Origin of the sequence: Paenibacillus sp. GCM10023252 (genome assembly GCF_042653305.1) — a bacterium.
Taxonomy (GTDB): Bacteria; Bacillota; Bacilli; order Paenibacillales; family Paenibacillaceae; genus Pristimantibacillus.
On the sequence record NZ_JBHSHW010000001.1, the window covers coordinates 287,393 to 345,063 of the forward strand.

The window sequence follows — 57,671 nt, forward strand, 5'->3', positions numbered from 1 at the left end:
TTCGGATTCGTCATCATGAAGATGGTGTCGATCTCATTATCAAGATGATGATTCGTTGAAGCCATCTGCAGTTCATATTCGAAGTCAGTTACGGAACGTATGCCGCGAATGATTACATCTGCATTCCTCGACTTCATGAAGCGGACGAGCAGATCCCGGAAGCCGTCAATCGATACATTCGGAAGATCCGCGGTAACCTCCGTTAGGATCTCCTTGCGCTCCTCAAGCGTGAATAGCGGATTCTTACTCGTGTTGTTAAGCACTGCAACGATCAAGTGATCGAATTGCTTCGCTGAACGTCTAATAATATCCAGATGTCCGTAAGTTACGGGATCGAAGCTTCCTGGGTAGACAGCTACACGCTGCTTATGTTCACTTGTCATCATTCTGTCCTCCATGACCATTCTGCTCGGCTGCTGTCCCGATATAATCGTAGATGCTGACTGCTGTATCGCCGTATCTCGCGACCTTCCTCTGCGCAAGTCCCTGAAGCTGCTCCGGATAATGGTGAGCGGCATCATGCTCAACGACGATGACTGCGCCAGCTTCCAGCATCCCGCACCCAGCCATCTCCTCCATCAGCTCATCCATCTCCTTCATCCGATACGGCGGATCGAGGAACACCAGCCGGAAGGCCAGCGAGCGCTTCGCAAGCGCCTTAATCGAACGAATAGCATCATTCCTGTATAGTTCAGCCTGATCCGTGAATCCGGCAGCCTGCAGATTATGCTTGACGATATCCACACTACTCTTCTCTCTATCAACGAAGATCCCCTTGTCCATCCCCCGGCTTAACGCCTCAATGCCAAGCCCGCCTGTGCCAGCGAACAGATCAAGCACCATACCTCCATCGAAGTAAGGACCAATCATGCTGAAAATCGCTTCCTTCACCTTATCGGTCGTCGGACGTGTATTCATACCGGGCACCGCCTTCAGCGTGCGGCCTCTCGCTGTTCCTGCAATCACTCTCACAGAAGGATTGCCCCCTTCTCTCTCGTTGTTCGAAGCCTATCGTACCACATTGTCCTTGCCTGTTCTAGAGATACGCAGGCCCTTACCGCTCTCGGCATGTGATGTTGTCATCTCCTGACGCATCTGCGCCTATATATAAGCATGGCAGTTATGAGCGAGAGAGGGGCGTGCATCATGGGGATAGGGACGAGGCTGTTCCGCGGCATCATCCTTGGAACAGCGAATAATCGCGCGGTTAGATCACTCTCTAGCAAGTACGGCATGAAGCTCGGCGCTTCACGATTCGTTGCAGGCGAGAGCGGGGACGAGGCGCTGGCGAAGGCACAGGCTCTGAATGCTATGGGCATCGCCGTCACGATGGACCATCTAGGAGAGGGCATTGCAGACTTGGCGGAGGCAGACGCCTATCTAAGGGAGTACCTGACTATGCTTGATGCGATGAATGCCAGAAGTATTAACGGCAACATCTCCCTCAAGCCTACCCAGATGGGACTCGCGCTTGATCCCACCTCCTGCTACGAACGCATTCGAGAGATCGTCTCGGCTGCCAGCAGCAAGGGGAATCGCTTCGTTCGCCTTGATATGGAGGACAGTCCCTATACGGAAGCTACCATCCAGCTCGTCTACCGGCTCCATCGCGAGGAGGGTCTGACGAATGTCGGAACCGTCATACAAGCTTACCTGTATCGGAGCTCAAGAGATGTATACCAGCTGTCATGCGACGGCATGAATCTCCGCTTAGTCAAGGGTGCGTATAAGGAGCCCGCTTCGATCGCTTTTGCCAGCAAGGATGCCGTTGACATCAACTTCAAGAAGCTGATTAAGGCCAGGCTGGACAGCCGAGTCTATACCGCGATCGCCACCCATGACGAGAGGATCATAGAGTGGACGAAGAGCTATGCCAAGCGTCGGGGTTACGGGCAGAGCGGCTATGAGTTCCAGATGCTCTATGGCATTCGGATGCCGCTGCAGCAGAGGCTGGCGAAGGAAGGGTATACGGTGCGCAGTTACGTGCCATACGGCAAGATGTGGTATCCCTACTTCGTTCGGCGGATAGCCGAGAGACCAGCGAATCTAGGGTTCGTCGTACGTAATCTGTTGAAGAAGGGGTGAGTGCCATGAGCAGCTTGAAGCCAATTACCGTCATTCCAGTGCCATTCGACTTCGGAGCAAGCCGGCGCGGCGCCGCCGAGGGACCCAGCGGCATGCTGCGGGCCGGCCTGGAGCGCAAGCTGCAGCAGCTTGGGCTGACGGTTGAGATGAGGTCGTCTGCCTACCTAACCGGCTCGCTCGTCGATACGAGAACTTCACCTAAGCTGAGGAATTGGGGCAAGGTGCTCGCGATGTCCGAAGCAGTCATGAAGGAGACGGATGCCGCCCTCTCCTCCGGATCATTCCCCCTCCTCATCGGTGGAGACCACAGCCTCGCTATCGGCAGCATTGCCGGACTTCGGAAGCATTACAGCAAGCTCGGCGTGCTGTGGATCGACGCACATTCGGATCTGAATACGCCTGACTCCACACCGTCAGGCAACATCCACGGCATGTCGCTTGGCGCGTCTCTCGGACTTGGCGACACCCGCTTCGTCTCGCTTGGGGATATCCAGCCGAAGCTGGACCCTTCCCGAGTCGTGCTCATCGGTGCCAGGCAGCTGGATCCTGGCGAGCGGGACATCATTCGGTCACTTGGCATAGCCTGCTATACGATGCATGATATTGACCGGCGAGGAATGGCCAGCGTCATGGAGGAAGCGATCGCCATCGTCTCAGACGGCACCGATGGGGTGCATCTCAGCTTCGACATAGACAGCCTCGATCCAGGAGAAGCTCCTGGCACAGGCACGCCAGTTAGAGGCGGCATCTCCTACCGTGAAGCTCACCTGGCGCTGGAGCTGCTGAGCTTGTCCGGTGTGCTCACCTCTGCGGAGCTGGTTGAGGTGAATCCGCAGCTGGACCGCGGACATGCGACAGCCAGACTGGCGGTGGAGTTGATTGGCTCCTTGCTCGGTGAGAGAATTCTGTAGCTGTTAATTACAGGAACCATGATACCGGCACCGCAAGCAGAGAAGTGACAATCGCCGAGATGGCCATCGCGAAGCCGCTAATCCCTCCTTGACGCTCGGATTCGCCCAGCAGCCTAGCAGTGCCGATACCGTGAGCCGCAGTGCCTACAGCGGCCCCGATCGCCGCATCCTTCGTGATTCCGAGCCTTCTGACCAGCGCAGGGCCAATGACACTGCCAAGCAGACCTGTCAGGACAGCTAGCACCGCGCCAAGCTCTGGAATGCCGCCTAGCAGCCTCGCCAGCTCAATCGCTACCGGGGAGGTTGCCGACTTCGGTAGTGAGGAGAGCAGCAGCGTCTTGGAACCTCCTGTCGCATATACCGCCCATCCATTCACGGCCATGCCTGCTGAACAGCCGATAGTAGAGCCTGCCAGGATAGACAAGAGCTGCTTGCGGTAGATTAACGCTTGCTTATACAGAGGCACAGCGAGCGCGACCGTCGCCGGCCCCAGCAGGAAGGTCAGGATACTGCCGCCCTGATTGTAATCCTCGTAGGGGATACCTCCGAGCTGAAGTGCTGTTATCAATACGATTGAGGTTACGAGGAGCGGGTGCATGCGCCGGTTCTTCTGATGCAGACGGACTGCCAGAGCATACACTCCTACTGTTAGCGCAACGCCGAACAGCGGGTTAGCGTATAGATGGTTCATTCCGTTCATCCTCCTGAACCTCCTCCCTTACGAGCTTCTGAACGATCCATCCAGTCACGAGCAAGACAACTACGGCTCCGCCGATCTGGCTTGCCAGGATAAACAGCCATTCCATCTGAAGCTGATCGGTGAAGACAATTACCCCGACAATGACGGGCGCGAAGTACAGCATCATGTGGCTCGTCAGCCGACTTGCCGCCTCCTCCACCCAAGCGAGCTTGATCCACTTCAGGAATAACGCTGCGGCTAGAAGCATAAGTCCCAATACATTCGAGGGAAGAGGAATATGCAGGCCTTCGTGCAGCAGCAAGCCAAGCAAGTTGAACATAAGAATGATTGCGAATCCGAGCATCAGCTTGCTCCTCTCTACGATTGATTGGTCCATTGTGCAATGAGTAAGAGCCTACCTATTGGCTGCAATAGATAGGCTCCTTCTTCGTGTGCTCGTGTGCTCTTGTGCTCGTTATACTCGTGTGCTAGAACACCTTCGTCGTCCAGGACTCACAGTTCCATATATCCGTCACAACGTCACGATAGAATTCCGGTTCGTGGGAGATGAGCAGGATGCTGCCCTTGTACGCCTTGAGGGCCCGCTTCAGCTCTTCCTTCGCATCGACGTCCAAGTGGTTCGTCGGCTCATCGAGGACGAGCAGGTTCGTCTCGCGGTTAATGAGCTTGCACAGGCGAACCTTGGCCTTCTCGCCGCCGCTTAGCACTGTAATCTTGCTCTCGATATGCTTCGTCGTTAGGCCGCACTTCGCGAGCGCTGCCCGCACTTCGAATTGGGTATAGGAAGGGAACTCCTTCCATATCTCTTCAATACAAGTATTGTAATTCGCTTCCTTCGATTCCTGCTCGAAGTAGCCGATATATTGATATTCCCCGCGCTCAACAGAGCCGGAGATTGGCTGAATCTCGCCTAGAATGCTGCGCATGAGCGTCGTCTTCCCGATTCCGTTCGCTCCCACGAGCGCAACCTTCTGCCCCCGCTCCATGCGAAGGTCCAGCGGTCTGGACAACGGGCTATCATAGCCAATGACAAGCTCCTTCGTCTCGAAGATCAGCTTCGCGGATGCACGGGCATCCTTGAAGTTGAACTGAGGCTGCGGCTTCTCCTTCGCGAGCTCAATCACTTCCATCTTGTCCAGCTTCTTCTGTCTGGACATCGCCATATTGCGCGTCGCGACACTCGCCTTGTTGCGGGCAACGAAGTCCTTCAAGTCCGCAATCTCTTGCTGCTGACGCTTGTAGGCAGATTCGAGCTGGTTCTTACGCATCTCATGCACTTCCAGGAAGTGGTCGTAGTCTCCGACATATCTGGTCAGCTCTTGATTCTCCATATGGTAGATGAGGTTAATGACGCTGTTCAGGAACGGAATGTCGTGCGAGATCAGAATGAATGCATTCTCATACTCATTCAGATAACGCTTCAGCCATTCGATGTGCACTTCGTCCAAGTAGTTCGTCGGCTCATCGAGCAGCAGAATATCCGGCTTCTCCAGCAGCAGCTTCGCAAGCAGCACCTTCGTACGCTGGCCGCCGCTCAGGTCATTCACGTCCTTGTCCAGTCCAATATCGGTCAGGCCGAGACCGCGGGCCGTCTCATCAATCTTCGCATCGATGAGGTAGAAGTCTTGATTCGTCAGCGTATCTTGGATCGTGCCGACATCCTCAAGCAGCTTGTCCAGCTCTTCCGGCGATACTTCGCCCATCCGGCCATACATATCGTTCATCTCCTGCTCCATATCGAACAGGTATTGGAAGGCGCCCTTCAGCACATCCTTCATCGTCATGCCCTTGCTCAGCACCGCGTGCTGATCGAGATAGCCGACACGCATGCGCTTCGACCATTCGATCTTGCCGTCATCCGGCTGCAGCTTGCCAGTAATAATATTCATGAAGGTCGACTTGCCTTCCCCATTCGCCCCAATCAGACCAATATGCTCGCCCTTCAGCAGGCGGAAGGACACGTTATTGAAGATTGCACGGTCACCGAAGCCGTGGCTTAGCTTTTCTACATTTAATATGCTCATGAATCTACACCTTTTCTGTGAATAATAGTTATCGTCTTATTATAAGCGTCGACACCGAACATCTCAATTTCAATTTTTTTCTGATTCCTAGGTATAAGCTTCCCGAATCCGGCAATGCTATTATCATCGGCTTCGCAAGATGCCGTAGACAACCGCGGAGAAGACTTACGTTTCCCCATAAGTTCTTCGTCCGGTTTCTCCTCTCCCATGAAAAGGGCGCTCTCGAAAGAGGGCGCCCGGTTTTTTTGTATTTATAAGAAAAGTCTTGATAGCACTGGGGTTTAGACGTGTGTAAAAATTGCCAACCTGCTTCACCAATATTTCCTCTGCTCACCAATTGTCCACCAAATGAAATGTTTTACTGCAGATATCTGTATTGTTTCAGTTATCGTCTCCGTAACGGTAGGTTCAACCATTAAATTCGTTATGGTTATGTCTTGAGCATCCGAATAAATAACAACTTGAACTCAAAGAAGTTGAAAATTTCAAAGGTGGAACAAATCCATTAGAAATCTTATTTATAATATTTTCATATTCCTGTTTGTCATCTTCTAATTGCTTAATGTATGTGGCTTTGTCGCTCTCTGTCCAATCCTCATCGCATTCAACTTTGTGTTCATCCTGAATATCGTTTATTTTTAATTGACTACATTCGTTCGCTATTTCAACCGCACGATTGTATAAATTTGTTTTAATTAATGAATATATATACCTACACACCCAATCGGGAGTTTTATAGTAAGTGTCCCATGATTTTTCAAACCAACAGACTGACTCAGAAAAACATTGCAACTCAACATACAGTTCAGCAACTTCAACTTCTCCGACGAACTCATCATCTCTTGCTGAAAAGGCATCCAATTTACATTTTGCTTCGGTCGTTTGACCGATTTCAATCAAACATTTTATATGACTATACATGGTGTAATCAGAAGGCTCTGCGCTATCTAGAAATAAAGCTGAGGCTTCTTCCAACTCCCCAAGATGATATTTAGCTATGGCTAAATTGTTAATTGCTTCTTTGGAAGGTTCGATTGAGATAGCGTTCGATAATACTTTCGAAGCATCTTCCCATCTTTCCAACGCAACATATATTTCACCTAAAAGGTTGTAGGGAAAATGCGAAGCAGGATTCAGACTAACTGCTTCTTTAACTAATTCCAGAGCAGTTTCTGTGTCACATTCTTCGTGATAATAAATCCAAGCAAGGTTCGTTAAAGACTGAACATTTCTTAATTCGTTCAGAGCTTCTTTGAAAAGAGCCAAGGCTCCATCATATTCATTTCGTTCGAGAAGTTCTATAGCTTTCTGGTTATTATTCAATCAGTTATCCTCGGTTCTGCTAAAAAAGCGATACCGCCGTGAACGGTATCGCTATTCTGCTATATTTCGTAATCTTTAATTTCTTGCTTCATGGCAATAATAGTTGACAATTGATTCTTAGGGTAACCTATAACCTTGGTTTTGGTCGTGCACATACCGCACCCGCAATGTATTTTGCCTTTAGAGAGGCTACCTTCTTTACCAGGAGCAACATACCATTGTCCCAATTTAACTCGTTTCATTTTCTTATTGATTACGCGGTTCCGATGGTGACGATAATAAGATCTGTCTCTCACACATATCACACTCGCTCTGAGTTATTCACTCAGCCTGAAAATCACCTCAGAGAAGGTTTTAAATGACTTTCAGGCTGGGTGTTGCGATATGTGAGTTATGAATAAGCATAATGATCATCCTTTGGGTGTATTGTATAAACAGATTTACTATAGCATACCGACGATGATTGATAAAAAGTCCAATTTGCCTCAGGCTATACAGACCTTAATTAATAGAATGAGCAGGTCACCTCAGCACCTGCTCATTCCATGAGTGTTATTCAACTATAGTTCCCGTTAGAATGATCATTTTGACTTTCTTGTATAAGTTCTATTAGTTCACCTACGGAGTGTTCAACATCCTCATTTGACCAATCAAGGGTTTTATCGCTGTACATCATATATAGAGGAACTCTTTCCTCATAAACATCTTCAAGATTATTTCCATTCTTTTTTACAATACCTCTTGTTGTTACGTTGATTAGTCTCCGCCTAATCTCTTCAATTGGGACATGTAAATAAATGATTAGTCCACTCTGTTTTAGGGCAATCATTGCTTTTTCTGAATAGATAACACTTCCACCTGTAGAAACAACGCAGTTTTCAACTTGCAGCCCCGACACAGCTTTTTCTTCGATCTTCATAAATATTTCGATACCATCATTATCGATAATCTCTTGTAACAATTTACCCTCACTTTGTTGAATAACTATATCCGTATCCACAAGTTCATCCCTAAAGCTTTTGCAAGTAATACGCCTAACGTACTTTTACCAGCACCAGACATACCTACAAGAACGATATTCACATTCTTCCCTCTTTTTTGTTTATTTCATTATCCATTCGCTATTTACCATTGGTATCCTTCCTAAGCTACGCTAAACTGCCCATTACTTCAATAAACAACGGCAACCGACGTTTGGGCGGCTGCCGTGTTGTATTGTTGCATCTATCGTTCTCCGTTAGCTTTTTCGTTTGATGCGAATAAAAGGCATCATTACAATTAAAACTCCTGCTAAGAAAAAAGAAATTCCATACACATGCAAATGAAAATCTGTTGCTGGAATAAAGAGGTTATCCAAAAATCTACGAATTCCCATACTACCGTCGGGACTTCTGGCGGTGAATGTATAAATGGAGTAACCATCATAAATAAGATACAGTCCTAACATTACTGATAGAAGCCTAAATGTCAATTTCAATTTCATCCTCCTTTCTTGCACATACCATCTGTTCCATATAATGTATACGTTTTGATTTATCTGTTTGTTGCGCAAAACTGCCCGTTACTTCAATAAACAACGGCAGCCGACGTTTTGGGCGGCTGCCGTGTTGTATTGTTTCAGCTATCGTTTCCCGATAGCTTAATGACTAATTAGACTAATTAGTGATTTTAATGAATTTCGACCCGATATCGTTACGATTACCAACAATGTCTTTCTCATAAATGAGAACTTCAAATGGGTTGGATTCTCCATTAAACAAAAATTCTAAGGACATGCTGATGTTATCTAAGTAGAATTTATTTTTGTCACGTGGCTTTAACTTTTGATCCCCGAATATGTACAACCCATCCTTGCCCATTTGAATTTGGATAGTCAATCCTAATTCATCACTTCGAAAAAAACCAATGAACACTTCTAATTCTTCTAAACTAATTTCCGGATCAGGGCAAATATCATGTCCAAGGAAGCTCATTATTGTTCCGTAATCTTGGTCCCACTCCCAATTTGAATTGTCAATCCCAATTGAATTAATTCTACACTCTGAAAATAGATGACCTGCTATTTTGGAATAATCATCTAAAAACTTCAAGTGTAATTCCTTACCTGAATGACCTCGATTTTTGTAATAAGGGAAGTGCTTATACTTCTCATAAGTATTTTCAAGCCACGATTCACCGCCTCTAGTCGCCATCATACGATTTATACCTACACCAGGGTCATTCTGATACAAATAAACAAGACTACAATCTACAGTAGAGAGACTGGATAGTATTTCATCTATAAATCGAATGATCTCAGATTGGTCCGTATCTAAGTGAAGTAGATTTATGATGGGGCTTTGGAATAGAACCGATTCAAACACGCAAACCGTTTGCATATCTGCATTGTTACTAATGAACTTCTTCCATTTCGACAAATATGAAGCTTGCCATTGCTCTGAATTATTTATTACCTCTTCGAGTAAAATTGGATGCTGAAACGTTGACTCGTGAAAAAGCTCTGTTTGAACCCCGTTCCTTTCTAACTGAAGAGATATAAATCTGGCAGTCGATGATTTTCCGGATCCAGGTATTCCTTCAACGATTACTAATTTCAAACATACCCCTCCCCGTAAGTTTACTCCGATAAATATTCGCCGAGTTGGAAATATATCCTTATCAGAGATTCGTTTGTTTGAATATCTATTGTTTGAGTGTAGCGTCGTACCGCCATTCGTATTAGCGTAATCTCCCGTTACTTCAATAAACAACGGCAGCAGACTTTTGGGCGGCTGCCGTGTTGTATTGTTTCAGCTATCGTCTCCCGTTAACGAAAGGACATTTTACTGGGGATATCCTTGATCTAATGAAACGATTCTGCCGGTAATCACGCCGTTTTCGTCCCTGTGTAATAGCAGAGCTCTATATATATCATCACTCCCCCCGCTGATAGGAAGTCGTCTGTCTGAAAATCCAATTTCCCCTTCCTCGAACAAGTCTTCGGGAGAAGTCGTTAAATTCCAACTGTCGTAAGTGTAAGTGATATTTCCCGAATTGTCATAGGTCACCTCTTTTATGGATTGGGGAATGGTCTCACCGATCGTCTCACCATTACGTATTTTGGCACGTAAATCTTTCATCCAGTTTACCCATTCTTCTTCCTCTACATGGGATTGCGAAGATGATGATCTCAACAGCGTTTTCAAATAAGCTTCTGCCTTAGCAGGGTCCGCTTTTGTTACGTCGAGAGGTAGATCAAACAGTACAGCGGCGCCGGGATAGTCTTCTCTAGCATGAATTTCCCCCGTATTTTCATCATAACTAAACGCCTTGATGCTATAAAACGTAGTGCCGCTAATCGCCAAATACACCCCTTTGTCTGCAAACATTTCCACCTGGTCGCATTCAATGAGTCTGTACATGACGCCATCTATAACGGTCTCACTGTATGCGCCTTTCATGGAAGCGATGTTAAATTGCCACGGCTTAAGGCCCTTGATCAACGGCGTAACGAAGAACGGCGCCTTGCCATATTCAGGATCATGGGTACTCGGCATCGGCCTGCCGTCCTGTGTGGATATAGATACAACGGCATATGTCCTGTCAGGATACACGTCCTTGCGATGAAATTTACTAAGACCTGCTCCCGATACAAGACCATGTAACGTAAAACGGTAATCTCCGGAAGCTTTCGTTTGATTGATTTGAATAGCATCTTTGCTTTCAAACGCATCAGCTAACATCTGATCTCCCAGATGCTCGACGACGAGCTGGGCGCTGAATAGTTGTGTTGCCGCATAAGCTGATACAGATAGTACTAGCAACAATACAGCGGCTAACAATCCTGCGGATAATCCTTTCCTATATTTATAATTCGTCTGACTACGCTCCTTTAATTGATATATTATGCTCTCATTCAATTTTTCTTCGGGCTCTGCTACGGAAGCTAAAGATTTTCTGAGCAATCGCTCCCAATCTGCGTCCATGGGGAATCAACCTCCAATGCTTTTCTCATGGTCTTGCGAGCTTTATGAAGCCTGCTCTTCACCGTTCCTGACGGAATTTTCAGCGCAGAAGCAATCTCTTCAACGGTCATTTCTGCTGTATAATACATGTAAAGGGGAAGCTTCAATTTGTCATCCAGCCGGTGAGCAGCGTCCTGAATCACGGTTTGAAGTTCAAGCGACAGCACTGCGTCTTCCGGCATTGCTTCGCTTCCGAGCGAACTGGACTTGTTTACCGCTTCGTCAAGTTTAATTGTGGGGGCAATTCTTTGTCTCCAGAAAAGTTTACGACGATGATTTTTGTGAAGCCGAATCGCAATTGATATTAGAAAAGCTTTGGGATTACGAGACGCGTCCATTTTGAGTCGCAGCTCCACTGCCTTAAGAAAAGTTTCCTGATACAAATCGTCCGCATCTTCTTTGTTCCCCGTGAGCTTGTAGCAAAATCCGTAAATCGACTTGCCATGCAAATTCACGAGCTCAATCAACCCATCAATATCCAAGTCACTTCTCCTTCCTGAATGGCCATTCATCTATATATTGTCACAACCGTGGGAACGGTTCATCTGTTTGACGCAAATCATGTAAGGAATGACCGTCTAAGGAATACAATCAAAATACAACTTCCATTTTATTAGAAGAAAAGACAGCGGATTGTGATCCGCTGCCTCCGCAATTTTATTCAGCTATCGTTCCCGATAGCATAACACTGAATTATGAAATAACCTCGATATTAACTTTTTCAGCCGAGATAGTGAATTCCATTACAGGACTATCTAATAACACATGATATTCAAAACCTTTTTCTGTGAGGTAAACTTCATCGTAAAGCCAGCCACTTCCTATACTTAAGTTAGTAGGTTGAATATTATGTACCCCAGTAAAGGTTAACCTGATATCCGTTAAATAATGATAACCGCCTCTACAATCCAATGTCATGATAAACGTGTCTTTCAAGAGCTGCTCGATTGAGGTTACTCGTGCATCGTGTAAGGATTTCTCGTACAGCTGAATAACACTCTGGGTTAATGAACTTTTAATGGAGTTATAGTAATTCCGATATGCAATCCCTTTTGCTTTTTCTCTCTCATCATACTCCAATAGCCATTGGTCAGCCATTTTTCTAAGTTCTTCAGAAGGAAATACTGTTTTTAAAGTCCCGTCTTGAATATAGGAATGAAAGGATGCTGGGAGATATTTGAGTAAATCAGCTCTACTATACTCCAAATTGTTCTTACAAATTTCTTTGAAATTCAGACCTTCCGATTCATACCAAGCAATGTCGTCCTCCCAATCCTTTTCTGTTTCATGAAAAATTAAAAAACTTCTTATCTGCGCTTCTTCATACCACTCTTTAGTGAAATATTTCATTTGTTCCTCCTGGAATAGTTCGCACATCAAACGTACGGCTTGTATATATGTTTTGTTGCGGTAAACTGCCACTACTCGAGTGTGGTAGCTTCTTGGGTCTATGCAATATATATTGGAATACCTGCCTGCATGGAATGTTCCAGCCCAAACTTGACGATGTTATCCGGATTACTCTTCATGTAACCTTCGGTCTCGTTCGACAAAATTTTGACGTTATATTCACCCTTAGCAATCTTCTTACCGGAGCTGTCCTTTTGATCCCACACGATTGTTGTCCGCATCATCCCTTTTTTCCACTGGACTTCTCCCATAAATGGTTTGGTTGTGAGCGTGCGTATGAGTTTTCCTGTGCTGTCGCTTATTTCGACTTCAAAACTGACAGGCTTGGTCGTCACAACGGTATCATCATCGCTAAGGTTGATCAACGTGACGGAAATAGGAGTAGGATCCCCTAATTTATGATGGGTATTAGTGCCATAAATTGCGGGATTCAACGGGAAACCATAGAAACCTCCTGCGCCCCATACTGCCACAACATCGCCTTGAACATAGAACCAATCCGTTTTTTTCACTAACTCAACTTTCAGTGAATAACTTTTAGGCGCTTCCATATAAGGGAAATTAGTTCTGAAGTTGATCATATCTCCTTGCTTTAGCTGGGAAAGAGGTGCGTGACTTGGCTGGTAAGGCTCTATAGCGCTGCTCACGCCTAATGTTTTTCCTTTGCTGTCTAATATTGAAATCACTACATCCTTGTCTTTAGGTATAGTCTTATCGATTTTGATCGAGCCTTCTATCACCGGTATATCATCATTCAGTGCAAACTTGACGCCCAGATTGCCCAGCCGAACATACCCCTCTTTATCCTTAAGCGTCACATCCCGATCATCCTCGTAATAAATATCCACTTGCGCTCTATCACTGCCGACTGGAGCTGTGTAGTAGACGGATCCGCCGATTTCATTGGTGAAGGAGCGTAACGGCACGAACAGCTGACCTTTGTAATTCAGAATCTTGGTATCATCGGAGCTGAGTGAGTGCTTTTCGCCCCCCATATGAAAATTGACGTATACAGGCGTTAACTTAACCCTGACCTCCTCCGACACGGCTGCTGCTGTGAAGGTAATAATACCTATTCCGCAAATTAACCCGAGTATAAATTTCTTGATGATGTCCACTCTCCTTTAATTGTTAACGATATCCTACCATACACGTATACCGCCTAGATGTTGGAAAGTTTCGAGCTCTGTCCATAATCCTTATCTAACTTTTTTCTGAACCTAATCTATCCTGCGCGTTACTTCAACTGACAACGGCAGCCGATCGTATGCCGGCTGCCGTCGTGTCGCAATTAAACTAACGTTTCCCGTTATTGTAATAAAGACTGCCGACAACTGCCGACAGTCAATAGCATTGTTATACAATTTGAAGTAAACGTATTATTTCACCATCTACCACTTCTTCACTGACCTTTTTAAATCCTAAAGAGTCATATAAGACCTCAGCAATTTTATTATTAGGTCTATGTCCAATCATCATTCTCTTGCAGTTGATCGTACTCATTAATTCAATCAGCTTCACCATTGCTGCTTTACCGTAGCCTTTTCCCTGATACTTCTCATCAATCAATATGGCAGGTATCCAATAGTTTTCGTCCTTATCGGGCTTAGCACAAAAAACGATAAAACCCACTAATTCAACATCCCAATAAACAGCACGCAATTCAAAATCATCAACATATTTAGACTCGGCAATCCAGTAAACAACTGGTGCTGGAAAAACATTAAGTTGCTCTGTCTTGACTTTAAGCTTGGTACACTCGTACCAGTTCTCAACAGACACTGGTTTAAGAATAATTCCCATAGGCAATTCCTCCCGAATTCACTTCACAGAGGAATTTAGATTTAGATCTCCTCTGTTTGTAACAACCATCAAAACTTGGATAATATTTTTCATATCACATCACTCCCTTCGAAAATGAAACAAATATCAATCTAACCATTCGACTTATTTGAGTAAATCACTTTTCTCATAATGTGATCTAAACTAAACTGCCCCTTAGCTTAACGAGGCAGCCATACATATTCGTGTCAGCCTCGTCAGTTTCCTTTAGTGAACTATCGTTTCCCGATAGCTCAACTTTCTATTACGTTCAGTTCCTTTTTGATAAAAGCTTCTATCTCACTTAAGTAAGGGGATTTATAGACAAGTCCATCCTTATTCATTAGGACATACATCGGGAATGTCGATATATCCAATATTTTTAACTTTTTACTCAGTTGTTTATTGTAACGATGTCCATTCATTTCTGTAACGTTATCCAGAATTACCTGATTAGAATGTATGAAGGATTGTACCTCCTTCATCTCATTATGAGGTGTAACGCCATTATGATAAAACAAATGTAACTTATAATCACTGTGTTGAGGTTTCAAATCCTCAATTGCCTCTTCGTATTTTGAACCATTGCATCCACTAAGAATAATGATTACAAAAGAGACCATTAACAAAAGCTTGAACAATCGACCTTTTAGCTCCATTTATCCACCTCCGTATGTATCATAAGTGTTAGTACAAAATTGCAATTGGTATGGTTATTAAACAGAAGACTAAAGTTCGTTTTATTGCGTTACTAGTACTGTCAGTCGTTGCATTTTACAGAGCCAATTGTTCTAAAAGAAGCTCAAGATCCGATTGTCTTCCCCAGTAAGCTCCTCCATCCGATTGAACTTCAAAATCATCACCTGAACGAAGAATAAGGATTTTACTAGTAGTGTTCAATTCAATAACAATGCCTGATGCGGGTGTTGGACCATTTAAGTTGTTTTTCTTTCGAATGTCAGTTATATGATTAAACCAGCTGATGATTTTTTGTTTCTCATTTGAATCAGCCTCTCGTTCTTGACTTCCCCACAGCTTAATACTTGCAACCTCATGCTCGGCTATTTCATCATGTAATTGCTGAGTCGAGTAGTGATTCCACCCCAACCACACCATAGCTCCTATAAGGAGAACAACTGAGAAAATGATGGTTTTTTTCATGTTGTTCATCTCTCCCATTCTAACTCGGTTTCATCGCTTTGCTTCTCAGCTATGACAGGGAAAGTAGTTTTGTCCCCTAACTTCTCAATCCTGACCCGATAAGGCTTTAGCATTTCTCTCCAGTCTTCCGTAGGGGAGTTAGAGGCCGCAGAGCTGAGATAGTCGACAATTATTTCCTTCAATTGTGCATTCGTAATCAGGGTCGAGTCGTACTCTATTCCTATCTTGAACAAGTTATCATCAGGATTAGCTGCATAACCAGTCAATCGTATACCGGGTTGTGAGTCTAGTTCGTCCATGCCTTCAGCCAATCGATCACTAATTTCCGAGAAAGTCTCCTTATTGCTCTTCTCTTGGCACCCTGCAGTCATTGCAATGGAAGTCACCAACGCAACAAGCAACAAACAATGAAACCATCGTGACATGTTATCCCCCTTAATGTTTACGAGCAATTATGTAAATCAATTCATTCTAATATAGAGACGTAAATAAATTCAAATAGTTGCGTTACTCGTGTTCCATGTAAACGGTTTGATGTTTCCACACGCATAAGGTAAGATAAGGTCTTGAATGTTTATCATGGAACCTGGAGTTTCATAGACTATAGACCTGTAGGTGAGCAGCATGATTGAGGTTAAGGTATCCAAGCTTAGCGGCGGGGAGTTTAATCGAGGTGTTTTTGCAACGCAAGACTTCAAGAAGGGTGATCTGATTCATAAAGCGCCGGTTATCCCTTATGTGAACGAAGACCATGAGCATATTGAGAAAACGATTCTGGCTGATTATGTGTACGAGTATGGAGCGAACCACACGGCCATCCTGTTAGGCTACGGAAGCCTCTTCAACCACTCTTACACGCCGAACGCCACGTATGAGATCAACTTCGATGAGCACACGTTCGACTTCTATGCTTATACCGATATTAGCGCCGGAGACGAGATTCTCATTAATTATAATGGCGAGGAAGATAATATGGACCCGCTCTGGTTCATGGAGGATAAGTAGCACCATCTACAAGACAAGCCGTCTCCGAAAAAAACACAACAAGCTGTCAGCGCCTAGCTGACAGCTTGTTGCAAGTTAATGTAGCAGCCCTGCTAAGTAGTCCTGTTGTCCATTAGACAAGAGAGACACCTGCGCTTGCATAACCGACAACCGTCTGGATTAGTGTCACACCCGTGGCAGTTGCAGAGAACACGAGCAGCAGCCTGCTGCCAGTGGTCACTGGAATCGTCAATCCTGTAACAAGACCGCTGCTTATGTCTCCCAGAGAGATAATACCGGTAAGCGAAGGAGTTAACGTAACTAATGCTCCTGGAACAGGACTGAATGTATTACTCGTTGCAGTGGATACATATAATTGCGCCGTTATCGTAACTGTTGTCCCTACCAGAGCTAGGGCCAGGGTACTGCTGAATGTAGCTGCCATAGATGTAAGAGTACCGTCTCGAGGGACAGAGTAGGCAAAATTAAGGAGGGGCCCTAACACAGTGCCTGTAAGATCAATGACACCCCCTAGAACAGATACATTCGATACAGCATTCCCGAATCCTACCAGCCCTGCTGTACCCACAAGCCCACCAAGAATGGTGGTCATCGTAATAGGTAACCCCGATGCGTAGGGAATAATGGCCCCGCTCCCGGGAATACCTGCTTCACCTGTTTCTCCTGTTGCACCAGTTAGCCCGGTTGCTCCCGTTGCTCCTGTTGCTCCGGCTGTACCGGCTGTACCAGCTGTACCAGCTGGACCAGTTCCTCCTGTTGCACCCGTTGACCCGGTTGCTCCTGCAGGACCTGTTGCTCCTGTTACACCCGCTGACCCGGTCGCTCCAGCTGGACCGATAGCTCCCGCGGCTCCTGTTGGACCTATAGGACCCGTTGGACCGGTTGCTCCTGTTGCCCCTTGTACGCCTTGAATCCCTTGTGGTCCCTGGGGACCTTGCGGTCCTGGTGGACCCGGCGGTCCAGGCAGTCTACCCATTTCGTTCACTCCCTCATATACCATGTCATCCATACTTACCAGACAAGTTTGCAAGCGATGCAGGATATCCCGCCTCACAATATGTATTCGCTTCAGGATAGGTTTATACTGGACCCTTACAGCTGGCTAAACACATATTTGACAATGCGTGTACTATTGTCCATGCAATTCCGGCTGACGGACATACCATAACCTTGACTGGGTTGATGAGCATGGGAGGTACTCCGTGAACAATAAGATAGGTATGCTCGGCATAATGGTTGCTAACGCTGCGTCCAAAAAAGCAGTACTTAACAGTTATCTTCGCGTGAATCCTACTGGCTTAAGGCTATTCTGCTTCACACCCTCTGATATTAATTGGGAGCAACAGAGAATTAACGGACTTCATAGAGTGAACAAAGTCTGGCGGCGACGGCTGTTTCATTTTCCCCAGGTTATTCTCAACCGGTGTTACGATCTGAGCAGGAGCTTCATCCATCGTCTGGAGTCCGTCATCGGACACCATAAATGCTTCAATCATCAGAATCATCTGGGCAAGCTCGACATGCATGAACACCTAAGCAATGGGCTTCCCTCCTCTACTCCTCATACTCTTATCTATAATGAGCAGAATGCTTCGGAGTTGCTGGCAGCACACAAGGTTATCTATATGAAGCCGAACTATGGCAATAAGGGGCTCGGGGTATACCGGGCTGAGCTGAAGGATTCAGGAGAGATTCATATTGGGGAACATCATCTCAAGCCCCTCATTATCGCAGCTGATATGGCACAGTTCCACGAAGTCACGGATGCGATCATTGGCAGCACGCCCTATATTGTTCAGCAAGGAGTTCATATTCAGACCTTAACTGGCAGAACCTTCGATATTCGAATCCTTGTGCAAAAAAATAAGACGGGCTCCTGGTCAATTACCAGTGCTATAAGCCGTGTCGCCTTCAGCGGCTGCTTCAACACGAGCATCTTCGAGAAAATGTGTGTAGCCAGGGAGGCACTTCAATACTTGTATTCGCCTGACGCGGCGCAAGCTCAACTTCATACGAGCTATATGTTAAGCTTGCTAGCAGCAGAAGCAATCGAATTACGCAGCGGCTTGCATCTTGCTGAGATTAGCGTAGATCTCGCCATTGACGAGGAGGATCATCTCTGGATTATTGAAGTGAACGGAATGCCGCAGAAAAGCTTGTATCGCTCCTTCCAGAGCTATCGCAATGCCTATAGACGCCCGCTCGAGTACGCAGCATATCTATATGAGCGGTGACTCATACATTCGGCGAGCATTATTCAGCAGAGCGGCAGACGCCGTCTCTACTGAGATGCCCTTAAGCTGTGCAATGTGATGAATGACATCAAGCACCATGGATGGCTTCGTTGCCAATCCTTCGTATTCCCTCTCGAACGGCCACGGTCCATCCGTCTCCGCCATCATCAGCTCAAGCGGATAAGCTCGAACGAGCTCCTGAATCTCACTCTCATAGGAGACGTCGGGTGTAATTGAGATGAAGCAGCCGAGGGCAATCATACGCTGAATCGTCGCCATACTTCCCTTGAACCAGTGAAAATGGGCTCGCTTAACGCCGTATTGCTCAAGCATATCGCAAGCCTTGTCAGCATCCTCATAGACGGCATGTAGAACAATCGGACGGCGGAGCTCTGCTGCAAGTGCGATGAAGGTATCCAGCAGCTGCAAGTACGGCTCCTCATCGAATGGTGTTGCCTCTGATTGTGCAGCCATCCTCGTGTAATACGGAAGCCCCACCTCTCCAATCGCGAACGATTCGCCCGCTTCATGCCTCTCCCTTATCCACTCGACAAGGTCGCTCATCTGCTGTTCGGTCGGCACGGGCTGCTCGGGATGGAAGCCATAAGCAGGAAGCACACGGCCGGGGAAGCTCCTCGCTAGTTCATAGTTGACCCGACTGGATTCAAGATTCATAGAGACGGCCACAACCGCCTCACCTCCGTCAGCGAATGCTTGCTCGAGCAGCGGCGCTCGCTCAGCCTCGTCGTAGAGGTCGAGATGAATGTGGGCATCCATCCAAGGCAGGATGGCATCTCTAGCAGGAAGACTCATCCTCATCGCACCCCCTGTCCGTTAACCGTTCCAAGTAAGTCATAGATGGTCTGCTTCAGCCCATTGAATACGGGGTCCGTCCATAAGGCAGCTGCTCTCGGCCTTGCGAACGGCACGATAATCTCCTTGATCACAGACGCTGGCGGAGCGGACATGACGAGTATTCGGTCGGAGAGCAGCAGCGCTTCCTCAATGCTATGTGTAACGAACAGAACGGAACGCCGGTTCTGCTCCCACAGTGACAGCAGCCACTGCTGCATATGCATTCTCGTCAAGGCATCAAGCGCGCCGAACGGCTCGTCCAGCAGCATGAGCGGCTTGGGCGACAACAGTGCTCGCAGGAAGGATACCCGCTGCTGCATGCCGCCTGACAAGACATGCGGATACGCGTCCTTGTATTCTTCAAGCCCTACACGCGGAAGCCACTCCCTGGCTAACGTGCTGGCCTCGCTTCGGGACAGCCCTGCCACACCAAGCGCGAGTTCAACATTAGCGCTGACAGTGAGCCAAGGGAGCAGCGAAGCCTGCTGCGGCATATAGGTGATATGGCCTCTCTCCCCGGTCGTAGGCCGTCCCTCTATCCGGACCTCGCCTGCTGAGGGCATTGCAAGGCCTCCAATCATCTGGAAGAGGGTCGTCTTGCCGCTGCCCGATGGGCCAATCAGGGAGACGAACTCCCCGTCTGCGACGGTTAGCGACAAGTCTCGAAGGATGACCTTCTCCGGCTGCCCGCGGCTGCCGGCGAAGCTTAAGTGGATGTTCGACAGCTCTAATGCCTTAGGTCTGTCCTTAGGTCTGTCCTCAAGTCTATTCTTATCTATGTCCGTATGTCTGTGCATATCTAATGGTCCCCTTCCGCTTGCCGCCACCTTACAACCATTCTCTCTGCGAGAACAACCAGCCCGAACAGAATTAAGCTGAGCGCTACTATGAGAATGACCGCTGCGAACACTCGAGGCGCCTTGTAAGACTTGGATGAGAGCAGCATGAAGTGGCCCAAGCCGCTCTGGGATCCAATCCATTCTGCAACCACAGCGCTCGTCACGCTGTAGGAGGCGGCGATCTTAAGTCCGGAGAACAGATAGGGAACAGCATGAGGCAACTCCAGCCGCCAGAAGAGCTGACTGCGGCGTGTTCCAATCATGAGCATGTAATTCCGCAGCTTCGGATCGCTCTGTGTCAGCCCTGTCAACATAGCTACGCAGATTGGGAAGAAGCAGACAATGACGACGAGCAGCACCTTCGGCAGCAAGCCATAGCCCAGCCATAGGACCAGCAGCGGACCAAGCGCAATAATGGGCACGTTCTGCGTTAAGACTAGCAATGGGTAGACGCCAATCCTAGTTCCGGGAATAATATGCAGGACGGCGGCGAGCACGAAGCCCGCCGCCGCACCTCCTATGAAGCCTAACAGGGTAAGCTCTGTTGTCGCCCACGTGTTCTCCAGCAGTCTCGGCGCTATTGCGATCGCTTCCCTACCTACGTCTAACGGCGAAGGCAGCAGCCACTTCTCAATACCGCTCCACATCACTCCGGCCTGCCAGACGATAAGCAAGGCAGCCATTACAGCTGCAGGCGGCCATATGCGGGCAAGCCGATTACTGCCCATCCGGGTACTTCTCCAGCAAGCGGCCCATCGATGCCCCGTCCGCAGGATTATAATAGATCTTGATCTGAGAGATTACTGAAGGGCAGCCGAGCTCGGCCATTCCTTCATTCATCTGCTTCACGATGCCCAGCAGCTCACTGAGCTCACCCTCCATCGTCGTCTCCAGCGGGGCAACCCGGTAAGGAACACCCGATGCCTTAATGATTGCAATAGCGCGATCCACATAAGGAATGACGCTCTCCCCGCCGGGAGTATGAGGCAGAATCTGAATGCTTACTAATGCGTTAGCCATAGGAACACTCCTCTGATGAATGTCTTCATGATTCATGATATATATTGCTTGGCGGGCCTAAGCCCTCCTGCATACTTTTGCTCAGCCAATCCTTACTTCTTCGCTGGAAGATAGTCGTTCGTGAACGCCTTATCTGCATCCAGCTCCTTCTCCAGCAGCTTATGCTCCAGCATCCACTCGGCATAGTTCACCCATACGTCCCGCTTCTGCTCTCCCCACCGCGGCGCATCATCCTGGTAGCGCGGGCTCAGCCACTTCTGGCTGGCACGGACCAGCTTCGGATCCAGATCCGGCTCAGCCGCGATGAGCACCTCTGCTGCATCCTCTGGATGGTCAATCGCATACTGGTACCCTTCCGCAGCTCCAGCGACGAACGCCTTCACCAGCTCGGGCTTGCTCTCCATCAGCTTCTCGCTCGTCGCCAGCACAGGCGTGTAGTAATCCAGCTTGTCGCTGTAATCCGTCAGATACAGCATGTTCAGCTTCTCCCCGCGCAGCTCCGCCTCTACTCCAGTCCATGCATAGTAGATCCAGGCGAAGTCAATGTCCCTCTTCACTGCCGTGAAGAAGTCGGCGTCGCCGATACTGACGATATTCACCTTGCTCACATCGCCGCCCTTCTCCTGCATGATGGAGTCAATGACCGCTTCCTCGACAGGAGCGCCCCAGCCGCCGTAGGTTTTCCCTTCGAACGCCTTCGGTGAATCAATCCCCTTGGCAAGCGGGGAAGCGAATCCGGATGTATTATGTTGAATGACGGCCGCGATTGACACAAGCGGCACATTCTCCATCCTTGCCATCGTAATGGCCTCTTGATAAGAGACTCCGAACTCTACTTCTCCCTTGGCTACCAGCTGATCTGCCCCAGTCTGCCCCGGCTGAATAATCTCTACATCCAGCCCCTGCTCTGCAAAGTATCCCTTATCCCGCGCCACATACAGGCCGGTATGGTTCGTGTTAGGTGTCCAGTCCAGCACCACCTTCACCTTCGTCAGCGGCTTGTCCGCTCCTGCATCGTCTGCATTATCTTCCTTGTTGCTGCCCGAACTGCAGCCTGCCAGCAGCACCAGCACAGCGACTGCTGCCGTCCACCATCTCAGTCTTGCACGTCTTGCTCGGTTACGTTCTCCCATTCTCTCTCCTACCCCTCTCATCTATGCAGGACGAAGATAACTTCTGCTCTCGAGCTCATTAGAAAAAAGCGCCCCCCGATCCGGGAGGCGCTGCATAAGTATGGGCTGTACGTACAGCACGAGCAAGCCATCCCACTCGCATGGGGGCAGTCACTGTGCTACAACTTCATTCCTACGCTGGCATTATCCAGATCAGGTGTAAGGGTCGGGATTATTAGCGTGAATCCCCTCTCAGCCAGTCTCAACCAGCTCCCCGGTACTTATTCAATTTGAAGTTATTTCATCCAATTAATAAGGATTATTATAGCAGAGGACCGCTGGTTTGCCACCTTTATTTTTTGGTGCGTGGCCCAACCTTCCCTCTCCGCCGTTCAGAGGATCCCTGAACACCACCAACTCTCTTTATTGGCCGTATACCTCTACTTCTGCGTAATGATTATAGGCGTTCGCAGTACTGCCGTTTGTCCATAGCCGAACATATCGCGCGTTAACCGGACTAAAAGTCACCGCTTTGCCGCTGCTCGTCTCCACGTACTCCGCGTCGTTGCCGACACCCTGTCCCGATGAGTTATTGGCGTCGTTATTGAAGACGGTTGTCACTCCGGTCTGGAAGGTCGGGTCGTTCGACACCTGCATGATGACGTCACGATAGGTTCTGGAATCGTTGTAATAATGCAACACTTTGAGCGTGTTCAACTGAAATGCCCTTCCCAGATCCAGTTGCATCCATTGGCTTCCCGGATCCTTGATATCCACCCAATCGCCTATGCTGCCGTTCGTTGCTGCCATTTCCCATAGGTAATTCGTTGTACTGAAGGTTGGCTTGAGATTAGCGGCCAGATTGGCGGCGACGTTAACCTCGACCTCCAAATAATGATTCTCGCTGTTAAGGGAATTTCCATTCGCCCAGAATCGGACATAGCGGGCATTAATAGGTGCAAAATTCACTTCTTTCCCGGCTGATGATTCCGCATATTCCGCGTCATTGCCGACACCCTGCCCCGCCGAGTTGTCGGCATCGTTATTGAACACGGTGGATACGCCGGTCTGGAAGGTCGGATCATTCGACACCTGCATAATAACGTCCCGATACGTTCTGGCATCGAAGTAATAATGCCACACCTTGAGGGAAGAAACATTGTACGACGCACCCAGATCCAGCTGCATCCAATGCGGTCCGGCTGCTGTTGTTTTTGCGTATTCCACGGACTTGTTCTTCGTTCCATCCGTCGCGTATGCCGCATTTGTCGCGGCCGTATCGAACGTAGGCGTTCTTCCAAGCGCCGGATTAAAGGCGTTAATGGACTCTCTGTCGTTCGAATTCAAGACTCTTACGTCCACATAATGATTCTCGCTATTGACGGAATTGCCATTGGTCCACAGCCTGATATAGCGTGCTTGAACCGGATTGAACACGACCGTCTTGCCATTCTTCGTCTCTGCATACTCCGCATCTGTTCCTATCCCTTGTCCAGCGGAGTTGTTGGCGTCGTTGTTGAACACCGTGGTTACGTTAGTCTGGAAGGTCGGGTCGTTCGATACTTGCAGAATGACGTCGCGATACGTCCTGGAATCTGCGTAATAATGCCATACTTGTAACTCATTCAGCGTACGAATTCCACCCAAATCAATCTGCATCCATTGCGGGCCGCTAGCGGTTATCTTGGTGTATGCCGCTGAATTGGATGCATCGTTATCGGTGGCCAAATAGCTGGAAGAGACAGAGGTCGTACTGAAGGTCGGCGCTTTCCCGTATGCTAAGTTCCTGAGCGGCAATACGGTCGACCCGTCTTCCGTTACTTCATCCACTGTAAGATCGTCGATCACGAGGTCTGCGATTTGATCTGTCCCTTTCTTGTTTGAAGAATTGACGAACTGAAGTTGAACATCGTCCAAATCTCTCGTGCTGAATTGTAAGGAGGCGGTATTAATCGTGTCCTGGGCGCCGTTTAATGCCGTTACGCCATAGTCGACTCTTTTACCCGGCGAGCTCAGCTTGAAGCTCCAACCGGCTGCCGAATCGAAGAGCGGCTTGTATTTGAAGCTTAACTTATACGTTTTGTTAGGCATGAATTTGAGAAGGCTTGGCAGCGTTTTGACGACCGTTCCGAACGTATTGTAATACACCCTCATGGAATGGTTGCCTGTAATCGTATCGATGGTGAATGGCGTCGGACTATGCGTGCCATCGGCCTTAAGATCGTTCAGATTCGTTACGGCAGCTAAGTCTGCGGTTTCGTCGTGCATGAACGGGCCCGCCCAATGAGTGCTCTCGAACCCATCGTAATAATAATGTCCGCCAGCGCCGTAAGGATTCTCTTCTTCTCTCAAGCGTAGATCATCGAACGTTACCGCGCCGCTATTGCTTGCAAGTCCCCTTAACGTCAACTTGGCCGTTGTCTGGCCAGCCGGCAATGTAAAGTTCACTTTAAGCAGAGGCCAATCTAGACGTTCCTTGGCTACCGTAATCTTTCCGTTAATCGAACTGGCTACAGGGGAGCCTCCGTAATTGCTTACTTCCAGCGAAGCTTCCCTATTGCCCTCCGACTGTCCGAATACGGTGATGGCGTAAGACTTGCCAGGGGTTAGTCCGCTGATCGTTTGACTGACCGATCCTTCCGGGCTGCCGGCGATTTTCAGATACCGGTTGGCATTGGCATCTGTCTCGATCGTAATCGCTGCCGTGCCGCTCTTGGTCCAGCTGGCGAAGGCGCCGCTATTGAATTCGAAGTCCGATATGCTGCTTCCCTCTCCCCAGATAACGGGAGCTTGCGCGCTTGCTCCTTTCAAGATAACGTAACCTTGCTTGGCTAAGTAATTAATCGTAACCTGGTTGTTCGTTACCGGAAGATCCTGCACGTAGACTCTGCCTTCCGTATCCGACAATTTATAGAGCTTCACCGTACTCAGACCATTCCAGCTTTGCGGCAAGGTCCAGGTTCGGGTTCCTCCGGCAGACATATAGGTCAAGATTTTATTTTCCGCTACCGGCTCATAGGGAACGAAGAGCTCTTGCGTACTGTCGTTCAGCTTGGCATATAACACATTATCTCTGTACACGTTGCGGTAGGTGCCGTCATAGACCGACTTCACGTTATGATCCAGCCATGCCGTCCAATTGTTGTTATTCGCCGAATCTTGGAAGACCTTCGTCAGTTTGAAGTTTTTCAGGTACGTATCGACAAGGACTTGCTTCCAGAACCCATTGATTCCATTATTGTAATTATTATTGTAGCTCCAGCCTAGGTAACCATAGTTCGTGTATTGATTAGCCGAGTCTGTAGGGAGTTTATTGGCATAGCCGAGCAAATTTTGATAGTTGCTGTCGCCTACGCCGAAGATCGTCTTGTCGTTCATAATAAATCTGCGGATATTGGAATCTCCATCGTCCATATAGGCATGAACCCAAAGTAACTGTTTTCCACCTTTGGCATAAGGTTTGATATCCGCATTGTACTCATTCAAACCTACCGGGAATTCCGTTGCCAGATTCCATCCGTTTTTCTTGAACTGCTTCACGATTTGATAGAGCTGCCATTTCGAATTCGGGCCGCCGTCCACCAGCTTTACGTCTACATAACCGAATTTCAGATTAGGGAAGGTTGCGCGCAGTGCGTCATAACGCTGATTGAGAAGATGCGATTGCCAATATTCCGTCAGGTTGATCGTACTGCCTTCACTTAGTCTAGTGAAGTATTCCCAGATGATGGGAGCTGTAGTTTTCGGCGTGGCATCATACAAGCTGCTTGCTTTGTAGGTCAAGTCATTGTCCGTATGCAGCCCGACGCTAATATTCCAATTCTTGGCCTCATCGATGAACCAATTGAGCTTGTCGTCCCCTCCCAGCATCTCGGTTCCATGAATTTGAGGGTGTCCGACATTATCCAACCAATTTTTTAATTCGACCATTTGCGGAAAATTATCCGTGGCTAACGCTTGCCTTTTCAACGTATCCAGCATATTCTCATAGGTCCACGGATACCTTCCGCGGTAATTAAGCGCGATATTCATGAACGTCGTTTGCTGCGCGAGCTTGTTCTCCGTTAACTGATTGGCCGGGTCGTTGGTCTCTCCGGGCATAGGGTCCATGATGTCCCTGTACGCGAGAGCCCCGTCCTGCCAATCGATCGTACTATCGTTATTGCGATCTTCCGTAATGACGACTTTCGCCCACGGGAGATCCATCGCTTCGCCACCAGGTCCACGGTACAGATATTCGAACGGCCATGCCCCGGTCCGCTTATCCGTTCCCTGTTGCACGGTTTGTACGTATACATTCTGGCTGGTTAAGCTTACTTCGATTGCAGCGGCTAATTGGTTCGTATACAGTATCGTATGACCGGCTTGCACAGGGCTGCTGTCAACCGCTTTATTCGCGACAGTCCCTATCGTGTCGACCGATTCGTAATTCAGGTTATACGCCATAGCGGATCCGGCTTGGCTCTGCTTGACCGATATCAGATTCCAGTCGGGAATTTCGAGCGTATTCACCTTCGTTGTCCCGCTATCGTCGATAGCGGTTATATTCATGCTCAGTACATCTCCCGCTACCTCGAACACAAGCGTTATGGAGATTGAGAGGCTTGAGATAGTGAGCGTATAGGTAATGACGTTACTCGAAGTCATCGTACTGGTCACAACAGGAGTATACAGCGCGCCGTTGATTTTCACCTTAGATAGACTATTCTCCTGACCGTAGATCACCTTTCCCGTCTTGACATACTGGATAACGCGGGGAAAGTCACGATCCACTTCGACCGTAAGACTGTTACTTGAGATCGTTGCGGAAGCTGCATGTGCCTCCTCTGGATAAAATAACGGCGTAGCGGAGATCAATGTGAGCATACAAAGGAAAGCGGTGGCCCAACGAACATATTGTTTACGTAACCTTATTTTCATTTGGGAAATCATACTCTACTCTTCCTTTCGCTTCAAAGTAATAGATTCATACTTGGCAACTCAGCATAATGCCCATCCAACTCTCGCCTTGACCCTTACTTCAGTTGCTCACCCCCTCTCCACCATGAACTAGAAATGCCGTATCCGATTGATGTCGCGTTTACTCGCTCATCGACACCACACGGCCCTCCAAGCGGGAGCGCTCCGCCGCGAACGCCATCAGATGGCTCTGTACGGAATGGTAAGCCCCGGTTCGAGCCCCTTCGGCCGAGCCGCCTGCGACCAGGCGGCAGAAATCGCGCATGAGCCCTTCGTCGCCGCCGCCGTGCCCCTCGTGCCCGCCGGGCGACTTCAGCGTAATCGTCTCGGTTCGCCCGCTGCCGAACAACGTAATCTCGATCTCATCCTTCTCCATTGAACCTCGAATTTCACCGCGCGTACCCATGATTTTGATCGTGCGACCGATCTCATTCGTGAAGGCGCTCATCGTGAACGCTGCCGTAATGCCGCCCTCGAACTCCAAGTTGACGACCTGATGATCGACGACGTCGTTATCACAATGATAGACGCATCGGCCGTAGGGTCCCGTCTCGAGCGCCCTCCGCCGCGCTTCGTAGCTCGGATCATCGCTAATCGCGCTCGTCGGCCAATCGGTGTCGCTCGTCAAGTAGAGCCGAGGCGCATAATACGGGCAATTGTCGGCGACGGGGCAGCCGTCCAGGCAGCGCTTCGGCGCGCCCGCCGGGGCCTCATCCTTGCGGAAGTGGGAGAGCGACCCGAACGACGATACCTTCGTGCAGTCGGCTCCCGCAAGCCAGAGCAGGATGTCGAGATCGTGGCACGATTTGGCCAGAATCATCGGGCTGGACTCACTCGCCTTGCGCCAATTGCCCCGGACGAAGCTGTGGGCTTGATGCCAGTAGCCGACATTCTCGTTATGCACGATCGACACGACGTTGCCGATCCGCCCTTCTTGGAGCAATTGCTTGAGCGTCGAGAAGAATGGCGTGTACCTCAGCACGTGGCAGATCGCGAACAGCTTGCCGCTCGATGCCGCCATATTGCCCATCCGGATGCATTCCTCGGGGTAGGTCGACATCGGCTTCTCCAGCAGGACGTGGAGACCTGCTCCCATCGCGGCCATGGCCGGCTCGTAATGCATCTTGTCTTGTGTACAGATGATGGCGGCGTCAGCGTACAGCTTGTTCGAAGAACCAGCTGCACGGCCCGCCCCGTTCTTCAGCTCCGCGCCGCCTTCCGTTATCGCGTCCAGCAGCTCCTTCCAGTCCGCATAACCACGCTTTTCGTCCAGACCGTGACGAACGAGGATTTTGCGGCGGCGCTCCTCGTTCGGCTCCGCTACGGCGACGACTTGCATCCGTTCGGGATGGCTATTGGCGTATTCCGTATAGATTTGCCCTCTGAGTCCCGCACCGAGCAGGACGACTTTTACCGGTTTCATTGTACGAACACTCTCCTTGATGTGGGTTATCCCTTGATTGCACCCGAAGTAATGCCTGCAATCATGTACTTCTGCATGAACAGGAAGAAGAGCAGAAGGGGCAATATGGCGAGGAACATCATCGGGAAGAACGTCGTCCAGTCCGTCGAGAACTCTCCGATGTTGCGGAACACCTCGAGCAGCAGCACGCCGTGCTCCCTCTTATGCAGGAATAGCAGCGGGGTCAGAAAGTCGTTCCAGGTGTTAAGACCGGCAATGATGGCGACGGTAGCGACAACCGGCTTCAGCAAGGGCAACGTAATTCGGAAGAAGGTGCCGAATACGCCGCAGCCGTCAATCTTGGACGCTTCCTCCAGCTCCAGCGGAATCGACGAGATGAAGTTGCGGAACATGAAGATGCCAAGCGGCAAGTTATAGCAGATTTCGAGCAGAATGACGGCGGCGAACGTATCCATGAGATGCAGCGTTCTGACGAGCTTGTACAATGGCAGCAGGGCGATCTGATACGGCACCATCATGCCGATTAGGAATACAGCGAACACTCCCCGATTAAGCCGGCTGGCTCTCCTTGAGATGGCATACCCTGCCATGGCGGACAGGAGTACAATGCCGACTACGGATATGCCGGTAATCAGAACGTTGTTTTTGAGTACGTTGATGTAATTCATCGACCGGAACGCTCTGGCGTAATTGTCCAGTGTCGCGTCCCAAGGCAAGCCGAGAGGATAGAGTAAGGCTTGCTCGGGCGTCTTGAACGTGGTCACGACCAAGTAATAGATCGGGATGAAGAAAATAATCGAGAGCAAAATCATGAACGTCTCCAGCGATAGAAGGAATCGGCGCTCCGTGCGGTAATAAGATGACCGGGCCATCGGCTACTCTCCCTCCCAAAGGCGCAAAATACGTAAATAAGTGAAAGTCATGACGGCCACGACGATCATAAACACGATGCCAAACGCCGAGCCTTGTGCATAGAACCCTTCTTCAATTCCTTTATTGAACATGACGGAAATAATCGTCTCCGTCGCGTGCCCAGGTCCGCCCTTCGTCAATGCGAACACCGAGTCGAATACTTTCATTCCGCTGATAAGCGATGTGACCGTGCAGAACGTAATGGCGGGCAGGAGCAACGGCAGCGTAACGAACCGGAACGTCTGGAAGCGTCTTGCTCCGTCGATTTTGGCCGCCTCGTAATATTCCGGCGAGATGCTCTGCAAGTTGGCAAGGTAGATGACCATCTGATACCCGGCCCATTGCCACACCTGGGTGAAGATAACGGCATACATGGCGAACTTCGAATCGCCGAGAAAGTTGATTTTCTGAAAACCAAGCGCCTGCAGCCCTTGATTAATTAAGCCGAAGTCCGTTGGCGAAAGCAGGTAGTTCCATAAATATCCGATGACGAGAACGCTGAATACACTCGGCATGAAGTAGATGGAGCGGAGGAAATTTTTCGACTTCAGCCGCTGGTTAAGCGCCAAGGCGAGCGGAATCGCGCATACGTTCTGAAAAATCGTCGTCAGGATGGCGAACAGGAGTGTGTTTTTTATGGCGGCCAGGTACAGTTCGTCGTTCATAATAGCTGCGAAATTTTTCAAGCCTACGAATCTGACGTGTACGGGGTGGACGTCGGACCAGTTCGTTAGGCTGTAATAGAACGCGTTAAACGTCGGGTACAGAAAAAATAAGGCGTATACGAAGACGGCGGGGATGATGAGCAGGAAGTAAGGAAGCCCCTCTCCGTTTAATTTTAGGCGTTTGGTCATGTCGTTCACTCCTTCGCAAAGCCCGTTCAGAGATAGGAAAAGGCAGCAGGACGCTGCCCTTCAGGTGTAAGTCGAATGGTTTATTCCGATTTGGCCAACAGATCGGCTTGTTTCTTGTCTACTATGGCGAGGACCTCAGCCTCGGACTTGCCTGTTAGAATCATTTCCTGAAGCTGTCTGCCAAGCTCTTCGAAGCCCGGATCGCGGCCGACGCCCCATTTGTTCGGCGGATAGTAGACGTTGCCGGCCTGGAACGCCGCCTGGGAGTCCGCGAATACTTCCGGCATCTCGAACGTTACGCCCTTCACGTAGGAGGAGCCGCCTTTATTGTCGTTCCAGTACGCCTGTTGGCCTTCCGGCGAAGTAATCAAGTCAAGCACTTGATAAGCGGCATCCTTCACTTCCGAATGGCTGTTCAGAGCGAATGTGACGCCTGGACCTCCGACCATCCAGCCTGGCCCGCCCTTCGTGCCCAGGTTCGGGAACATGCCGAGCTTCATGTCGGGATTCTTCGCTTGAATCGCTTCGACGTCCCACGGTCCGGATTGGAGCATCGCGGCTTTTCCCGTCGCGAACGAGTCAAGCGCCTGATCGGGTTCCACACCAATGTCGTCTTTACTGAAGATGCCGCCCTTAATGTACGTGTCGTACCAGGTCGTTAGCGCTGGAGCAAGCGCGTCTTCCATCTTCTTCTCGCCTTTCGAGAAGCCTTCGTCGAAGTCCTTGCCCTCTGACGTGCCGAGGTAGTCGTTGACGGCCAGCGCGATGAACGATTGACCAGCAATCAGCGGATTCTTCAAGCCAATCGCCTGTGGAACGATGTCGTTCTTCTTGAATGTCTCTGCAACTTGCTTGTACTCGTCCAGCGTCGTCGGTGTCTTAAGCTTGTATTTCGCGAATAGATCCTTGTTATAGAAAATGCCGTTGAACCAGCTTGCTTGCGGCAATCCGTACAGCTTGCCGTCGTAGGTTGCGACTGCTTTGCCCGCATCCAGGTATTTGTCGGCGTATCTGGAAGTTAGATCCTCGAAGTATCCGAGGTTGACGGTATTGCGGTCCATGACGTTGTTGCCGCCGAATATGTCCGGACCTTCGCCCGCCGCGAGCTTCGTTCGAACGATCGTGGAGAATTGGGACACCTCTATGAATTGATACTCGAGCTCGACGTCCGGAAGCTTCTGCTTAATCAGGTCGAGCAGCGTTTTCAAGCTTTCTTCTTTGGCCCAATAAGCCAATGTCACCTTCGTCCTCTCCCCGGAAGAGGCTTCGGTCTCAGGAGCCGATGGGGATGGAGTGTTAGAATTGTTGCCATCATTGCTGCCGCAGGCTGTTAGCGCAAGGCCGAACGCGAGCAAACTGGCGAGTAAAATCGTTAATCTTTTTTTCATACGTGGTATCCTCCTTCGATTAGGTCTACATTCTAAGTATAGAAAGCGCTAACGCCGGGAGAAAGCCAAAGTTTTTTTGATTCGTACAAATAATTTACGCATTAGCGGCCAATTTGGGGTTGTTCACGTAAGGAAACCTAACATAAACCTCGGTACCCTGTCCAAGCTGGCTTCGAATGTCCAAGCCGTATTCGAGTCCGTAGTAAATCTGAATACGTTCATGCACGTTGCGAACGCCATAGCTGTTATGTACTTCAGTGAAGAGACCAGCGAGCGTCCGTTCGTCCATGCCTACCCCGTTATCGCGAATCGTGAACCTGACGATGCCGTTCTCAAGTCGGCTTGTAATCGTCAATCGCCCCCGCTCTCCCCGCTTCTCCGCGAGCCCGTGGTGAACCGCGTTCTCAACTATCGGCTGAAGCAGCAAGTTCATCATCGCATGCGGGAGCGTAGCCGGGTCGATGTCGAATTCAATGTCGTATCGAGCGTCGTTGCGGCTCTGCTCGATGTCCAAGTAAGCCTCAACATTGGCGAGCTCGTCCCGGACGGTCGTCAGGCTGCGGCCCTTGTTGAGCGTCGTTCGGTAGAATCGCGAGAGTTGCGTGACGAGCTTGCTGATATCCTCGTCTCCGATACGAAGAGCCTTGGCGTTAATGAAAGATAAGGTGTTGTAGAGAAAGTGAGGATTAATCTGAGCTTGCAGCGCTTTGAATTCCGCCTCCTTAAGCACAATCTTGCTGCGATAGGCGTCGTCGATCAGCTCGTTGAGGCGCCTCAGCATACGTCCGAATCGATTGGTAAGCTGACCAATTTCATCCTTAGCCGTAGAGCCGATATAGACTTCCAGTTCCCCTTGTTCGACGAGCTGCATCTTACCGTTCAAGCGATGAATGCCTCGAACGAAGTGGCGAGAGAACAATAAGACGATGCCGGCAATGACGAGCAGGCATACGAAGGCCAGAGCGAACGTCGCGCCAAGAATGGCGTCAGCTCCTTCGTTAAGCGATGCTGCGGACACATGGTAGTTCAGCATCCAATTCGTCCCCGGTACCGGGATGTTGAGCTCGCGTAACGTTCCGGACGCAGCAGGCTCGCCGTCTGTGTCCGCGGTTCCTTGCGCTTCGTATTGGTATAGCTCTCGTCCTTCGTTATCTGTTAGAAGTAACCCTTGAGGGATTTTCGGGGAGGTGATGAGATTGTCGAACAGCCATTTTTGATCAATCTGCATATAGAGCAGACCCACTTTCCTGGAAGAGATCGGGTCCATGACTCTGCGCGTCACGAACAGTTGATTGCCGTCGTACCACCACTGCGATGCCGTGCTGGACATCGTGGCGCGATACCATGACTCTTCCTTTACCAGAAGACTCGATCGGAGCAACTCTTCGTCGGTGCGGTTCCATTCGTCGGAGTAGAGGATGATTTTCTTGATGTCGTTTCCGAAGTAGATATAGTTGTATAGAATCGGCTCCATATCTTTGTGTAGATTATAGGAAGTCAGCAGCGAAGTACTGCTGTCCATCATCTGGGCAATCGAAGGATGGAAGACGATCGACTTGATCGGGTTCTCCTGCAAGCTCATCCGGTAACGGATTTCCGTCACGATCTGGCGCACAGTGTCGCTCGTCGTCATCTCCAGTTGACGCTCCAGGCTCCTTTTGGCGTTGGCGTACGAGTATATTCCTAGCACGAGCAAGGGAATGAAGGCGACGACGACATAGGAGAAAACGAGCTTTTTCCACATCCTCATATCGCGGAAAGCAAGCAGCAGCGTCCTCACGCGATCACTTCCTTTCCCTGTATTGCGCCGGAGTAACACCGAACTGGGTTTTGAACAAGTGCGAAAAATACCAAGCATTGGAATAGCCGACTCGAGCGCTGATGTCCACGACTTTCATCGCGGTCTGTTGCAGCAGCTCTTTTGCCTGCTCCAGCCGGTAGGAGGTCAAGTATTTGCTTAAGCTTTGCCCTGTTTTCTTCTTGAACAGATAGCTGAGGTAACTGGGGGACATATAGACCGATTGTGCGAGCTGTTCGAGGCTGAGATCTTCCGCGTAGTTCTCCTGAATGGCGCGCAGCACTTCGTTCACGGCGACGTGCCCGGCATTCGGGGAAGGGGCGGCGCTCGTGCTGCTGCTGCGCAGCTCAGCAATCAGGTTCAAGACGAATAAGCGGATATTCGTCGCATGTTCCATGCGCATTACCGCCTGCTGTGCCTGCATCATTGCTTCGGAGGACAGCGACTGCTTCTCGTGGAGGCGACGAACGATTTCTGCGAACAGGCATTTGACGAACATGGATGGATATAAGGGTTTTACACTCCTATTGGCGAAGAAGGCCGATATGCGTTGCTCCAGATTATCGTAATCGCCATGATCGACGTCGCTATACCATTCGCTCAGCATCGCCTGAATATCTTCGGAACGGCGCTCGTCTCCATACCCGCCGGTCGAAGCTACATCGTGTCCCGAAGCGGTATCCCCATCCATCCATACCACACTGCACTCTGCAAAAAAACCCAGCTCCCTTACCTGCTCCAAGCGCTGGAATTCATCCCGGATACCGGAAGGGATAGTCGAGGGTCTACCAAAGATGATTAAGGAAGCGGTATTAAACTCTGTTGTCAATAGTTGTTGCAGCGAATGACCGAGCGGCTCGATTGCGGTTGATAAACATACGGAGTCTCTCAAAAAAATAACGCTTAACCGCTCGTTTACATTGATGTATGTACCACGTTCTTCAAGGAGCTCCTCGATTTTCCGTTCGGAGCACTCATATTCACGGTCGAATACTGGATCCTTCGTCTGAACGAGGGCAAGCCGGTATCGCTCGCCTCTCGCGTCGGACGTCTCAGGTCCGCCTGGGCTGCTGAGAGCAGGGCGGCGGTACAGCAACTCGCGCAGCGTCTCCCGGAGCTGATATTTGCGTTCTAGCTTTGACTGAATTGCTTTCTCAATGCTATGATTCATCACCGTAAGAAACGAAGGTACTTCCAGAGGCTTCAGCAAGTACTCGGTAATGCCGAGGCGCATCGCGCTTCGCGCGTATTCGAACTCTCCGTAGGCACTATAGATGATGACTTGAAGGTCTGGCGATCTCTCTTTTGCGAGCCTTGAGAGTTCGATTCCGTCAACGAACGGCATGCGGATATCGGTGAATAACAAGTCGGCCGGATCTTCCGCATGAAGTCGGAGCGCTTCTTCTCCGTTATGGGCCGTACGGGTTTTCACTGGCAACTCATGCTTATGGACAAGCCACTCGATCGTTTCCCGTTCCATCTTCTCGTCTTCCGCAATGATTAGCTTTAGCATAGTGACGTCCCCTTTACGTATTGACCTTATCTACCTCCTATCTTATACCTATGTCAAATTTTCGGATAGAGGGTACCCGAAGGATGCGAAGGAGCTTAAGCCTCCTCAACCCCTTCAATATCCCGGCTCTCGAACCATTCCCCGTCTACCATGAATCGGCCTCGCTGGTTATCTACCCGGTCTACGACGCCAATCACAGCCAGCTCCTCGAACGGGTGGTACATGCGAATGGCAATCGGCTGCCTCAGCGCCAGAGACTGTGCCATCGCCCTTCCGATGCTCTCCCATTCCTGCTCATCGAGCACCATAGGCTGCCTGCGCTTCAGCTCCTTCGAGCTATGAATAATTTCCAGCTTATGCTCAGGCAGCATCATCCGGCTCGATTCCCACAGTCCATTTCCTTGAAGCTTTTTGCTCATTTGTAATGGCCCCCAATCTTCCCTGAACGGTCTCTTGCCTGTCCTGCTGCTGTAACAGATACAGCTCGCATAATAGCGGTATTGCCATACTTCGCCTTCAGCGCATCGGTTACACGCTCGAGCGCCATGGAGCGCTCGCGGTCGTCGAACATGGAGATCTGATAGTGCTCATCCTGGCTGAACTGCGCAAGTCCCACCCCTACCTTGCGGACGGGCTGACCGTCCCAGTGCTCCTCCAGCAGCTCTACCGCCGCCCGATAGACGTGATTCGTCACGTTGGTCGGATCGAGCATCTTCGCTTGGCGGGAGAATCCCGTCGGCCGGTCGAAGTCAGCCCCCATACATCCTACAGTGACGACATGCCCCATGAAGCCCTTGCTCCGGCATCTCTGGCAGACGAGCTCGGTCAGCTCCAGCAGGACGACCTTAATGTCCTCCAGCGTGCTGTAATCGCGGGGCAGCGTCATCTGATGCCCGACCGACTTCGGCGCTTCATCATGGGTGCCCGGCGTAACGGGGCTCGGATCAATGCCGTTGGCAATGCGCCAGTACATCTCTGCGTTAATGTCGGAGTTCTTGCCGAACTTGCGACGCATGAGCAGCTTCAGCTGCGGCAGCGGTGTTCGGGCAAGATCGCCAATCGTCGGAATACCCATCGCGTTGAAGTGCTGGGTCATCCGGCTGCCTGCCATGAACAGCTTGTTAATGGGCAGGCCCCACAGCTCGCTCTCCAGCCGCTCTCGCGTTAGCGTATAGATGCCCGAGGTATTCTTCTTCGCATAGTTGTCACAGGAGGTCTTCGCCATAATCTTGTTCTCCGCGATACCGAACCGGCAATAGACCCCGGTCTCCGCCTGAACCCGCTCCTGAATGAGCAGCGCCAGCTTCTCTGCGTGTCCGCCGTACAAGTGCAGAGAGCTCGTGACATCGAGGAACTGCTCATCGATGCTGTAAGGCTCCACCAAGTCCGTATAAGACTTGTAGATATCGGTAATCTGCATGGATACCCGAATATACTCCGCCATTCTAGGCCTTACAATGACCAATCCGGGACACTTGGATATCGCTTCGCCGAGCCTCTCCGCTGTCGTAATGCCCTTCTCCTTCGCAAGCGGGCACGCAGCCAGCACGATGCCGGATCTGCGCTTCGGATCCCCCGCCACTACGAGGGGCCGTCCTTCGTATTCGGGATTCTGCGACTTCTCCACGCTGGCGTAGAACGATTGGCAGTCCGCCAGCATAACTACCCGCTCACGGGCCTCCCTATCCAATGTCCTTCATCCTCTTCACCAGCTGCACAGCTAATATATTCGACGTAATGAGCAGCCGGGGAGCCCCCGCTGCGTAGCAGTAGACCAGCACTCGGCCCTCCTGCGGAACGGTGCGGATGCTCACCCTGCGCTTCGTCGTGTTCCCCTTGCGATCCAGGTAGATGACATCAACCACACAGCCTCTATAGTTCTCGATTCGCATGACGGCCTCCTTGGATACGGAACATTTGTTCTTATTATATACCGAACACGAGTTCTTATTCTAGATATAATATTTGCCATAGAGCGAATCGGTTACCATGACCTTCACGGCCTCTGGGTAGGATGACTCGCCTGCTCACCAGCCGAGCTCCCTGGGAGCTGCTGAGCAGCCAGCACCGCCAGCTCAATCTTATTCAGCAGGAAGCTGTATTCATTAGTCATCTCGAACGATCGGGGGAGAGGAAGCTTCCGGAAGTAAGGGGTAATCGGACGCTCCGGCGGGAACCAGTCGCCTGGCTCAGCCGCCTCCAGCGGTTGATCCTGCCATGCGGCGCCCAGCTCAGGGCTGTAGAGCGGCGCTGCTCCCGGAGCAAGCCCGCGGCCGCTCAGCCGCTCCTGATAGAGCTTCTGCGGAGCAGCCTCACGCACTGCGGCGAATAGATGAGGCGCATAATCGCGGCGCGACCCCGAATGGCGGACACGGCGAACGAATCGCAGCGCCCCCTCGCGCACCTCTGCCACACCGAACAGCATCGCATACAGCCGCTTGCCGAACTCAATTCGCTCCTGTAGATTCTCGAAGTTCTCCAGCACGAGCCCCGCCAGCCTCAGCTCCCCGCTTAAGTGATAGGGGAATACGACCGCATTGAGCTGAAGCATCGACTGCATGCCGAAGAACATCGTATGAAGCACCCTCTGCTGGTAGAATGGATGCCGAACAACACGGCCTTCAATGTAATGCTGTTCATTCACAATGAGTGCAACGGTCAGAGGAACAGGGTCCCGACGCTCCCAGAACTGCTCCCACACCGGCCGCATGAACCGGGATATGCCTAAGGAAGGCAGCAGGTGGAACAGTCCGCGCCGCTCTCTCAGAGAGGCTTCATACAGGAGCAATTGGGGATACGCATCTTGGAAAATCAACATATTAGCCCGCTCCAGGAAGCGGAAAACCGCCTCCCGCTTCTCCTCTCCAAGCAATCGCGGCAGCAGCTCCCCCTGCAGATCGGTCATATTCCAGCCTCCGTTACGCGATACCAGGTGCGCGAGCAGCGCCCAATGCAGCTCCGGCAAGCGCCCATAGATGGCCCGATAGGCTTCCGTCCGTGTCACATTGTTGCGATTGAGCGCTTCGGTCTCCGACCGAATGCGCCTCACGAGAGTAAGCTCAGCCGGAGTCAGTCCCTCCGCCCCATATGCGGTCATGCCGCTGTCCGTCCAGCTGCCCAGCGGCATAGCGGCCTCCAGCTTATACTCACTCCCCCCTTGGCCCAGTCCCTTGTGCTGCAGCGCAATAACCTTCCATTCAGCCGCCAGCTGTGCAGCAGCCTTCGGCTCCAGCACAAGCGGCAGAGCACCCTCCGCCATGTGGTGCGAAGCGGATAAGCTGTGCCATTTGCCAGCGGCATAAGCATAAGCGGCAGCGGGCAAGCCAATGAGCCGCATCAGCCAGCTTGCGGTTCCTTTTCCTTTTGCAAGACGATTCATCTCTTAAGCACTCCTCGCTCGTTGTACCACCCAGTATGAGCCAATTCATCCCATGACATGCAACACACCGCGATGCACACCTGCCTTGCGGCATTGTATAATAGGGCTGCAGCAATCTGTGCGAGAGAGGCGGAGGTTCCGATGTGCGGAAGATTCACCATCACAGTCTCCATCGAGGAGCTAATGATGCGATATATGATTGAAGGGGATGTCCTTATTCCTTATCACGTCCCGAGGTACAACGTCGCTCCAAGCCAGAGTGTGCTCGCTGTCATCCATGATGGGGAGAAGAACAAGCTGGGTGAGCTGCAGTGGGGACTTATTCCGCCTTGGGCAGACAGCCCGAAGACGGGCTTGTCGATGATTAATGCAAGGTCGGAGAGCGCGGCCGCGAAGCCTGCCTTCAAGACAGCGCTCCGCCGCAAGCGCTGCATCATCCCGGCCGACGGCTTCTATGAGTGGCAGACCACTTCCTCTGGCAAGCAGCCGATGCGCATCGTTCGGAAGGATCGGGGAATCTTCTCCATGGCCGGGCTGTACGAGACGTGGACGAGTGGCGATGGTGCCAGGATCAGCTCCTGCACCATACTGACGACTGCACCGAACGAGCTCATGGCGCCCATCCATGACCGGATGCCCGTCATTCTGCGCCGCGAGGATGAACCCCACTGGCTGGATCGGCGGATCGTGGAGCCGGGGCAGCTGGAGCAGCTGCTGAAGCCTTACGCGGCTGGGGAGCTTGAGGCTTATCCCGTGGCTGCCGCTGTAGGCAATGCGCGCAGAGACAACGCTGATTGTATAGAGCCTATCCAGCTGGACGAGCAGCTCGGGTTATGGTGAGGGGTGAGCGAGGGTGACTGCGGGCGAGCCTGATATTTACACACGTGCACGCACGCTATCTATATATAAAAAAAAAATGCTGACCCGAAGGTCAGCGGAACATGCCCCATAGCTTGAGCAAATGGAATGTATTATTGGGATCGATCTTCTGCGCAAGCACAAAGGCAACGATCTGGTCCTCCTGTGTGTCCGTAAGCGGCTCCTTCAGAATCGAGGAAGCCGACTTCACGAGCTTCTTCACCTTGGGGCGGTCCTGCAGATCATACTTGGTCACATTGCCGAGCAGCAGTCTAATCTTGTCCTTCACTGCAGGATTCTTCAGCTTCAGCTTCACGCGCTCGACGAACTGAGGCGGAATGCCATACTTCTGATAACTCACGTTCCTCGCACACCTCCATCCGGACATCCGATTCCCATCGGTTAACTATATGCCGGAAGGGGGCGGATGTTGCTTAATCGAGCTGTTCCCCTTGGAAAATCGCGTCCTTCTGCAAGATCGCACGAATGCGCGCATAAGAAGGATTGCTCCAGAAATCTTCGCGCGCTGTCAACTCCCCGGCATCGTCGCGGGCGGTCTCCAGCACCTCATAATCCGCCACCATATCGGCGATGCGGAACTCTGGCACCCCGCTCTGCTTCGTCCCGAAGAAGTCCCCGGGACCTCGCAGGTCAAGGTCTCGCCGCGCCACTTCGAAGCCGTCATCCGTATCGGTCATGACCTTCATCCGCTCTCGCCCGTTCTCCGACTTCGGATCAGCTACCAGCACACAATACGATTGATGGGCATCCCGGCCGACGCGGCCCCTGAGCTGATGAAGCTGGGACAAGCCGAATCGCTCGGCGTCCATAATGACCATCAGCGTGGCATTCGGAACGTCAACACCTACCTCGACCACCGTAGTCGCGACGAGCACCTGCGTCTCGTTCCGTCCGAATTCGCCCATGACGGCATCCTTGTCTGCAGCGGACAGACGGCCGTGCAGCAGCCCTACCTTCAGATCGGGGAAGGCCTGCTGCATCTGGACGTGGATGTCGATCGCATTCTGCACGTCAAGCTTCTCCGACTCCTCGATCAGCGGACAGATGATATAGGCCTGCCGCCCAGCGCTTACCTCACGGCGGATGAAGCCCAGTACCCGCTCCATCATCTCATGCTTCACCCAGTACGTCTTGATGGGCTTGCGTCCATGCGGCCTCTCGCGAAGCGTCGATACGTCCATATCGCCGAATGCCGAGATGGCCAGCGTTCGAGGAATGGGAGTCGCGGTCATAGTCAGCACATCGGGAGCCATCCCCTTGCGCCGGAGAATGCTTCGCTGGTTCACCCCGAAGCGATGCTGCTCGTCGGTCACCACGAGTCCTAGACTGCGGAAGTACACATCCTCCTGAATAAGAGCGTGGGTGCCGACCACGATATCAATGATGCCCATCTGCATCCCGGCGAGCACATCCCTCCGCTTCCGCTCAGTGAGGCTTCCTGTCAGCAGGCCAATCTCGATGCCCGTATCCGCGAACAGCTTGCGCAAGGAGCGCACATGCTGCTCAGCAAGAATCTCGGTTGGTACCATTAGAGCCCCCTGATGTCCGGACTTGACAGCTCCATACAAGGCAATAGCCGCTACGACCGTCTTGCCTGCGCCTACATCACCTTGGAGCAGTCGATTCATGCAGGAGGGCTGACGCATATTGACGAGAATCTCATTAATGACCTTCTTCTGCGAATCGGTCAGCTCGAAGGGCAAGGTCGCGGCGAAGGCTCGAATGCTCTCTGCGTCAATCTGATGGGCAATCCCATCTGCACGCTTCCGATTAAGCGCCCGGTAGGCCTGCAGCTTCAGCTGGAACAGGAAGAGCTCCTCATAGACCATTCGATGGCGGGCGGATAGCCCTTCCTTCACATCGTCTGGGAGGTGGATTCGCTTCACCGCTTCTCCCCTGGCCATCAGCTTATGCCTCTCCACCAGCTCGTAGGGAAGCACCTCTTCAATCATGGCCCCGTACTGCAGCAGCGCCTGCTTCATCGTCTTGCGCATCCACGCTTGAGTAATGGCGCCGCCAACCGAGTAGACTGGCTGTAGCGTGCCCGACTTCGCAGCACCTCCACGGTCCGGGAACTCTGAATCGGTCGCGGTAAGCTGCCGCCGATTCTGATCCCACTTGCCTGTCACGACAATCTCACGGCCAGGGACGAGCTGGTCCTGAAGGAATTGACGATTGAACCACGTTGCCGTAATGAGCATCTGCTCCATCTCAATCTTGCAGCTGAGCCGAGACTTCGCCTTGCCGTATCTCTGCAGCGTCGGGCTGCTGCGGATAACGCCCTGCACCGTTACCTTGTCTCCATCCTTCACATCTGCCAGCTCGCGAATCCGGTAATCCTCATACCGATACGGGTAATAATCCAATAAGTCGGCAACTGTATGAATGCCAAAGGCGTGAAGCTCTTGTTCCTTAGGAGCGCTCACGCCTCTGATCTGCCGAACGGTTAATTGTTCAAGCATCATGTCTATCTATCCCTTATACCTTATACATGAAGACAGCTGAAGTTCCTGGACCTACATGCGTTCCAATGACAGCTCCCAGCTTCGTATAAGTAATATCGCGCACGTTGAAGCTGCTCTTCACCTGCTCGCACAGCTCCATAGCCATCTCATTACGCTGCGACCACGCAATCATAATGTCAACGGGCTCATCCGGTCCGAAGTCTTGCTTCAGCAGCTCGATAATACGGCCCAGCGCCTTCTTCTGCCCGCGAACCTTGTCGACCGCATGGACCTCACCCTCATTCGTAATGGACAATATCGGCTTAATATTAAGAATAGATCCAATTAAGGCAGAAGCCTTGCCGATACGTCCGCCCTTCTGCAGATACTCCAGCGTATCTACGAGGAAGTAGAGATGCAGTCCGCTAGCAAGCCGAGCATCGTTCTCTAGTATCTCTTCCTTCGACTTGCCAGCCTTCGCCAGCTTCGCAGCGGCCACTACGCGGAAGCCGAAGCCATAGGAGGCGGACTTCGAATCAACGACCGTAATATCATGGTACCCTTCCAGCATGGACTGTCCGAGCACGGCAGATTGATACGTGCCGCTCATCGCGGACGAGAGGTGGAAGGATAGGATGGGCGCGTTCGCATCTTCTACGAGAAGCTGCTCATAGACCTCCATGAACTCGATCGGCGAAGGCTGTGAAGTTGTGGGCAATTGACTGGATGCTTGCAGCTTCTCATAGAACTCATCCGACCCGATGGTTACGGCGTCTGCATATACCTCTTCACCGAACAATACCTTCAGCGGAACCATCACAATGCCAAGTTCCTCTCTGATCTCCTGCGGGATGTCCGAAGTACTGTCAGTTAGAATACGGACCTTACTCACTAGAACCCCTCCAACTTATTCATTCTACCGCGAACAGATAAGGATACAACGGCTGTCCGCCTGCTTGTACTTCAATCTCTAGATCCGGGTAATTCTGCTCTGTCCATTCCGTTAGGATCGTCAGGTCAGCTTCAGTCGCATCCTCACCTGCGATTATGGTGAGCAGATCGCCCCCCTTGGCCAGCATCTGAGCTAACAGCCCTTGGCAAGCTTCATTCAGATTCGGATGGGAGATAACGATAGCCTTCTCCTGAATGCCAATGTAATCCCCTTCACGAATGTCGACACCGTCAATGGACGTATCGCGCACCGCTTGGGTAACTTGCCCGGAGAGCACACCGGCTGCTGCCGACTTCATCCACTCGCGATTCCGCTCTGCGGATTCATTCTCCTTGAAGGCCATCACTGCCGCCAGTCCTTGGGGAATCGTCTTCGTCGGGATGACCGTGACACTGCGCTCACTCAGCTCAGCCGCTTGCTCGGCGGCGAGAATAATGTTGCCATTGTTCGGCAGCAGGAAGATATGCTCGGCAGGCAGCGCCTCAATCGCCTTAACGAAGTCCTCTGTGCTCGGATTCATCGTCTGGCCGCCGGACAGGACGATATCCACATCACTGTCAAGGAATATATTCGCAATGCCTTCTCCCATAGCCACAGCTACAATGCCGAAGGCTGCCCATTCATGCACTTCCCCTGGAGGAACAGCCTGAACAGCCGTACCGGCCAACACCTCCGCCGGAGAGAACAGCTCGCTGCCGATATAGGCTGCCGTCGCGGCTTCAGCAGGCTGAGCCGCTTCGCTGTCCAGTAGATCTCTATGCTGCTCACGCATATTGAGAATATGAATGTCAGTCAACTCACCGTAAGGAAGCGCCAGATTAAGCACATCCCCCGGTCTGCGTGAATGGACATGCACCTTAATAATATCGTCTTCCGTAATGACTAAGATCGAATCGCCGTCCTTCGACAACGCCTGCTTGAAGGCAGCCTCGTTGAAGGATGGTACCGATCCGCCAGCCAGCTTGCGATTAATGAAGAACTCCATGTCATAGAGGAACTCTATGGCTTCAGTCGTGAGTCGGGACTGTGCGGATGTGAACTCGTCACCCCGCTTAGGAGCAGCGCTGGATGGAACAGCTACCTCTTCAGGACGCGCTGCCTCTGCCCACAGGCTGAATTCATCCTCCAGCGTGCCGCCGTCAGCAGCGGACAGACTGCGAAGGAACCCCTCGTAGATGAATACCAATCCTTGTCCGCCGGAATCGACAACCCCGACCTGCTTCAGTACAGGCAGCAAGTCAGGAGTACGCTGCAGCGACTCATTCGCCCGTGCATGCACCTCCTGCATGAGCTCCACGACATCATTCGTTCGACGTGCATACTGTACGGCATACTTGGCTGTATCCTTAGCCACTGTAAGGATTGTTCCTTCGACTGGCTTCACGACCGCCTTGTAGGCCATATCCACTCCTTGTTGAAGAGCAGCAGCAATCTGAACTGTGCCCGCTTCCTCCAGTCCGGCCAGCGCCTTGGAGAATCCACGGAACAGCTGGGATAGAATAACGCCAGAGTTCCCCCGTGCTCCCATCAGCAGCCCCTTGGATAGAGCTTCAGAAGCCTTGGCAATTGATGTCGAAGGCTTGCTGCGCAGCTCGCGCACCCCGGAGACAATCGTCAGATTCATATTCGTTCCCGTATCGCCGTCCGGCACCGGGAACACATTCAATGCGTTCACTCGGTCTACATTACGCGATAGGAGATCCGCACCGAGCAGTGCCATTGAGGCAAAATCAGTTCCGTTTATGAAGCGCTTACTCAACTAAAATTCCCCTTCCGCTAACTGGATACACGTACATCTTGAACAAAAATATGGACCTGGTCCACTTTTAGACCGATCACGTCATTCAACACATATTTAACTTTCGATTGTATGTTATGTGCAACTTCGGATATTTTGGTTCCATAGCTTACGATGATGTGTAAATCAATGTGTAATAGTTCATGTTCTCTTCTTACTTCAACGCCGCGGGACAGATTATCTCTGCCCAATAGCTCTGCGATGCCGTCCTTCAATTGCTTGCGTGAAGCCATTCCGACAAGCCCATAACAATCCATAGCCGCTGAGCCGGCGATGACCGCTATGCAATCGTCTGTTACAAATATTTTTCCAAGTTCGGTGCTAAGCTGCAGAGGCATGGAAATACACTCCTTTACCGTATGTATTATGGACTAGACACCATTGTACTATAAACCGGGACTTTATTGAAGTCCGTTCATTATATAAGATTAACATTCCCACTATTGACCACTTTCCTACTCCTTCATACAATTACTTTTTAGGTTGAACACTCCCCTGAATTGTGATAACATATTGAAGTATGTTTATGTGCAGTCCCCTTCTAATCGAAGAGGATTTGCTGACGCTAATGAACTAGGAGTTCTGCAGCTGCAGAACACTTAAGCTTATGGCTTATGTCGAACTTGTAAGTTTGACCATTTTTGAAGGAGGTGTATTCGATGTCTCGCAAATGTTTCATTACAGGCAAGGCGCCAGGTAAAGGCAACCATGTATCCCATGCTAACAACAAGAATCGTCGTTCATGGGGTGTTAACGTTCAGAAGGTTCGCATTCTAGTTAACGGTAAGCCGAAGCGTGTCTATGTCAGCGCTCGCGCACTGAAGACGCTCAAGCTTGCTCGCGTATAATGGATTCAATCCAAAATGTTAAAAAGCACCTGGAATCAGGTGCTTTTTTTTGTTGAATACAAGCAGGAGGGGCTGCGACCGCCCTGCCTGTATCTTCTGTACATTAAGCTGACGCTGATTATCGTTCGACGGCAGTAGCTTCGGGCCTAATTTTTCTGGAAGGTATTCAGTATTGCCTTGACGAACCCGCCCAAAAATTTCGGCAGCTTAATTGTGTAGAATTTCATGCCCATCCCTCCTCAGACACGCTCATCGAATTCACGAATGCCCACTCTTCCTATTACATTCTCCAACCAATAAAAAGGTTACACGAACCTTAGTTCATGTAACCATCCTATGCGGCGTAAAGCCGTCCTATTCCATTGTGGAATGCGCTAGGCACCCTGCAGCATACTGTTGAAAGCGTCGGGATTCTGAGCGTATCTGACTAATGCGATAATGAGCGTGAGGAGCAGATAATAAAAAACTGAAAGTCCGATAAACCCTGCTCTCAGACCAATTCCCTCAAACCTCCGGAAGAAGCGGATGCCAATGTAGATCGCAAGCAGTGAGAAACCGAATCGGAGCAAGCTTGGAATCGTAGCGAACAGCGCCAGCATGCCTCCGCACAAAAAAGCGTACCAAATGAGCCAGAAGGCTATCTTCCACTTATTCCCCATCTCCAGCTCCTCTATCGCAGTGCTGCAATTGCAGCCGCGCGGTCATTCTCTCCGAATATGGCATTGCCGGCAACAAGCACATTAGCGCCTGCCTCGCGAACGAGCGCTACAGTCGACTGATTAATGCCGCCGTCCACTTGAATATGGGTATCCTTGCGGCCGCGTTCGTCCAGCATAGCTCTAAGCTGGCGAAGCTTGCCTAGGGAAGATGGGATGAAGCTCTGGCCGCCGAAGCCTGGATTCACCGTCATGATGAGAACGAGGTCTACGTCATCCAGTACAGCCTCCAGCGCGGATACTGGCGTGCCCGGGTTAATCGCGACTCCTGCAGGCAAGCCAAGCTCCTTAATAAGGTGTATGGTACGATGGAGATGAACGCATGCCTCGGCATGGACCGTAATTCGGTCCGCACCGGCAGCGGCGTAAGCTGCAATAGAATCATCCGGGCGCTCAATCATTAAGTGAACATCGAACGGAAGCTTCGTATAGGAACGAACGGCCCCTATAATTGGCGGACCGAAGGTTAGATTAGGTACGAAGTGTCCGTCCATGACGTCAATATGAATCCAGTCGCCGCCCGCTGCTTCTGCGTCTCTGATTTCATCACCCAAGCGGGCAAAATCTGCGGATAAGATGGAAGGTGCGATGATGGACATACTGCTCTTAATACCTCCGTTTTTTTTCTTTCATCTCCGCCAGGAACAAGACATAATTCTCATGGCGGCTGGCTGCGAGTCGACCATCGGCAACAGCAGCGAGAACGGCGCAGCTAGGCTCGTGGGTATGCGTGCAGCCTCGGAACTTGCATTGGGGCGCCAGCTCCCGCATATCTCGGAAGCAGTATCCGAGATCCTCAATGCCCAGCTCCTCGAAGTCAAGCTGGCTGAATCCCGGAGTGTCTGCGACTAGCCCGCCTCCAATATCGATTAACTCGACATGTCTGGTCGTATGCTTGCCGCGGCCCAGCCGATTCGAGATCTCATTCGTCTCCAGCGTTAGGCCGGGTACAATGGCATTCAGCAGTGAGGACTTGCCCACCCCGGATTGTCCAGCGAAGACCGCTACATGACCTTGAAGCCTCTTGTGCAACGCATCAATGCCGGAGCCCCTTCGTGAGCTGGTGCCGTATACTTCATATCCGATCGGCTCATAGATGCGGTGAACCGAAGCTGCTGATTCCTTCGCCTCCTCCGATTCCGAGCCGCTCTCCTCCAGGTCCTGCTTGCTCAGACAGAGAACGGCCTCAATGCCGGCATGCTCGATATGAAGCAGGAACTTATCCAGCAGCTGCAGATTCAGAGCAGGCTCTGTGACCGAGAAGACAAGAATGGCAAGGTCAACGTTAGCGACCTGAGGGCGAATAAGCTCTGAAGAGCGGGGCAGCAGCTCATCGACCATGCCTTCCCCGTTCTCCGTCAAGCTGTACAGCACATGGTCCCCAACGAGCGGTGTAAGACCTTTTTTCTTAAGAATCCCCCTGCCTCTGCATTGTATGGAGACAGAGTCGGACGCAGCTCCGTCCGGTCTTACGTAATAATATCCGCTTAACGCCTTAACGATCTGTCCTCTTAGCTGTGCATGGCTCGAGCTAGTTGTCATTGTTAGCCTCGCTGTCATTGTTGCTAGTCTGAGTATTGGCCGGCTCATCCGCCGGAGGCTCGGTTGCACCCGCAGGCGCATCCGGCGCCAGCGTCCCGCCTGCCAACGCTTCTTCATAAGTGACCGGGTAAGTGTCGATGTATTGTCCGTCTCTTGTAACAGAGATTAAGGCATCATTGTCAGGGTCGACTACAACCTTGACCGATAATCTCTGCATATCGGTAATCTGACGCTTGCCCCATTCTATATTCTCTCCAGTGGCATCATTGTAGACGATACGCACTTCACTGGCCTTGCCAGCTACTGCGGGCGAGATATCCAACTGGAAGGTCGCTTCAATTGCATCCTTAGGGAAGCCGGAAGCAACAGTAATGGACACCTTGGCACCCTTCGTGACCGCTTCGCCTGCCTTGTACGGGGATTGATCAAGCACGGTCCCCTTCTTCGCATAGCTTGGCGTCCGAACAATATCCTCCTGATCAATGACAAGGTCGTTAGCCTTGATCATATCCAGCGCTTCCTTCTCTGTCATACCTGTCAGATCTGGCATCTTGAACGTCTCAGGTCCCTTGGAGACTGTGAAGGTGAACTGTTCTGTCTCTGGATCGAACGGCACTCCGCCGTCGGGCGTCTGATCAATAATGATACCCGGATCCTTGTCGCTGAATTCCTCTCTCACATCGATCTGAGTATCCCTGTCCACACCTAGATCTGCCAGCTGCTGAAGAGCCGATTCAAGAGTCTGTCCAATCTGAGATTCCAGTTGAGACAGCGGCGGACCGTCGCTGACATAGAGCTTAACTGTAGAGCCTTCCTTAGCCATCATATTCGACTTCGTCTGGTCATACACCTGGTCCTTCGGAACGTCCTTCTTGAATTGACGTACAACAGGTTCTTCAACCTCGAGCCCGGCATCGGTCAGCTCCTTGCGAGCTTCATCTAACGTCTTCCCAATGACATAAGGCACCTTCACTTCCGGAGCATCCAGTCGTCCCAGCAGATAGATGAACCCTGCGATAATCAGTGCAAGGATGACGAGCGTCACCCCTACAATCGTTACCGGACGCTTCCACCCGCGCTTCCGCTGATCATCGAGCTTGCCAGTGTCCCATTGCTGCTCCTTGCCTGAGAGAGTGGCAGTCGGTACCGCCGTTCCCTCTACAGAGCGCATCTCCTTCAGTGCAGGCATGACCCTAGTCTCATCCAAGTCGTGATCACTTGTGAAGACAGCCTTCGGCTCGCGCAGACGCTCGGGCTTCAAGCATGTCTCCAAGTCATGCATCATCTCCTGCGCGGAGTTGTAGCGTTCATTAGGATTCTTGCGCATGGAGCGCAGAATGACATTCTCGACACTCTGCGGAATATGCGGATTAACGACCCGCGGCTCTTCGAAGTTCTCTTGGAGATGCTTCAGCGCCACGCTGATCGGACTCTCTCCCAGGAATGGCAGCTTCGCCGTCAGCATCTGATAGAGCACGATGCCGAGGGAATAGAGATCGGACTTCTCCCCGGTCGATATCCCCTTCGCATGCTCAGGGGAGAAGTAGTGAACGGAGCCGACAACTGAGCCAGTCTGCGTAATTGTAGACGAAGTGACTGCTCGGGCAATTCCGAAGTCGGTCACCTTAACTCGTCCATTCTTCCCGATGAGAATATTGTGCGGCTTAATGTCGCGATGAATAATCTGATTATGATGAGCATGGTCGAGCGCATCGCAGATCTGCTGCGCGATTCGAACCGATTCCTCTGTCTGCAGAGGAGCACGCTCTTGTATAATTTCATTCAGGTTATGACCTTCAATGTATTCCATAACAATATAATGAATGTCTTCCTCCTGCCCAACATCATAGATGCTGACGACATTCGGATGGGAGAGCGACGCTGCTGACTGCGCTTCTCTGCGGAAGCGGCGGATGAACTCCTCGTCATGCACGAATTGCTGACGAAGCACCTTCACCGCAACCTTGCGATTCAGCAGCACATCATGCGCCTTGTACACCAGCGCCATTCCGCCGCCGCCTATGCGCGTCAGAATCTCGTAGCGTCCCCCTAGATCATGTCCTATCATGAGCGTTCCACCCCTCTCAATTCGCGGCTTCGTCTTGCAGGAGGACGACCGTAATATTATCGTCTCCTCCGGCATGCAGCGCCAACTGAATGAGACGTTCCGCCTTCGTATCCAGATCGGAGTCCGGATTGCTCACCATGAGCAGCATGACTTCGTCGCTGACCATATTGCTGAGGCCGTCGCTGCATAGCAGCAGAATATCGCCCTCCGCCAGCGTTAGAGTCTGAACATCTACTTCCACTTCGGCATCTGTACCAACCGCACGTGTAATGACATTGCGCCGAGGGTGGTGAGCGGCTTCCTCTGCCGTCACTTGCCCTGACTTCACAAGCTCATTCACGAGCGTATGGTCTTCCGTTAATTGTTCTATTCGGTTCTGTGTAATACGATATGCTCGCGAGTCACCAATATGTCCAATGATGACCTCACGATTCACATGCAAGGTAGCTACGATTGTAGTTCCCATATTATGGTACTGTTCATTGCGAGAAGCAATGTCATAGACCGCATCATTCGCGCGAAGAATGGCTTGACGTATGAGCATCTTGCCCTCATCAACGGTCAAGCCTTCCTTGCTCGCAGATTCTGACAAGGTCTCACGGAACGCTTCCACAGCCAGTTGACTGGCTACATCGCCTGCTTGGTGCCCGCCCATACCGTCTGCAACGATCGCAAGCGTAATCCCATTGTCAAGCTGACCGACCCAGGATCGATCTTCATTGATCGAACGAACGCGTCCGATATCACTGCGGTTAGCCGTAATCAACCTGTTCACCTCGCCGTGGATTCCATATGTTTGGCCCTTAACTGGCCGCAGGCGGCTGCGATATCATGTCCCTGCTCTCTGCGTATGGTCACATTAACCTTATGCTTCTCCAGCACGCGCTGGAATTCGAAGATATCATCACGCGGAGTCCGCTCGTAATCCCGTTCCGGCACATAGTTAACCGGGATTAGGTTGACGTGGCAGAGCATCCCCTTAAGCACCCTGCCGAGCTCATCCGCATGCTCTGGACGATCATTCACTCCCCCGATCAGCGCGTATTCGAACGTAATTCGGCGCCCTGTCTTGGCGAGATAGTAATGGCAGGCTTCCAGCACTTCATCGAGCGGATAACGGCGGTTGACCGGCATCAGCTTCGAGCGGAGCTCATCATTCGGAGCGTGGATGGACAGAGCCAGATTAATCTGCGTGTTCTCTTCAGCGAACTTATACATGCTTGGAACGATTCCGCTGGTAGACACCGTAATGTGGCGCTGACCGATGTTAAGACCCTTCTCATGAATCATAATTCGTAGGAAAGCCATCGTAGCGTCATAGTTCTCGAACGGCTCGCCGGAGCCCATAATGACAATGGAGGATACACGTTCACCCGTTGCATCCAACGCCTGCTGGGCAGTTACCACTTGGGCTACGATCTCCCCAGCCGTCAGGTTCCGCTTCAATCCGCCAAGCGTGGAAGCACAGAAAGTGCAGCCGATACGGCAGCCTACCTGAGTAGTCACACAGATGCTGTTCCCGTAATTATGGCGCATCACAACCGTCTCAATAGCATGGTTGTCATATAGGCCGAATAGGAACTTAACCGTCCCATCCTTCGATTCCAGCTTCGTAATCTCCTGAAGCTTCACGAATTGGAACTGGCTCTCGAGCTTGTCTCGAAGCCCCTTCGGCAAGTTCGTCATATCCTCGAAGCTCTTCACCCGCTTCACATAGAGCCAGTCGAACAGCTGGCCCGCACGGAAGGCAGGCTCCTTGTTCTCCTTGACCCATTCTTGAAGCATCTCGAGCGTATAGTCATAAATAAACGGCTTCATGCCTTCATCATAGATGAATGGCTTATATTGTTCCATGTCACCACACCTGTACCTTTATTTGAACGGCAGACTTCCCGAGTCTAGCCGTTGATTGATTTATTTTACCACAAACGCCCATGATCAGTCACATGAACCGCCTAGGCTTGCCTGCGCATGCGGGCAATGTAGAAGCCGTCGCTGCCATAATGCTGGGGGAGCAGCTGGGCTTGCCCGTCGAAGGAGCTGTCAATTGCACCCGCTTCGGTCAGCCTCTGAAGCACTTCTTCCGGCCATTCGAGGTCTAACACGAATTCAGGATGGCGAGACAGGAAGCTTCGAATCTGCTCTTCGTTCTCCTCAAGCTCGATCGTGCATGTGCTGTATACGAGGACGCCGCCCGGCTTCACGAGCGGGCATACCGCATCAAGCAGAGAGCTCTGCAGCTTCGCGATCGCATGAATATCGGCCAAGGACTTGGTCCACTTAATCTCAGGCTTACGCCGAATGACCCCAAGACCAGAGCATGGCGCATCAAGCAGTACAGCGTCCATGGAGGCAGGAGCGAATCGATCTCCAAGCTTCATGGCATCCTCTGTAATGGCTTCTACATTGTTCAGGCCGAGTCTGGCCGACTGCTCATTAATCAAGTCCCGCTTATGCGGGTGGAGATCATTCGCCCATACCTTGCCCTTGTTCTGCATAAGCTCGGCCATATGAGTCGTCTTCCCTCCGGGTGCCGCACAGCAATCGAGCACCTTCATGCCCGCTTGCGGAGCAACGACCTCGGCCACAAGCATCGAGCTCTCATCCTGAACCGTCCACAGACCATCACGGTATTCAATGGTGTCAGCCAGATTGCCTCCGCGCTTCACCACGATGCCAGCAGGCGCGGCAGGAGATGGCGCTGCGTCGTACTGCTCCTCTGCAAGGCGGGATAATGCCTCCTCGCGAGACAGCCGAAGCCGGTTCACACGGAGAGAGGAATGAGGCTGCTCATTGCCGGCTCTGCAGATTGCTTCAGCGGTGCTGATCCCATAGGAGTCAATCCAGCGCTGCACTAGCCACTCCGGATAGGAATGGCGCAGCGCCAGCTCCTCCGCTGGACGGCTGCTGGAGATGCTGGCCTCTGTCAGCTCTGCTCTGCCGCGGTCAACGCTGCGCAGGACACCGTTCACCATCCCGGATATGCCGGAATGTCCCCGTCGCTTAGCGATCGTTACGGCTTCGTTAACCGCCGCATGAGGCGGAATTCGATCCAGATAGAGCAGCTGGTAGGCGCTCATCCTGAGCAGCTGGTGAACCCAAGGCTCCAGCTTGTGCAGCCCCTTCGCGACGAACTTGCCCAGCCAGTGGTCCAGTGTCGCTTGCCGCTGAATCGTACCGTAGACCAGCTCTGTCGCAAGTGCCGCATCGGCCCTTGGCAGATCTGCATCCTGCAGCGCTCGATTCAGCTGCAGATTGCTGTATGCGCCAGATTCAGCCACGCGTACGAGCGTGTCCAGCGCAACCTCTCTCGGCGTACGCTTCTTGCGCCCTCCCGCAGCTGCTTGCCCGCCAGAGCTTGGCTGCGGCTGCTTGCCGGGCCGGCGATTAGCAGACTTAGCGCTAGCATTCTTCGTCGTCTTCGTCTTCGTCTTCGTTGGTAACTGCTTATTGTCCGTCATGCTCCATCACCGCCGCCTAGAATTGTACCCGGTTGGAGCTTAGTCCCCTTCAGCCACTCAGACACCGGCATCGCCTTCTTGCCCGACGGCTGAATGACGGTTACGAGCAGAGGACCGCTGCCTGTCTGCACGGTAATTCCCTGTGGTTCAACCTTGAGGACGGTGCCTGCACCTGCTGCCTTACTTGTACCCGCCGCTTCACTTGAAGCCGCCTCAGCAGCAGCCTGTCCAAGGTTGCCGCAAGCCCATACCTTGAACACCTCTCCGTTCAAGGTCGTGAAGGCACCTGCCATAGGAGACAGGCCGCGCACCTGATCGTAGATCTGACGAGCTGAGCGTGACCAATTAATCTGCTCATCCTCGCGCTTCAGGTTAGGAGCATAAGTCGCCTCCTCCTCCGCTTGAGGGACTGCCTGCACTTCGCCGGCAATGAGCTTAGGCATCGTCTCGGCGAGCAGCTTAGCCCCTGCTAGGCTTAGCTTCTCGAACAAGGTGCCAGACGTATCCTCATCCGTAATCGGCACTTCCACCTTAGAGATCATGTCCCCGGTGTCCAGTCCCTCGGCCATGTACATAATCGTAACTCCGGTTACCTTCTCCCCGTTCATAATGGAACGCTGAATAGGCGCGCCGCCCCGATACTTCGGCAGCAGCGAGCCATGTACATTAATGCAGCCTAGCCTCGGCAGCTCCAGTACAGACTTAGGGAGGATCTGCCCATAGGCAGCGGTCACGATGAGGTCCGGCTCGTAAGCAGCCAGCTCCGCCACTGCTTCAGCATTGCGCATCCGCTCCGGCTGCAGAATCGGCAGACCGAGGGCAAGAGCCGCTTCCTTAAGCGGAGGAGGCGTAAGCGTCCGCTTACGCCCCTTAGGCCGGTCTGGCTGCGTAACTACCGCAACGATGTTATATCCTTGCTCAAGCAAGGTATGAAGAGAGGGGACGGCGAATTCCGGCGTCCCCATGAATACGATTCTCATGCTGTCTACTCGCCGCCTTTGTTCGGAGTGCCGGACTTCTTCACGCGTATTGGCCGCTCCGAGCTCTCTGACCATTCCCCGCTCTCTGCCCGGTCCGCTCTCTCCGAGATATCATAGATACTCTCCGCTAGATCCGTGAACAGAATGCCGTTCAGATGATCGACCTCATGCTGGAAGGCACGTGCCAGGAACCCCGTCGCTTCCACGGTAATCGGGTTGCCATCGCGGTCCTGACCCTTCACCACGACGCGCTCAGCCCGTCTAACATCACCGTTCAGGTTCGTAATGCTCAGGCAGCCTTCCGGGCCGAACTGCTCCCCGTCCTGTTCGATAATCTCAGGGTTCACCATCTCAATCAAGCCGTGCTCATCGCCCACATCTACGACAATCACTCGCTTCGTGATGCCGATCTGAGGAGCTGCTAGGCCAACCCCTTCTGCATCATACATCGTCTCTGCCATGTCCTTGAGCAGCTTATGCAGATTAGAGTTGAACTTCGTTACTTCCTTGGCAATCTCCCGCAATACGGGATCTGGATCTTGTACAATTAATCGAATGGCCATGAGGCTTCCCTCTCTTTACTATAGTTAAGTAGTGCTGGATAGATTATAGAATCATCTGCGGATCAACATCGACGCTGAATTGAACCTGCCGCTGCGGCGGACCTTCAGTGAATGGCTTCAGAGCCTTGCGAATCAAGGCGGATGCGTCTATACTACCACGATATTTTATCATACATTGAAAACGGTAGCGATCTTTCATTCTGGCGATCGGCGAAGCGACAGGTCCAAGCACGTCAAGCGCGCGCGGCACGGGCCGCTCCAGCGGGCCAAGCCAGCCCTCTTCCGCGGCTAATTCACGCAGCTTAGAAGAGAACTGATCAGCGACCGTCGTCAGCAGCGTAAGCTGCTCATGCGACATCGTAACGAGAATGAGACGGCAGAATGGCGGGTAGCCCATCACTCTGCGATGGCGAAGCTCCTCATAGACGAAGGATTCGTAATCATGCTGCTGTGCCGTCGTAATTGCATAGTGCTCAGGAGTATAGGTCTGAACGACCACTTCACCCGGCAGATGATGCCGCCCTGCCCGCCCGGCTACTTGAGTCAGCAGCTGGAAGGTACGCTCACCGGCACGGAAGTCAGGCAGATTGAGCGACGTATCGGCAGCGATAACACCGACAAGCGTCACATGGGGAAAATCAAGCCCCTTGGCCACCATCTGGGTGCCCAGCAAAATATCTGCCTCACGATTCCCGAATTGCTTCAGCAGCCTCTCATGCGATCCCTTCTCCGTCGTCGTATCAACGTCCATGCGAACAACCCGAACGCCCGGGAACAGCTTAGCGAGCTCTTCTTCGACCCGCTGTGTTCCTGTTCCAAAATACCGGATATGCTCGCTGCTGCACGACGGGCAGGCCGATGGAGCCATCTCGGCATATCCGCAGTAGTGGCATCTCATATTCCTCGACTTCTGGTGATACGTGAGCGAGATGTCGCAATGCGGACAGGCAGCCGTATATCCACAGGATCGACACATGACGAACGTTGAATACCCTCGCCGATTAAGAAGCAGCACCGACTGCTCACCCCGCTCCAGCCTGGAAGCCAGCCCTTGATGGAGCAAGCGGGAGAACATCGAGCGATTGCCAGCCTGCAGCTCCTCACGCATATCAATGACCGTGACCGGAGGCATCGGACGGCCCTCCACACGATGGGGCATAGGGAGCATCGCTGCCCCGCGAGCATCATCCTTATTACTGCCTGCTGCAGGTAATGTGGAACGCGATGCAGCGGCATATGATTCCAGCGACGGAGTCGCAGATCCGAGTACAACTGCTGCCCCATGCAGCTTGGCACGCTTCACTGCGACGTCACGAGCATGATACTTCGGACTCTCTTCCTGCTTGTAGGAAGATTCGTGCTCCTCGTCAATAATAATGAGGCCGATTCGCTCGAACGGGGCGAAGATGGCCGAACGCGCACCAATCGCTACCTGAACCTGTCTGCTGCGAATCTTGCGCCACTCATCGTAACGCTCCCCGCTAGACAGCCGGCTATGGAGGACGGCGACCGCATCGCCGAAGCGCCCCTTGAATCGTTCAACCATCTGTGGAGTCAGCGAGATCTCCGGCACGAGCACAATGGCTTGACGTTCCTGCTCCAAGCAATGCTGAATCGCTTGCAGGTAGACCTCGGTCTTGCCGCTTCCCGTCACCCCGTGCAGCAGGAATACTTGAGACTGCTGACGATCGACAGCGGCAGCAAGCTCACCGTATACCGCTCTCTGCTCATCCGTCAGTGGAAGAGGCTTCGTCCTGGCGAAATCCCGGTTCGCATAAGGATCCCTTCCCTGCTCCACCTCTCGAAGCTGAAGCAGCCCCTTCTCAGCGAGCGACTTCACGCTAGAAGCCGTTGCTCCTGCTTCCACTAGCAGCGCTTGGAGTGCGATAGGCTCTTCTCTCTCCAGCATATAAGCTAACAGCTCTCGCTGCTTGGCGGAACGAGCGGGCAATGCGGCAAGCGCAGCTTGCCCTGCTTGCTTGTCGTCCGGAGGATATACCGTGAGCACTCGCTTCACCGCAAGCCGATCTCGGATGGAAGCACGCTGAATTAACAGGCCAGAGCTAATCGCTTCCTTAATCTCCCTCGCATACATCGGGAACTGGTCCTGCAGCTGCTCCAGCTTAACCTTGGAATGGCTCCTCTCCAGGAGCCATTCCACCAAGTCTACAGGAAGATTAGAGGCGTAATCCTCACGGTCTCCAAGCTGCACCGTTCGCTCGACCTTGCCCTTAAGCGCAGCAGGGATCATAGCTTGCAGGGAAGCAATCCAAGAGCAGCAATACTTATCGCTCATCCACCTGGCAAGCTCAATAAGGTCGGGAAGCAGCGGGGGTACGGTATCTAACAGTTCAGTTACCGGCTTAAGCTTCGAGGAATCCACTTCAGAGTGTGGAGAGAGCTCCGTGACGAAGCCTTGCAGCACTCTGCCTCCGAAGGGGACGCCGACACGACTGCCGACTTCAATCCAGACTGCCATATGAGGCGGAACCTCGTAGTCGAACGGCCGGTCCGTCTGCCGGCTTGGCACGTCTACGATCACTCTAGCAATCATAGACCCGCGCTCTCCCTGCGCAGTGGAAGTCGATCTGCAATGATAGTCATGAGCCGATTGGCAGCTTCCCGCTTCGTCATGAGAGGCAGTGACTCTAGAAGTCCTTCCGCACTATACACCTGCATAATATTCGTGT

The 57,671-nt window shown here is 51.5% G+C and carries 56 protein-coding genes and 1 riboswitch (2 of these 57 running past the window's edge); of the genes, 6 read left to right on the forward strand and 50 right to left on the reverse strand.

The window, feature by feature from the left end:
• Positions 1–386, reverse strand: the 5' portion of a protein-coding gene (coaD, locus tag ACFO9Q_RS01400) for a pantetheine-phosphate adenylyltransferase (protein WP_379177869.1). Its footprint begins 127 nt before the window's first position; only the first 386 of its 513 coding nucleotides appear in the window; its start codon is at positions 384–386; the stop codon falls past the left edge of the window.
• Entirely contained in the window at positions 373–972 is a 600-nt protein-coding gene (gene rsmD / locus ACFO9Q_RS01405) for a 16S rRNA (guanine(966)-N(2))-methyltransferase RsmD (RefSeq protein WP_379177871.1), read from the reverse strand. The genes coaD and rsmD overlap by 14 nt, the downstream gene beginning before the upstream one ends.
• 174 nt (positions 973–1,146) lie before the next feature.
• Between rsmD and ACFO9Q_RS01410 the strand changes: the two genes are divergently transcribed.
• Positions 1,147–2,085 carry a proline dehydrogenase family protein gene (locus tag ACFO9Q_RS01410; protein WP_379177873.1) on the forward strand — a complete coding sequence of 313 codons (939 nt, stop codon included), beginning with the start codon at positions 1,147–1,149 and terminating at the stop codon, positions 2,083–2,085.
• A gap of 5 nt (positions 2,086–2,090) precedes the next feature.
• On the forward strand, positions 2,091–2,996 hold the full coding sequence (rocF, locus tag ACFO9Q_RS01415; protein WP_379177875.1) for an arginase: 906 nt from the start codon (positions 2,091–2,093) through the stop codon (positions 2,994–2,996).
• Positions 2,997–3,003: 7 nt separating this feature from the next.
• Here rocF and ACFO9Q_RS01420 read toward each other — a convergent pair whose 3' ends face one another.
• The 14 genes from ACFO9Q_RS01420 to ACFO9Q_RS01485 all read right to left on the reverse strand — a co-directional run bounded on the left by ACFO9Q_RS01420 (position 3,004) and on the right by ACFO9Q_RS01485 (position 15,864).
• Entirely contained in the window at positions 3,004–3,696 is a 693-nt protein-coding gene (locus ACFO9Q_RS01420; RefSeq protein WP_379177877.1) for an LrgB family protein, read from the reverse strand.
• Positions 3,668–4,039, reverse strand: a complete 372-nt coding sequence (locus tag ACFO9Q_RS01425) for a CidA/LrgA family protein (RefSeq protein ID WP_379177879.1) — start codon at positions 4,037–4,039, stop codon at positions 3,668–3,670. Before ACFO9Q_RS01425 ends, ACFO9Q_RS01420 begins: the two co-directional genes overlap by 29 nt.
• Positions 4,040–4,163: 124 nt before the next feature.
• Positions 4,164–5,720 (reverse strand): ribosomal protection-like ABC-F family protein, encoded by a 1,557-nt coding sequence (abc-f, locus tag ACFO9Q_RS01430; protein ID WP_379177881.1) that lies wholly within the window; start codon positions 5,718–5,720, stop codon positions 4,164–4,166.
• 408 nt (positions 5,721–6,128) lie between these two features.
• Entirely contained in the window at positions 6,129–7,043 is a 915-nt protein-coding gene (locus ACFO9Q_RS01435; protein ID WP_379177883.1) for a tetratricopeptide repeat protein, read from the reverse strand.
• 556 nt (positions 7,044–7,599) lie between these two features.
• The gene (locus ACFO9Q_RS01440; protein WP_379177885.1) at positions 7,600–8,043 is read right to left on the reverse strand and encodes a shikimate kinase; all 444 of its coding nucleotides are present in this window, start codon (positions 8,041–8,043) and stop codon (positions 7,600–7,602) included.
• 655 nt (positions 8,044–8,698) lie between these two features.
• The gene (locus ACFO9Q_RS01445; RefSeq protein ID WP_379177887.1) at positions 8,699–9,640 is read right to left on the reverse strand and encodes a hypothetical protein; all 942 of its coding nucleotides are present in this window, start codon (positions 9,638–9,640) and stop codon (positions 8,699–8,701) included.
• A gap of 225 nt (positions 9,641–9,865) precedes the next feature.
• Positions 9,866–11,008 carry a hypothetical protein gene (locus ACFO9Q_RS01450; protein WP_379177889.1) on the reverse strand — a complete coding sequence of 381 codons (1,143 nt, stop codon included), beginning with the start codon at positions 11,006–11,008 and terminating at the stop codon, positions 9,866–9,868.
• Positions 10,969–11,529 (reverse strand): RNA polymerase sigma factor, encoded by a 561-nt coding sequence (locus ACFO9Q_RS01455; protein WP_379177891.1) that lies wholly within the window; start codon positions 11,527–11,529, stop codon positions 10,969–10,971. The genes ACFO9Q_RS01450 and ACFO9Q_RS01455 overlap by 40 nt, the downstream gene beginning before the upstream one ends.
• A gap of 211 nt (positions 11,530–11,740) precedes the next feature.
• Positions 11,741–12,397, reverse strand: a complete 657-nt coding sequence (locus tag ACFO9Q_RS01460) for a DUF4085 family protein (protein WP_379177893.1) — start codon at positions 12,395–12,397, stop codon at positions 11,741–11,743.
• A 98-nt stretch (positions 12,398–12,495) separates the two neighbouring features.
• Positions 12,496–13,575, reverse strand: a complete 1,080-nt coding sequence (locus ACFO9Q_RS01465) for a hypothetical protein (RefSeq protein WP_379177895.1) — start codon at positions 13,573–13,575, stop codon at positions 12,496–12,498.
• Between the two features lie 238 nt (positions 13,576–13,813).
• Positions 13,814–14,260: a GNAT family N-acetyltransferase gene (locus ACFO9Q_RS01470; RefSeq protein ID WP_379177897.1), complete on the reverse strand. Its 447-nt coding sequence runs from the start codon at positions 14,258–14,260 to the stop codon at positions 13,814–13,816.
• Positions 14,261–14,532: 272 nt separating this feature from the next.
• Entirely contained in the window at positions 14,533–14,937 is a 405-nt protein-coding gene (locus tag ACFO9Q_RS01475) for a hypothetical protein (RefSeq protein ID WP_379177899.1), read from the reverse strand.
• A gap of 115 nt (positions 14,938–15,052) precedes the next feature.
• Positions 15,053–15,439 carry a hypothetical protein gene (locus ACFO9Q_RS01480; protein ID WP_379177901.1) on the reverse strand — a complete coding sequence of 129 codons (387 nt, stop codon included), beginning with the start codon at positions 15,437–15,439 and terminating at the stop codon, positions 15,053–15,055.
• Between the two features lie 5 nt (positions 15,440–15,444).
• Positions 15,445–15,864 (reverse strand): hypothetical protein, encoded by a 420-nt coding sequence (locus ACFO9Q_RS01485; RefSeq protein ID WP_379177903.1) that lies wholly within the window; start codon positions 15,862–15,864, stop codon positions 15,445–15,447.
• Between the two features lie 199 nt (positions 15,865–16,063).
• Here ACFO9Q_RS01485 and ACFO9Q_RS01490 point away from each other — a divergent pair, with 199 nt between their 5' ends.
• Positions 16,064–16,444: an SET domain-containing protein gene (locus ACFO9Q_RS01490; RefSeq protein WP_379177905.1), complete on the forward strand. Its 381-nt coding sequence runs from the start codon at positions 16,064–16,066 to the stop codon at positions 16,442–16,444.
• A 112-nt stretch (positions 16,445–16,556) separates the two neighbouring features.
• Here the strand turns inward: ACFO9Q_RS01490 and ACFO9Q_RS01495 are convergent, their stop codons facing one another.
• Complete coding sequence (locus ACFO9Q_RS01495) at positions 16,557–17,420, reverse strand: exosporium glycoprotein BclB-related protein (RefSeq protein WP_379177907.1); 864 nt, start codon at positions 17,418–17,420, stop codon at positions 16,557–16,559.
• Between the two features lie 226 nt (positions 17,421–17,646).
• Here ACFO9Q_RS01495 and ACFO9Q_RS01500 point away from each other — a divergent pair, with 226 nt between their 5' ends.
• A complete protein-coding gene (locus ACFO9Q_RS01500; RefSeq protein WP_379177909.1) occupies positions 17,647–18,678 on the forward strand; it encodes a YheC/YheD family protein in 1,032 nt (343 codons plus the stop codon).
• Here the strand turns inward: ACFO9Q_RS01500 and ACFO9Q_RS01505 are convergent.
• The 16 genes from ACFO9Q_RS01505 to ACFO9Q_RS01580 form a co-directional block, all read right to left on the reverse strand.
• Positions 18,664–19,491 carry a TatD family hydrolase gene (locus ACFO9Q_RS01505; protein WP_379177911.1) on the reverse strand — a complete coding sequence of 276 codons (828 nt, stop codon included), beginning with the start codon at positions 19,489–19,491 and terminating at the stop codon, positions 18,664–18,666. The two genes, ACFO9Q_RS01500 and ACFO9Q_RS01505, sit on opposite strands and share 15 nt — an antisense overlap.
• A gap of 2 nt (positions 19,492–19,493) precedes the next feature.
• Positions 19,494–20,330, reverse strand: coding sequence for an ABC transporter ATP-binding protein (locus ACFO9Q_RS01510; protein ID WP_379177913.1), 837 nt, complete (start codon positions 20,328–20,330; stop codon positions 19,494–19,496).
• Positions 20,331–20,332: 2 nt separating this feature from the next.
• A complete protein-coding gene (locus ACFO9Q_RS01515; protein ID WP_379177915.1) occupies positions 20,333–21,100 on the reverse strand; it encodes an ABC transporter permease in 768 nt (255 codons plus the stop codon).
• On the reverse strand, positions 21,090–21,392 hold the full coding sequence (locus tag ACFO9Q_RS01520) for a thiamine-binding protein (RefSeq protein ID WP_379177917.1): 303 nt from the start codon (positions 21,390–21,392) through the stop codon (positions 21,090–21,092). The genes ACFO9Q_RS01515 and ACFO9Q_RS01520 overlap by 11 nt, the downstream gene beginning before the upstream one ends.
• A 92-nt stretch (positions 21,393–21,484) precedes the next feature.
• Complete coding sequence (locus ACFO9Q_RS01525; RefSeq protein WP_379177919.1) at positions 21,485–22,525, reverse strand: ABC transporter substrate-binding protein; 1,041 nt, start codon at positions 22,523–22,525, stop codon at positions 21,485–21,487.
• A gap of 151 nt (positions 22,526–22,676) precedes the next feature.
• Positions 22,677–22,791: riboswitch (TPP riboswitch) on the reverse strand.
• A gap of 136 nt (positions 22,792–22,927) precedes the next feature.
• Complete coding sequence (locus ACFO9Q_RS01530; protein WP_379177921.1) at positions 22,928–27,436, reverse strand: endo-alpha-N-acetylgalactosaminidase family protein; 4,509 nt, start codon at positions 27,434–27,436, stop codon at positions 22,928–22,930.
• A 148-nt stretch (positions 27,437–27,584) separates the two neighbouring features.
• On the reverse strand, positions 27,585–28,886 hold the full coding sequence (locus ACFO9Q_RS01535) for a Gfo/Idh/MocA family protein (RefSeq protein ID WP_379177923.1): 1,302 nt from the start codon (positions 28,884–28,886) through the stop codon (positions 27,585–27,587).
• Positions 28,887–28,912: 26 nt separating this feature from the next.
• Entirely contained in the window at positions 28,913–29,758 is an 846-nt protein-coding gene (locus ACFO9Q_RS01540) for a carbohydrate ABC transporter permease (protein ID WP_379177925.1), read from the reverse strand.
• Between the two features lie 3 nt (positions 29,759–29,761).
• Complete coding sequence (locus ACFO9Q_RS01545; RefSeq protein ID WP_379177927.1) at positions 29,762–30,652, reverse strand: carbohydrate ABC transporter permease; 891 nt, start codon at positions 30,650–30,652, stop codon at positions 29,762–29,764.
• 80 nt (positions 30,653–30,732) lie between these two features.
• The gene (locus tag ACFO9Q_RS01550; protein ID WP_379177929.1) at positions 30,733–32,040 is read right to left on the reverse strand and encodes an ABC transporter substrate-binding protein; all 1,308 of its coding nucleotides are present in this window, start codon (positions 32,038–32,040) and stop codon (positions 30,733–30,735) included.
• Between the two features lie 94 nt (positions 32,041–32,134).
• On the reverse strand, positions 32,135–33,820 hold the full coding sequence (locus tag ACFO9Q_RS01555; protein WP_379177930.1) for a sensor histidine kinase: 1,686 nt from the start codon (positions 33,818–33,820) through the stop codon (positions 32,135–32,137).
• A gap of 4 nt (positions 33,821–33,824) precedes the next feature.
• Complete coding sequence (locus ACFO9Q_RS01560) at positions 33,825–35,351, reverse strand: helix-turn-helix domain-containing protein (protein WP_379177932.1); 1,527 nt, start codon at positions 35,349–35,351, stop codon at positions 33,825–33,827.
• 95 nt (positions 35,352–35,446) lie between these two features.
• A complete protein-coding gene (locus ACFO9Q_RS01565) occupies positions 35,447–35,770 on the reverse strand; it encodes a YolD-like family protein (protein WP_379177934.1) in 324 nt (107 codons plus the stop codon).
• Complete coding sequence (locus ACFO9Q_RS01570) at positions 35,767–37,011, reverse strand: DNA polymerase IV (RefSeq protein ID WP_379178040.1); 1,245 nt, start codon at positions 37,009–37,011, stop codon at positions 35,767–35,769. Before ACFO9Q_RS01570 ends, ACFO9Q_RS01565 begins: the two co-directional genes overlap by 4 nt.
• Before the next feature lie 22 nt (positions 37,012–37,033).
• Positions 37,034–37,243, reverse strand: a complete 210-nt coding sequence (locus tag ACFO9Q_RS01575; RefSeq protein ID WP_379177936.1) for a hypothetical protein — start codon at positions 37,241–37,243, stop codon at positions 37,034–37,036.
• A gap of 104 nt (positions 37,244–37,347) precedes the next feature.
• Entirely contained in the window at positions 37,348–38,730 is a 1,383-nt protein-coding gene (locus ACFO9Q_RS01580) for a DUF2515 domain-containing protein (protein ID WP_379177938.1), read from the reverse strand.
• A gap of 141 nt (positions 38,731–38,871) precedes the next feature.
• Between ACFO9Q_RS01580 and ACFO9Q_RS01585 the strand changes: the two genes are divergently transcribed.
• On the forward strand, positions 38,872–39,570 hold the full coding sequence (locus ACFO9Q_RS01585; protein WP_379177940.1) for an SOS response-associated peptidase: 699 nt from the start codon (positions 38,872–38,874) through the stop codon (positions 39,568–39,570).
• 91 nt (positions 39,571–39,661) lie between these two features.
• On the opposite strand, the gene ACFO9Q_RS01590 is transcribed toward ACFO9Q_RS01585, so the two are convergent.
• The 5 genes from ACFO9Q_RS01590 to ACFO9Q_RS01610 all read right to left on the reverse strand — a co-directional run bounded on the left by ACFO9Q_RS01590 (position 39,662) and on the right by ACFO9Q_RS01610 (position 45,141).
• Positions 39,662–39,949: a stage VI sporulation protein F gene (locus tag ACFO9Q_RS01590; RefSeq protein WP_379177942.1), complete on the reverse strand. Its 288-nt coding sequence runs from the start codon at positions 39,947–39,949 to the stop codon at positions 39,662–39,664.
• Between the two features lie 73 nt (positions 39,950–40,022).
• A complete protein-coding gene (gene recG, locus ACFO9Q_RS01595; RefSeq protein WP_379177944.1) occupies positions 40,023–42,074 on the reverse strand; it encodes an ATP-dependent DNA helicase RecG in 2,052 nt (683 codons plus the stop codon).
• A gap of 13 nt (positions 42,075–42,087) precedes the next feature.
• Complete coding sequence (locus ACFO9Q_RS01600) at positions 42,088–42,945, reverse strand: DegV family protein (RefSeq protein ID WP_379177946.1); 858 nt, start codon at positions 42,943–42,945, stop codon at positions 42,088–42,090.
• Positions 42,946–42,964: 19 nt separating this feature from the next.
• Positions 42,965–44,725: a DAK2 domain-containing protein gene (locus ACFO9Q_RS01605; protein WP_379178042.1), complete on the reverse strand. Its 1,761-nt coding sequence runs from the start codon at positions 44,723–44,725 to the stop codon at positions 42,965–42,967.
• A 56-nt stretch (positions 44,726–44,781) separates the two neighbouring features.
• A complete protein-coding gene (locus ACFO9Q_RS01610) occupies positions 44,782–45,141 on the reverse strand; it encodes an Asp23/Gls24 family envelope stress response protein (protein WP_379177948.1) in 360 nt (119 codons plus the stop codon).
• 321 nt (positions 45,142–45,462) lie between these two features.
• Here ACFO9Q_RS01610 and rpmB point away from each other — a divergent pair, with 321 nt between their 5' ends.
• On the forward strand, positions 45,463–45,651 hold the full coding sequence (gene rpmB, locus ACFO9Q_RS01615) for a 50S ribosomal protein L28 (RefSeq protein WP_379177950.1): 189 nt from the start codon (positions 45,463–45,465) through the stop codon (positions 45,649–45,651).
• Positions 45,652–45,797: 146 nt separating this feature from the next.
• Here the strand turns inward: rpmB and spoVM are convergent, their stop codons facing one another.
• From spoVM to coaBC, 12 genes are all read right to left on the reverse strand, one after another.
• Positions 45,798–45,878 carry a stage V sporulation protein SpoVM gene (spoVM, locus tag ACFO9Q_RS01620; protein ID WP_010345573.1) on the reverse strand — a complete coding sequence of 27 codons (81 nt, stop codon included), beginning with the start codon at positions 45,876–45,878 and terminating at the stop codon, positions 45,798–45,800.
• 147 nt (positions 45,879–46,025) lie between these two features.
• Positions 46,026–46,310, reverse strand: a complete 285-nt coding sequence (locus ACFO9Q_RS01625) for a hypothetical protein (protein WP_379177952.1) — start codon at positions 46,308–46,310, stop codon at positions 46,026–46,028.
• Positions 46,311–46,321: 11 nt separating this feature from the next.
• On the reverse strand, positions 46,322–46,966 hold the full coding sequence (rpe, locus tag ACFO9Q_RS01630) for a ribulose-phosphate 3-epimerase (RefSeq protein WP_379177954.1): 645 nt from the start codon (positions 46,964–46,966) through the stop codon (positions 46,322–46,324).
• 7 nt (positions 46,967–46,973) lie between these two features.
• Positions 46,974–47,909: a ribosome small subunit-dependent GTPase A gene (gene rsgA, locus ACFO9Q_RS01635; protein ID WP_379177956.1), complete on the reverse strand. Its 936-nt coding sequence runs from the start codon at positions 47,907–47,909 to the stop codon at positions 46,974–46,976.
• Positions 47,899–49,977 carry a Stk1 family PASTA domain-containing Ser/Thr kinase gene (gene pknB / locus ACFO9Q_RS01640; RefSeq protein WP_379177958.1) on the reverse strand — a complete coding sequence of 693 codons (2,079 nt, stop codon included), beginning with the start codon at positions 49,975–49,977 and terminating at the stop codon, positions 47,899–47,901. Before pknB ends, rsgA begins: the two co-directional genes overlap by 11 nt.
• A gap of 16 nt (positions 49,978–49,993) precedes the next feature.
• A complete protein-coding gene (locus ACFO9Q_RS01645; RefSeq protein WP_379177960.1) occupies positions 49,994–50,743 on the reverse strand; it encodes a Stp1/IreP family PP2C-type Ser/Thr phosphatase in 750 nt (249 codons plus the stop codon).
• A gap of 5 nt (positions 50,744–50,748) precedes the next feature.
• The gene (rlmN, locus tag ACFO9Q_RS01650) at positions 50,749–51,795 is read right to left on the reverse strand and encodes a 23S rRNA (adenine(2503)-C(2))-methyltransferase RlmN (protein WP_379178044.1); all 1,047 of its coding nucleotides are present in this window, start codon (positions 51,793–51,795) and stop codon (positions 50,749–50,751) included.
• Positions 51,796–51,932: 137 nt separating this feature from the next.
• Positions 51,933–53,438 carry a 16S rRNA (cytosine(967)-C(5))-methyltransferase RsmB gene (rsmB, locus tag ACFO9Q_RS01655; protein WP_379177962.1) on the reverse strand — a complete coding sequence of 502 codons (1,506 nt, stop codon included), beginning with the start codon at positions 53,436–53,438 and terminating at the stop codon, positions 51,933–51,935.
• Positions 53,435–54,418, reverse strand: a complete 984-nt coding sequence (gene fmt / locus ACFO9Q_RS01660) for a methionyl-tRNA formyltransferase (protein WP_379177964.1) — start codon at positions 54,416–54,418, stop codon at positions 53,435–53,437. Before fmt ends, rsmB begins: the two co-directional genes overlap by 4 nt.
• Positions 54,419–54,423: 5 nt before the next feature.
• Complete coding sequence (gene def, locus ACFO9Q_RS01665; RefSeq protein WP_379177966.1) at positions 54,424–54,981, reverse strand: peptide deformylase; 558 nt, start codon at positions 54,979–54,981, stop codon at positions 54,424–54,426.
• A gap of 43 nt (positions 54,982–55,024) precedes the next feature.
• Positions 55,025–57,535 carry a primosomal protein N' gene (gene priA, locus ACFO9Q_RS01670; protein WP_379177968.1) on the reverse strand — a complete coding sequence of 837 codons (2,511 nt, stop codon included), beginning with the start codon at positions 57,533–57,535 and terminating at the stop codon, positions 55,025–55,027.
• A protein-coding gene (gene coaBC, locus ACFO9Q_RS01675) for a bifunctional phosphopantothenoylcysteine decarboxylase/phosphopantothenate--cysteine ligase CoaBC (protein WP_379177970.1) crosses the window boundary here: on the reverse strand, positions 57,532–57,671 show its 3' portion. The gene runs 1,078 nt beyond the window's last position; 140 of the gene's 1,218 nt are visible here — the last part of the coding sequence; the start codon falls outside the window, past its right edge; it ends in the stop codon at positions 57,532–57,534. The genes priA and coaBC overlap by 4 nt, the downstream gene beginning before the upstream one ends.

Bases quoted from the DNA above. Each gene is read 5' to 3' on its own strand.
- ACFO9Q_RS01410 (WP_379177873.1), top strand. From the start codon at position 1,147: ATGGGGATAGGGACGAGGCTGTTCCGCGGCATCATCCTTGGAACAGCG.
- rocF (WP_379177875.1), top strand. From the start codon at position 2,091: ATGAGCAGCTTGAAGCCAATTACCGTCATTCCAGTGCCATTCGACTTC.
- ACFO9Q_RS01420 (WP_379177877.1), bottom strand. From the start codon at position 3,696: ATGAACGGAATGAACCATCTATACGCTAACCCGCTGTTCGGCGTTGCG.
- ACFO9Q_RS01425 (WP_379177879.1), bottom strand. From the start codon at position 4,039: ATGCTCGGATTCGCAATCATTCTTATGTTCAACTTGCTTGGCTTGCTG.
- abc-f (WP_379177881.1), bottom strand. From the start codon at position 5,720: ATGAGCATATTAAATGTAGAAAAGCTAAGCCACGGCTTCGGTGACCGT.
- ACFO9Q_RS01450 (WP_379177889.1), bottom strand. From the start codon at position 11,008: ATGGACGCAGATTGGGAGCGATTGCTCAGAAAATCTTTAGCTTCCGTA.
- ACFO9Q_RS01460 (WP_379177893.1), bottom strand. From the start codon at position 12,397: ATGAAATATTTCACTAAAGAGTGGTATGAAGAAGCGCAGATAAGAAGT.
- ACFO9Q_RS01470 (WP_379177897.1), bottom strand. From the start codon at position 14,260: ATGGGAATTATTCTTAAACCAGTGTCTGTTGAGAACTGGTACGAGTGT.
- ACFO9Q_RS01475 (WP_379177899.1), bottom strand. From the start codon at position 14,937: ATGGAGCTAAAAGGTCGATTGTTCAAGCTTTTGTTAATGGTCTCTTTT.
- ACFO9Q_RS01480 (WP_379177901.1), bottom strand. From the start codon at position 15,439: ATGAAAAAAACCATCATTTTCTCAGTTGTTCTCCTTATAGGAGCTATG.
- ACFO9Q_RS01485 (WP_379177903.1), bottom strand. From the start codon at position 15,864: ATGTCACGATGGTTTCATTGTTTGTTGCTTGTTGCGTTGGTGACTTCC.
- ACFO9Q_RS01490 (WP_379177905.1), top strand. From the start codon at position 16,064: ATGATTGAGGTTAAGGTATCCAAGCTTAGCGGCGGGGAGTTTAATCGA.
- ACFO9Q_RS01495 (WP_379177907.1), bottom strand. From the start codon at position 17,420: ATGGGTAGACTGCCTGGACCGCCGGGTCCACCAGGACCGCAAGGTCCC.
- ACFO9Q_RS01505 (WP_379177911.1), bottom strand. From the start codon at position 19,491: ATGAGTCTTCCTGCTAGAGATGCCATCCTGCCTTGGATGGATGCCCAC.
- ACFO9Q_RS01510 (WP_379177913.1), bottom strand. From the start codon at position 20,330: ATGCACAGACATACGGACATAGATAAGAATAGACTTGAGGACAGACCT.
- ACFO9Q_RS01515 (WP_379177915.1), bottom strand. From the start codon at position 21,100: ATGGGCAGTAATCGGCTTGCCCGCATATGGCCGCCTGCAGCTGTAATG.
- ACFO9Q_RS01520 (WP_379177917.1), bottom strand. From the start codon at position 21,392: ATGGCTAACGCATTAGTAAGCATTCAGATTCTGCCTCATACTCCCGGC.
- ACFO9Q_RS01525 (WP_379177919.1), bottom strand. From the start codon at position 22,525: ATGGGAGAACGTAACCGAGCAAGACGTGCAAGACTGAGATGGTGGACG.
- ACFO9Q_RS01530 (WP_379177921.1), bottom strand. From the start codon at position 27,436: ATGATTTCCCAAATGAAAATAAGGTTACGTAAACAATATGTTCGTTGG.
- ACFO9Q_RS01535 (WP_379177923.1), bottom strand. From the start codon at position 28,886: ATGAAACCGGTAAAAGTCGTCCTGCTCGGTGCGGGACTCAGAGGGCAA.
- ACFO9Q_RS01540 (WP_379177925.1), bottom strand. From the start codon at position 29,758: ATGGCCCGGTCATCTTATTACCGCACGGAGCGCCGATTCCTTCTATCG.
- ACFO9Q_RS01545 (WP_379177927.1), bottom strand. From the start codon at position 30,652: ATGACCAAACGCCTAAAATTAAACGGAGAGGGGCTTCCTTACTTCCTG.
- ACFO9Q_RS01550 (WP_379177929.1), bottom strand. From the start codon at position 32,040: ATGAAAAAAAGATTAACGATTTTACTCGCCAGTTTGCTCGCGTTCGGC.
- ACFO9Q_RS01560 (WP_379177932.1), bottom strand. From the start codon at position 35,351: ATGCTAAAGCTAATCATTGCGGAAGACGAGAAGATGGAACGGGAAACG.
- ACFO9Q_RS01565 (WP_379177934.1), bottom strand. From the start codon at position 35,770: ATGAGCAAAAAGCTTCAAGGAAATGGACTGTGGGAATCGAGCCGGATG.
- ACFO9Q_RS01570 (WP_379178040.1), bottom strand. From the start codon at position 37,011: ATGCTGGCGGACTGCCAATCGTTCTACGCCAGCGTGGAGAAGTCGCAG.
- ACFO9Q_RS01575 (WP_379177936.1), bottom strand. From the start codon at position 37,243: ATGCGAATCGAGAACTATAGAGGCTGTGTGGTTGATGTCATCTACCTG.
- ACFO9Q_RS01580 (WP_379177938.1), bottom strand. From the start codon at position 38,730: ATGAATCGTCTTGCAAAAGGAAAAGGAACCGCAAGCTGGCTGATGCGG.
- ACFO9Q_RS01585 (WP_379177940.1), top strand. From the start codon at position 38,872: ATGTGCGGAAGATTCACCATCACAGTCTCCATCGAGGAGCTAATGATG.
- recG (WP_379177944.1), bottom strand. From the start codon at position 42,074: ATGATGCTTGAACAATTAACCGTTCGGCAGATCAGAGGCGTGAGCGCT.
- ACFO9Q_RS01605 (WP_379178042.1), bottom strand. From the start codon at position 44,725: ATGGCACTGCTCGGTGCGGATCTCCTATCGCGTAATGTAGACCGAGTG.
- ACFO9Q_RS01610 (WP_379177948.1), bottom strand. From the start codon at position 45,141: ATGCCTCTGCAGCTTAGCACCGAACTTGGAAAAATATTTGTAACAGAC.
- rpmB (WP_379177950.1), top strand. From the start codon at position 45,463: ATGTCTCGCAAATGTTTCATTACAGGCAAGGCGCCAGGTAAAGGCAAC.
- spoVM (WP_010345573.1), bottom strand. From the start codon at position 45,878: ATGAAATTCTACACAATTAAGCTGCCGAAATTTTTGGGCGGGTTCGTC.
- ACFO9Q_RS01625 (WP_379177952.1), bottom strand. From the start codon at position 46,310: ATGGGGAATAAGTGGAAGATAGCCTTCTGGCTCATTTGGTACGCTTTT.
- rpe (WP_379177954.1), bottom strand. From the start codon at position 46,966: ATGTCCATCATCGCACCTTCCATCTTATCCGCAGATTTTGCCCGCTTG.
- rsgA (WP_379177956.1), bottom strand. From the start codon at position 47,909: ATGACAACTAGCTCGAGCCATGCACAGCTAAGAGGACAGATCGTTAAG.
- pknB (WP_379177958.1), bottom strand. From the start codon at position 49,977: ATGATAGGACATGATCTAGGGGGACGCTACGAGATTCTGACGCGCATA.
- rlmN (WP_379178044.1), bottom strand. From the start codon at position 51,795: ATGAAGCCGTTTATTTATGACTATACGCTCGAGATGCTTCAAGAATGG.
- rsmB (WP_379177962.1), bottom strand. From the start codon at position 53,438: ATGACGGACAATAAGCAGTTACCAACGAAGACGAAGACGAAGACGACG.
- fmt (WP_379177964.1), bottom strand. From the start codon at position 54,418: ATGAGAATCGTATTCATGGGGACGCCGGAATTCGCCGTCCCCTCTCTT.
- def (WP_379177966.1), bottom strand. From the start codon at position 54,981: ATGGCCATTCGATTAATTGTACAAGATCCAGATCCCGTATTGCGGGAG.
- priA (WP_379177968.1), bottom strand. From the start codon at position 57,535: ATGATTGCTAGAGTGATCGTAGACGTGCCAAGCCGGCAGACGGACCGG.